We start from the raw sequence: 56,872 nt of genomic DNA on the forward strand, positions 1-56,872 counted from the left end.
TCAGCATCTGGGCCGGCACCGCGGCGCTCGCGCTCGGCGCGGGCCCGCTGGTGGGCGGCCTGCTGGTCGATCGTTTCGGATGGCAAAGCATCTTCCTGATCAACGTGCCGGTCGGCATCGTCGGGATCTGGCTGACGCTGGCGCATGCGCCGGAAACGCCGCGCCACGCGGCGCGGCGGCTGGACCTGGCGGGGCAGGCGCTGGCGATCGTCGCGCTGGCGGCGCTGACCTACGCGGTGATCGCCGCGGGCCGCGCGGGCTGGGGCAGCGCGGAGGTGCTGGGGACCTTCGCGCTCGCGCTGCTGGCCGCGCTCGCGTTCGTGACGGTGGAGCGGCGTCACCCGCAGCCGCTCCTGCCGATGACGCTGTTCCGGATTCCCGTCGTCAACGTCAGCGCCCTGACGGGGCTGTCGCTGAACTTCGGCTATTACGGCCTGATGTTCGCGATGAGCCTGTACTTCCAGAACGTGCGCCACGACACGCCGCTGCAGGCCGGGCTGGCCTTCCTGCCGATGACGGCCCTGGTGGCGGTGGCCAACATCGTGTCCGGCTCGCTGACCGCGCGCTTCGGGTATCGCCTGCCGATGCTCGCCGGCCAGGTGCTCGCCGCGGCCGGTTACCTGGCGCTGATGCTGCTGCATCGCGACAGCGGCACGCTCGCGGTGTCGCTGCCGTTGCTGGCGGTCGGCGTCGGCGTCGCGCTGGCGGTGCCGTCGATCAATACCGCCTTGCTGGCCCACGTCGAGCCGGCCACGATCGGCATCGCCTCGGGCTTGCTGAATACCGCGCGCCAGGTTGGCGGCGTGTTGGGCGTGGGGCTGTTCGGGGCGCTGGCGGGGGCCGCCTCGCGCGACATGGTCGGCGGGCTGCACGCGGCCGTCGCGATGGCCGCCGCGGCGAGCCTGGCGAGCGTCGCGCTCGGCCTGTTCGGGCTGAAGACGACGGCACGGCCGGCGGTCTGCACCGAATCGGCCTGAGGCCGGGGCCGCGCTCGCAGTAAACTGGCGGTTTTCCTCCCTTCGGAATCCTGTCATGCAGATGCTCGTCGACGCCGACGCCTGCCCGGTCGTCGTCAAGGAGATGCTGTTTCGTGCCGCGCAGCGCCTCGAAATCAGCCTCACCCTGGTCGCCAACCAGTTCCTGCGCACGCCGCCCTCGCGCTTCATCAAGGCCCTGCAGGTGCCGGCCGGCTTCGACGTGGCCGACCAGCGCATCGTCGAGCTGGCCGAGGCCGGCGACCTGATCATCACGGCCGACATCCCGCTGGCCGCCGCCGCGCTCGACAAGGGCGCGCAGGTGCTCGACCCGCGCGGCAACTGGTTCAGCCGCGAGAACATCCAGGAGCGCCTGACCATGCGCGACGTGATGGACCAGTTGCGCAGCTCGGGCGTCGAGACGGGCGGGCCGCCGCCCTATTCCGCGCAGGACAGCAAGGCCTTCGCGCGGCAACTGGATCGCTTCCTGGCCAAGCATGGGCCGGCGCCCGGCGCGAAGGGCTGACGGCCAGCGTATCAGGCCTTCATGATTCGTTTCACCGTCCTCGGGTGGACGTCGAACAGGGACGCCACCTCCGCCACCGATTTTTCCTGCAGCAACTCCAGCGCCAGCCGCCGCTGGGCGGAATCGAGCGCGGGCTTCCTGCCCAGCAGGCTGCCGCGCGCACGCGCCGCCGCCATCCCGGCGCGAGTCCGCTCGCTGATCAGGTTCCTCTCGAACTGCGCCAGCGCCGCCATCATGTGAAAGACCAGCAAACCGCTGGACGACTTGGTATTGATCGATTCCGTCAGCGATTCGAACTGGATGCCGCGCTGCTCGAGATCGGCGACCAGATCGATCAGCTTGCCCAGGGATCGGCCAAGACGATCCAGGCGCCAGACCATCAGGCAATCGCCGGGCGCCAGGTTGCCCAGGGCGGTCTCGAGTCCGGGCCGCGAGAATTTGGCGCCGGATATCCCTTGGTCCATGAATATCTCGTGACAGCCGGCCTTCCGGAGCGCATCGACCTGCAACCCCAGATGCTGTTCCTCGGTTGAAACCCGGGCGTATCCGATCAGCATTCCGTGGCTCCCATAACAAGCGTCCGATGCCGGGCTTCCGGAGACGTGGCGCGAGCAGCCTTGATTCCGGTGGAATCCCGGCGAGCAAAGGCCGGGAGATGCTTCGTATTTTCCAAAATATCCTCGTGGAAAGGATGCCAGTGATCGATGCTGAAACGGTGACTCGTCTTATATCGCTCGACGCGATTTGATCGCGACAAAGCTTCAGGCATTGTCAACTGTGTCAAGTTGTGCAAATTCTACTGGACAAAATGGTTCCTTTTTGTCCGCCCGCTTTCACGTCCCGCCCACCTTTGCCCAGCCTGCCCTCGCTCGTCCTTACAGAAGCTTTCCTCCAATTTGGAACAAAGGAACGTTTTTGTCCGCCCGCTTGCGATCGCTCCCGCCCCGCCCCTTCGCCCGTAAAGGCGTCGCGGTGTCAGGTCGAGCCGTTTCTGGCGGGAATGAACACGCTTCATCCCTGCCTCGAATAACGATACGCGAAGTCGAATTGATGCCGGATCAATTTCGATAAAAATTCGCCGAGAAATACACGCATTTCATTTGCTTTATTTCGATAAATTCATCGAAAAATTTACATAAATCGAATCATTTTCTGTTGGATTTTCAATCCTGCTGCGTGATATCGGGTGAGGTGACTACGTGAATAAATCCTATCGGACCATCTGGAACGACGCGCTCGGCGCCTGGGTGGCGGCTTCCGAGCTCGATGCCGCCCGCGGCAAGCCGAGCCGGCCGGGCACGAAAAAACGCGGTGCCCTGGCCGCCCTGGCGCTGGCGAGTGCCGCGGTCCTGGTGCCTTGGTCCGCCCACGCGTCGGTGTTCTATACCGACGGCGGCGTGGTCTGCAATGCGTCGACAGGCGCCCAGACCTTCACCGGGGCCGACGGTACCTCCTTGACCGCCACCCTGACCGACGGCAGCGGCTTCTTCAGCTCGGTGGCCGGCTGCGGCGCGAACGCCAACAACGTCCTCGCCGCCACCTTGTTCGGCGCGGGTACCCGCGTGAGCGGCGACTACGGCACGGCACTGGGCTTCATGAGCCAGGCGGCCGGCCTGGCCACGGCCGTCGGCGTGCAGGCGAACGCGACCGGTTCGACCTCGGTCGCGATCGGCTACAACACGGTGGCCAGCGCGCAGAACGCCGTGGCGGTGGGCGGCGTGGCGAACGGCGGCAAGACGACTGCTTCGGGGCAGTTCGCGACCGCTGTCGGCGCGGCGGCCGCGGCCACCGGGCTCGAGTCCATCGCAGTCGGCACCAACTCGAGCGCCGCGAGCAACCAGGACCAGGCGGTAGGGACGGCCGCCAGCGCCCAGGGCACGGGCACCGGGCTGATCTTCCAGAAAAGCAATCCCTCCAATACCAGCAACTTCGTCGGCCTCGATCCACTGGATCTCGCGGTCGCGCCGGGCGCCGCCACCGCCATGGGTTCCGCGGCACATGCGAAAGGCGCCTCGACATCGGCCTTCGGCGACAACGCCAATGCCCTGGTGGCAGGCGCCACGGCGCTGGGCGGCCTGACCACGGCCTCCGCCACCAATGCCACGGCAGTCGGCATGCGCAGCACCGCCAGCGCCGCGAACGCGGTGGCGATCGGCCAGAACGCGAACGCCTCGGGGGCCAACGCGCTGGTGGCCGGCAATAACGCCGCGGCATCGGGCGCGAGCGCCGTGGCGATGGGCGACGGCGCGAATGCCAATGCGGCCGGCGCGGTCGCGATCGGTCAGAGCGCGGTGGCCACCGGCGGCAAGGCCGTGTCGGTCGGCGTGGGCAATACGGCCAATGGCAACGGGGCAGTCGCGATTGGCGATCCCAATACGGCCACCGGCACCGGCGCGGTGGCGATGGGCGCGAACAACACGGCAACCGGCCAGGGAGCGGTGTCGCTCGGCAATGCCAATGTCGCGACGGGCAACGGTTCGCTGGCCTTGGGCAACACCTCGACCGCGAGTGCCGCGGGTTCGGTCGCGTTCGGCTCCGGCGCGGTGGCGAACAATGCCGGCGACGTGGCGCTGGGCTCGGGCTCGGCGAGCGCGGCGCCCAATCCGACCGCGACCGGCACGGTGGGCGGCGTGACCTACAACTACGCGGGCACCACGCCCACCAGCGTGGTCAGCGTCGGGGTACAGGGCGCCGAGCGCCAAGTCACCAACGTCGCGGCGGGACGTGTCACCGGCACGAGCACCGATGCGATCAACGGCTCGCAGCTGTTCGCCACCAACACCGCCATCAACAGCCTGTCGACCTCGACCTCCACCGGCCTGTCCACCGCGTCCAGTTCGCTCGTCTCGCTGTCCACCTCCACCTCGACGGGGATCGGCTCCCTGTCCACCGGTTTGTCGTCGACCAACAGCAGTGTCGTCTCCCTGTCGAGCGGCTTGTCGAGTGGCCTGTCGACCGCAACCAGTTCGATCGCCTCGCTGTCGACGTCCACCTCCACCGCGGTCAACGCGGCGAAGACGCATTACTACAGCGTCAACGACAACGGCACGCAGCAGGCGAACTTCAACAACGACGGCGCGACCGGCATCAACGCGCTGGCCGCCGGCACCAACGCCACCGCGGCGGGGGCAAGCGCGGTGGCGGTGGGCGATGGCGCGCAAGGCGCCGGCGCGAACGCCGTTGCGATTGGCCAAGGTGCGATCGCGAGCAATGCCGGGGCGGTTGCGCTCGGCGCCGGATCGACAACCGCCGCCTCCAATCCGACGGCCAGCGGCACGGTGGGCGGCACGAGCTACAACTATGCGGGAACGACGCCCGCCAGCGTGGTGAGCGTCGGCGCGCAGGGTACCGAGCGCCAGATCACAAACGTCGCGGCGGGACGTGTCACGGCAGCGAGCACCGACGCCATCAACGGCTCGCAACTGTTCGCCACCAACACCGCGATCGACAGCCTGTCGACTTCGACCGCGACCGGCATCGGCTCCTTGTCGACGGGCTTGTCGAGCACCAACAGCAACGTGACATCACTGTCGACCGGGCTTTCCGGGGCCACGAGTTCGATCGCCTCCCTGTCGAGTTCGACCAGCACGAGCGTGGCATCCCTGTCCACCGGCCTGACGACGACCAACAGCAATGTGGCGTCGCTGTCGACGTCGACCTCCACCGCCGTCAATGCAGCGAAGACGCACTACTACAGCGTCAACGACAACGGCACACAGCAGGCGAACTACAACAACGACGGCGCGACCGGCATCAACGCACTGGCCGCCGGCGTCAACGCGACCGCGGCGGGGGCGAGCGCGGTGGCCGTGGGCAATGGCGCGCAAGGCACCGGCGCGAACGCCGTGGCCATCGGCCAGGGGGCCATCGCGAGCAACGCGGGCGACGTGGCGCTGGGCGCCGGCGCGACCACCGCCGCCCCCAATCCGACGGCCAGCGGCACGGTGGGCGGCACGAGCTACAACTACGCGGGCACGACACCGGCGAGCGTGGTGAGCGTCGGCGCGCCGGGCGCCGAACGCCAGATCACGAACCTGGCGGCGGGGCGCGTCACGGCGGCCAGCACCGATGCCATCAACGGCTCGCAACTGTTCGCCACCAACACGGCCGTGAATACCTTGTCGACGTCGACGTCCACCGGCATCGGCTCCTTGTCGACGGGCCTGTCGACCACCAACAGCAACGTCGCGTCCTTGTCGACCTCGCTTTCGACCTCGGTGAACGGCGCGAAGACGCACTATTTCAGCGTCAACGACAACGGCACGCAGCAAGCGAACTTCAACAACGACGGCGCGAGCGGCATCGACGCGCTGGCCGTCGGCGTCAATGCAACGGCAGCCGGAGCCAGCGCGGTAGCCATGGGCAATGGTGCCAATGCCGGCGCGGCGAACTCGCTCGCGCTCGGTACGAACGCGGTGGCCAGCAACGCCGGCGCCGTCGCGCTGGGCTCGGGCTCGGTGACCGCGGCCCCGCACACGGGTGCCTTCGACCTGAGCGGCGGTACCGCCGCCGCAACGGCGCCGGCCTCGGTCGTGTCGGTCGGCGCCGCGGGCGCGGAGCGGCAGATCCAGAACGTTGCCGCCGGCGTGGTGTCCGCCTCGTCCACGGATGCCGTGAACGGCTCGCAGTTGTTCTCGGTCGCCTCAGCCGGCAACGCAACCGGCTCGACCCTCGCCTCGGCGCTGGGCGGCGGCGCGACCTATACGCCGGGCGCCGGCGTATCGGCACCGAGCTACACCGTGCAGGGCAACACCTACCACAACGTCGGCGATGCGCTCGGCGGCCTCGACACCAGCCTGACCAATGTCGAGAACACCATCGGCGGCGCCGTCAACGGCGGCGGCATCAAGTACTTCCACGCGAATTCGACCCTGGCCGACAGCCTGGCGGCCGGTACCGACAGCGTGGCCATCGGGCCTCAGGCGACCTCGACCGGCACCTCGTCGCTCGCCATCGGCGCAGGCGCCCAGGCGAGCCGCGCGGGCGACGTCGCGCTGGGCGCCGGCTCGACGACCGCCGCGCCGCATACCGGCAGCTTCGACCTGACCGGCGGCACCGCCGCCGCGACGGCGCCGGTTTCAGTCGTGTCGGTCGGCGCAGCCGGGGCGGAGCGGCAGGTCCAGAACGTCGCCGCCGGCGTGGTGTCGGCTTCGTCCACGGATGCCGTGAACGGCTCGCAGTTGTTCTCGGTCGCCTCGGCCGGCAACGCAACCGGCTCGACCCTCGCCTCGGCACTCGGCGGCGGCGCGACCTATACGCCGGGCGCCGGCATCTCGGCACCGAGCTACACCGTGCAGGGCAACACCTACAACAACGTCGGCGCGGCGCTCGGCGGGCTCGACAGCAACCTGACCAATGTCGAGAACACCGTCGGCGGAGTGATCAACGGCGGCGGCATCAAGTACTTCCACGCCAACTCCACGCTCGCCGACAGCCAGGCCACCGGCACCAACAGCATCGCGGTCGGCCCGCTGGCCGTCGCGACGGGCGCCAGCAGCCTCGCCGCCGGCAACGGTGCCCAGTCGCAAGCCGACAACTCGACGAGCCTGGGCGCGCAATCGAGCGTGACGATCGCCAACGGCGTCGCGCTCGGCGCCGGCTCCGTGTCGGATCGCACGGTGGCCTCGTCCTCGGGCTCGATCACCGCCGGCAGCGCGGCGATCCCGTTCAACACCTCCGACCGGACGCTGCTCGGCGCGGTCTCGGTGGGCAACGCGACCACCAATACCTATCGCCAGATCATCAACGTCGCGGACGGCACGCAGGCGCAGGACGCCGTCACGCTGCGCCAGTTGAGCGGCGCGATTCAGTCGGTCGCCGTCACCTCGACGGCCTACTTCCACGCGAACTCGACCGCGCCGGATTCGCTGGCGGTGGGCAACCAGTCGATCGCGGTGGGCCCGACCACGGTGGTCAACGGCGACAACGGCGTGGGGATCGGCAACGGGGCGGTGGTCGACGCGACGGCGCCGGGCGGCGTCGCGATCGGCGAGAAGGCCGAATCGGCCCAGGCGGACGCGCTGGCGCTGGGCAGCGGCGCGACCGCCGGCGGCGCGCAGTCGATCGCGCAGGGCGCGAACGCGCTGGCCACCAGCGCCGCCGCCGTCGCCCTCGGCTCCGGCGCGCAGAGCACCGCGCTCAATGCCGTGGCGCTGGGCGCCGGCGCGCAGTCCACCTTCGCCAACAGCGTGGCCCTGGGCGCGGGATCGGTCACCACGGTGGGCGCGCTCAGCAACTACATCGGCTACGGCCTCGCCTCGCCGCAATCCTCGGTGGGCGAAGTCAACATCGGCAATCGCCAGATCACCGGCCTGGCAGCCGGCGTGGCCGGCACCGACGCCGTCAACGTCAGCCAGTTGCAGGCGGTGAACCAGCAGTTGCTCACCCTGATCAACAACAACGGCGGCTTCCCGTCCACACCGGGATCGACCACGCCGCCTTCGTCGTCGGGTTCGAACTCCTCGGCGGGCGGCAATGGCGCGGTCGCCTCCGGTGCCAGCAGCACCGCCGTGGGCAACGGCTCGACGGCTTCGGCCGCCAACTCGACGGCGATCGGCGCCGGCGCGGTATCGACCGGCACCAACTCGGCGGCGATCGGCTCGGGCAGCACCGACGAAGGGCGCTCGAACGTCGTGTCGGTGGGCGCGCCGGATTCGCCGCGGCAGGTCAGCAACGTGGCGGCAGGCACGGCGCCTACCGACGCGGTCAACGTCCAGCAGTTGAATTCGGCGGTGTCCCAGGCCAACAGCTACACGGACAGCCAGATTCAGGGCCTGCGCCGCGATGCCGACGCCGGCACGGCGGCCGCGATGGCCGTGGCCGGGCTGCCGCAACCGTCGGGACCGGGCAAGAGCATGGTGGCGATCGCGGGCAGCCTCTATCGAGGCCAGTCGGGGCAGGCGATCGGGATCTCGACGATCTCCGAGAACAACCACTGGATCTACAAGGCCGCCGTCACGACCAACACCCGCAGCTTCTACGGCGCCGTGGTGGGCGCGGGGTATCAATGGTGATCGACAGCCGGTGACTCGACCGACATGGCGGGGCCGGCGCACACGGCCCCGCCAACCTCTCACATGAAAAGCGATCCTCATCATGAACATTCGATCGACCGCGGTTTTCCTCCTGGGCCTCGCGGCAGCCATGACCCTGGCCGGCTGCGCGGCGCCGCATCAACCGCCGCGCTTTCCTGACGGCCAATCCGCTTCGCCGGCGGGCGGCACCTTCGTCAATCTCGAGAACCTGCGCAATGTCGGCGCCGGTTTGAACAAGGACCAGGTCGTCGACCTGATCGGGCCACCGCACTTCAATGAATGGTTCGTGGGCAATCGCGTCTGGAACTACCTGTTCGCGTTCCGGCGCGACGGCAAGACCCGCGCCTGCCAGTTCCAGGTGCAGTTCGACGAGCACATGAAGGTCGCCGGCACCTATTGGCGCGAGGCTTCGTGCGCGGATTTCCTGCGGACGTCCCCGGCCGCGACGGTCCAGCCCGACGACCAAGCCGTGACGATCGAGAGCTTCTCGCTCGAAACGGATGCGCTGTTCGCGTTCGGGAAATCGGATCTCGCCTCGCTGCTGCCGGCCGGCAAGGTGGAGCTGGATCGCGTCATCGATCGCATCAGGCAACACGATGCCGTGTCGGAAATCGACGTGGTCGGGCATACCGACCGGATCGGCTCCGCCGCGTACAACCAGCAACTGTCGCGGGATCGCGCGGATACGATTCGCGGCTACATGGCGTCTCGCGGGATCGACGCGGCGCTGATACGCGCGACGGGCGTCGGCCCGGACCAGCCCGTCACCCACTGTCCCGACGGAGAAAGTGCGGCCGTGATCGCCTGCCTGCAACCCGACCGGCGCGTCTCGGTTACGGTGAAAGGCCGGCATTGAAGCATGCTGCCCGCTCGCGCCGCTTCACCTCGGGCGGGTCATTGCCAAGCGGCGGCGCCGATCCGGGCCGTCTTCCGCGGAACGCTCAGGGCTCGACCGCCACCTCGCGGTCGTCGCCCATGCCGTGATAACCGCCCTCGAAGATGATGGTCACGTGGCGCGGATTGTCAGCAGCATAAACGTTGGAATAGATCGACGTCGCCACCGTGCCCGCGCCGCATTCCAGCTTCAATTCCTTGTCGGTCTGCCCGCTTCGGATATTGACGAGGCGCAGGCGCGCCATCGACAGCGGACACGCGCTGGACGATTCGTAGATACCCAGCAGCAGGTGCTTGCCGGTGTGATGCCACATCGGGATCTCGACCGTGCCCGATACGCTGGGTGTCTTGTCGGAATGGGTATCGTCGAGCGTGCCGACCTGCTGCAACGCGATCGGCAGGACGTGCTTGCCGTCGCGCCACTCGCCGGCAGCGCCGTTGTCGTTCGGCGTCAGTGAAATCGGGCAAGGGACGGGATGCGCCGGCGAGGCTGCGGGAACCTTGGGCGAATCGCCGAAGGATGCCGGTGCCACGGCTTCGCATAACAGCATGCTGCCGTCGGCCTGGCGCTTGCCCTGCAAGGGGATGGGGAGGCGATGGGCGTCGTAGTAGTAGCTGCCGTCGACCTGCGATCGGCGAGGCTCGTCGTGGTTCAGTTCGGCGTAGGTCTGCAGCGATAGATGGATCGGCAGGCTGCCGATCGTGCCGGTGTAGTTCCGCACTTCGTACCAGCCGCCGGCATGGGCGGTGGACGCGGCCAGCGAGGCTGCGCAGAGGATGGCGTGGAGGAGATGGCGGAAGGGTTTCATCGGCTATCCGTGATTACGCACGATCGGGCGTCGTGTGGATTGTCGGTGATTTGAGCGGCAGAGTGAAACGATTCTTCATGATCGACCGGCGCCCGTTTCCGAAATAAGAGATGCACCGAGCATGATCGCCGACAGATTCTCTCCGGGGTGATGGAGGTACATTCCGTACCCGAGCACCGAGCAAAGGGAGGATCAATTGGATAGACGAGCGATCATTTGCGCTGGCGACACGACAACGCATGGCGGCTGCGTCCTCGAGGGCGAGCCGTCCGTGACCATCCAGGGAAAACCTGTCGCCGGCGTCGGACACAAGGTAAGTTGTCCGCAATGCCAAGGTGTTTTCCCGATACGTCCTATACAACGCCGATATCCCCACAGAATCCACGGGCGAGATACCGCCGTCGAGGGAATGCGAACCGCATGCGGCGCCGTCCTGATTGCCTCGCAGTCGACCAACACGATCGACGATGACGGCGAGGCTGATGCGTACATCGATGGGCACGACAACATCGTTGCCGCTGCGGCAGCCTTCCCGTCTTCGCCTCCGACGCTGTGCAAGGCATGCATGACGACAGCGGCAAGGAACGCGACGACGATGATCGTTCGGGGCTGATCATGTCACCGAGCATCGAAGCCTATTTCGCCAGACGCCGGCAACACACGGTGCCGGTGCGGCTGTATGCGCTGTTCGACGGCGTGCTCTATCAAGACCGGAACGGCACTGTCCCTGACAGAACGGCGGCGTGCCTCGCCTTGCTCGACGATACGCCCGACGAATCGGTGGCCAATGCCGGCCCCTGGCTGGTCGATTGCGAAGCGACATCCATGTCGGTGAGCACAGCGCTTTCGTCCTTGGCGGCCAGTTCGTTTGGCGTGTCCTGGCTGATCAGCGCGTATCCGATGACGGCATTGGCGGATCATCTTCGGGCGAATCTGGATGTCGAGTTGCCCGATGGTCAGCTTGCGCTGCTTCGTTTCCATGACGCTCGGCTCATGCCATCGATTGCCTCGGTGATGACTCCCGTGCAGCGACTTGCATTCTTCGTGACGGTATTCGACTGGCTCGTTGAATGCGATGGCCATCTGATCGAGATAACACGCAATGCTCACCCTATCTAGCGAGCAATTCGCGGCAATGGCACGTATCGATGCGAAAAATTACATCGAACGCATCCGGCATGCACTCGTCACGGAAAACGCTCCGTTGGCTGCGGATCACACGCGGTCAGACCGGCTATGGCGCGCGTATATCGCGGCGCAGGAAATCGGCATCTCGACGGATGAAAACGTCGCGGCATTCCTTCGCCTCGAGGCGTTTTCACCTGGCTTCTATCAGAAACCGGCGACACGACGCTGGCTAAAGCGGCCGGGCCGCCATCCAGACGAGCGCTTTCATGACTACCTGCGCGTGATCAGGTGGCATATCAATCACCCCGACTACCTCCGAGGAAATCACAATGGCCGGCATGGCAGTACCTCTCATCGAAGGCGCCGCAATGGAATTTGGGCCGCTCTTGATGCGTATTGGCGCGGCGCTGTTGGGCGGAGCAGGAACCGCTAGCCTGTCCGGCGACGCAGCGGACGACGATATCGAGGCAAGGGCATCGGCACATGCTGTCCCGCGCACGGCAGAGCGTTGCGAACGCTGTCCACCCGAGTCCGGCTTGGCTGTCAAACGCTTCCACTCGATGAACGCGGCACCGCGCGAATACCAGGGGCGCATTACCAGGCGGCCTTATAGCGTTGCCGAAGGCTGGAGCGAGGAGTGGGCGTGGCTGAATATCGACTTCGACGGCTTCGTGCCGGGTCAATGCTTGTTGCAGGAAGCGAAGGGCAACTACGATCAGTTTCTCGATGGCTCTATCCCTACGGCCTATAAATTCTTCAAGGGATTCGAATCGATGGAGGCAGCAGCGGAGAAACAGGCCAGCCTTGTTCGTGCCAAGCCGCCAACCCGCCTGATGTGGTATTTCCAGACACCTCTAACACAGAGTCGCATGATGCTCACCTTGCGGCACCTTGGCATACCGTCAATCGTCCACCCTTGAGGCAGCCCATGAACATCATCGCCAGCTTTCGCGATCCGTCACTCCTGGCAGACGACTTCGCGGGCATGCTTGCGCGAATTTCACCTATCGCCGCAAAACTTGCCAGCTACGACTCATCCCTTCGCCCAGAGAACTGGCGCCTGAAAGGAGACACGCTGGAAGAAGCGATGCTCTACCAGGTTTACGACGCCAATGGCGAGGCGACGCCCGCAGCCCTGGCGGTGCTTCGCGAGGCATTTCGCGGCGAGCACGCCTTCACCTATGCCGCCTTATGGGATGGAAACAGGGACGCCAGCAAGGGCGCCTCGATTTCCTGCCACATCGCCGACAAAACCATTCCCGATAGGCTGTCGATCAATATTCGCGGGCCAGCATGGCAAGACTATCGGGCGGTTGCGGATCTCGTCGCGAAAATCGTCGAGGTTTTCGGGCCGCTGCTCGTCGACGTGTCCGATGAGAAATACGTGCTCAAGCAAGTTTTCGACGACAAACCCGGCGTTGGCTGGATGCTCTACTTGCCGCACCGAATCACCACGCAACAGGTCCCCGAAGCAAGGGCGCTCATTCCCATCCCCTCCGCCGGCCGCAAGCAAACCGGCACGATCATCGTCAGCGTCGTGGATGAAGTGTTCTCAGCCGACAATCCCGAGCATGTCGAGATCGCGAACCGCATCGAGATTCGACTCGTCGACCACGACCTGCTGCCGACCTATCTCAGCTTATAAGCGCTCTCACCGCGCCCCGATCGACGACGCAAATCTCACGCAGACACAGCCAACGCGCGAATCTCATCCCCCTCGAGCCGATATCGAACCCACTCGCTTTGCGGTTTGGCGCCAAGCGCCTTGTAGAAAACGATAGCCGGCTCGTTCCAATCCAGCACGCTCCATTCGAAGCGCCCGCAGCCCTTCTCGATCGCAATCCCCGCAAGATGCTGCAGCATCCGCTTGCCGGCGCCATGGCCTCGCGCGTCGGGCGAAATATACAGATCCTCCAGGTACAGCCCCGCTTTCGCCTGCCACGTCGAATACGAGAAGAAATACACGGCGAAGCCGATCGCCTTGCCATCGAGCTCGCAGATCAACGCCTTCGCGGGCGATTGCGGACCGAACAGCGATGTCTCGATACTTTCGACAGTCGCCTCGACCTTGTCTTCCGCCTTTTCATAAATGGCGAGTTCGGTGATGAAGCGCAGGATGAGTGCCGCGTCGTCGACGCCGGCGGTTCGGATATTCAGCGACATGAGATCGGGTTCCAGGCAGGCAATGAAGTCACAAGCCAAGGATGGTAGTCGATACCGCCGCGTCGATTCAATGCGACGACACATAAACCGCGCCCTCGAACGGCTCGGGAATCGCGAAGCTCTCGCGCATCCGCCGCGTTTCGGCCGCCGGCGTGGCACCGAACAGCCGTTTGAATTCGCGGCTGAACTGGGAGGCGCTCGTGTAGCCCACCGCGTGCCCCGCCGCTTCCGCGGTCAGGTCCTGGCGAAGCATCAGCAGGCGAGCCTGGTGCAAACGCGTGGACTTCAGGTACTGCATCGGCGAAACCTGCGTGATCGCCTTGAAGTGGCTGTGAAAACTCGGCGTGCTCATGCCGGCCTCGCCGGCCAGTTGCGCGACGTCCAGCGGCTGCGCATAAGCGGCGTGGATCAGGCGCAGCGAACGCCCGATCCGGCCGAACTGCCCGCGCATCGCCAGCGCCTCGCGCATCGACGCGCCTTGCGCCCCGGTCAGCACCCGGAAATACAGCTCGCGCAACAGGCCCGGCCCCAGCACCGCCGCTTCGAGCGGACGATGCATCGCCTCCAGGAAACGCAGCACGGAAGCCTGCATGGCGTCGTCCATCGGCGTCGACATCATGCTTTGCGGAGCGCGCACCGGCTCGGCCGTGCCTTCGCGATCGATCTGCGCCGCCAGTTCGGCGGCCACCGTGAAATCGAGGTGCAGGTAGAGCGCGAGCAAGGGGCGCTCCGGCGTCGCCTCGGTTTCCATGCTGAACGGCACCGGCACGGACACGGCCAGGTAATGCTGCTCGTCATACAGATACAACTGCTCGCCGAAGTAACCGCGCTTGCGCCCCTGGCAGACGATCACGATGCCCGGGTCGTACAGCACCGGCGTGCGTGACAGCGCCCGGTTCGAACGCAGGATGCGCACGCTCGGCAAGGCGGTGAGGTTGTAGCCCTCGTCGGGAGCCAGGTCCCGCAGCAAGGCAACCATGCGTTTGCGGTCGCGGGCGGAAAGCTCCGTGGGTTCTGCAGGGTTGCGCGTCATGCTCATAGTTTTAGGCAATAAAAATAGCGGAATCCGGCTTATCCGGCGCCGCTTGCCAGACTAGTATGCATGCTCCTATCGACATTCGGGAGTCCCTTCGATGGCATCCAGCAAAATTCTGCTCATCACCGGCGTCAGCAGCGGATTCGGCCGCGCGCTCGCGCGGGAAGCCCTGGCGGCGGGCCACACGGTGGTCGGCACGGTCAGGAGCGACGAGGCCAGGCGCGATTTCGAGTCGCTGTCGCCGGGCGCCGCCGTCGCGCGCGTGCTCGACGTGACCGACTTCGACGCCATCGACGGCGTCGTCGCCGAGATCGAGGCGAAGGTCGGTCCGATCGACGTGCTGGTCAACAACGCCGGCTATGGACACGAAGGCGTGATGGAGGAGTCGCCGCTGTCGGACCTGCGCCGGCAGTTCGACGTGAACGTGTTCGGCGCGGTGGCGATGATGAAGGCGGTGCTGCCGTTCATGCGCGAGCGCCGCCATGGCCACATCGTGAACATCACCTCGATGGGCGGCTATATCACCATGCCGGGCATCACCTACTACTGCGGCAGCAAGTTCGCGCTGGAGGGCATTTCGGAGGCGCTCGGCAAGGAAGTGCACGCCTTGGGCATCGCCGTGACCGCCGTTGCGCCGGGCTCGTTCCGCACCGACTGGGCCGGCCGCTCGATGGCGCGCACGCCGCGCTCGATCGCCGACTACGACGCGATCTTCGATCCGATCCGCCAGGCGCGCGAGGAAAAGAGCGGCAAGCAGCTGGGCGACCCGGTCAAGGCGGCGCGCGCGATGCTGGTGGCGATCGACGCCGAGCAGCCGCCGGCGCATCTGCTGCTGGGCAGCGATGCGCTCGGCTTGGTGCGTAGCAAGTTGTCGGCGATGGAAGAGGAGATCGGTGCCTGGGAAGGCGTGACGGTCTCGACCGATGGTTGAAGACAGACGAAGCGCGCGATCCATCGCGCGCTTCGCCCTCAATCCGGCGCCGGGAGATTGAAGGGCTTGCCCGGCGTATGCACCCAGGCCGCGACGACCTTTGCTCCTGTCGGGCCGGCCGTCGTCACGTGCACGACATCGGCCGGCAGTTGGAAGGTTTCGCCGGCGCGGAATCGCCTGGGCAGCTGCCCATCGACACGCACCGTCACCTCGCCCTCGAGCACGTAGCAGAGCTCCGGTCCGCTCGCCTTGTGACGCGGCTTGCTCGCGTTGGGCGGGAACACGGCCACGCCCATTCCCATCTCGCGATCGGTGTCCGGCACGGGAACGCGTTGCAGCACGACCGTTTCCCGGGCCTCGGGAGGCGCCGCGTCGGCCGCCTGCAACATCACCAGCGCCGCGAGCATCGACACGCCGTGGCGGATGTGCCTCGTCGTTGCGCTTCGCATGATTATTGCCCCGCTCCATCGAGCGCGGCCAGGATCCGGTACGCGGCGGCAACGCGGTCCTCGATCGGATAGCTGCGATTCGCGAGGATCACGATGCCCATCCGCTTGGCGGGCACGAACGCGACATAGCTCGAGAAGCCGTTGGTGGAGCCCGTCTTGTTGATCCAGACATCATCCCGCGGCGCCTCGGGCGGACGGATTTCCGTCACCTTCATGCCCTTGAAGATCATCGCCGGGCCGTTGCCGGTCAGCAGCGTCTTCAGCGCGACCGGATAGGGATACTGCTCCCAGATCAGGTCCTGCGTCATGGGCCCGGCCTGGAAGTAGCCGGTATGCGTCTGCGTCACCGCGCGTTGCAGCGACGCTTCGAGCGGGATCAGCTTCATGTTGCCCTGCATGAAGTGCAGCAGGTCGCCGGCCGTCGACTTGACGCCATAGGCCTCCCGTCCCACCACCTCCATCTTCATGCGGATCGGCTTGCCCGCAGCCGTATAACCTTGCGCGTAATCGGCCTCGCGCGCGGCCGGCACGTCGATGAAGGTGTTCTTCAGCCCCAGGCCCGGAAACAGCCGCCCTTCCATCAGGCTGGTGGAATCCTGCTGCAGGCGGTTCGCGGTCAGGACGCCCAGGGTCCCGATGCTGATGTTCGAGTAGGTGCGAAAGGTGCCCGGTGCATGAGCGGCATGCCAGTGCTTCAGGTAGCTGATCAGCTCGGCTTCGTCGTGGACGTCGTCAGGCACCTGGATGGGCAGGCCGCCGGCCGTATGCGTGCCGAGATCGAGCAGGCGCACCTTGCCGAAATCGCTGCCGCTCAGCGGCGGCAGATAGGTTTCCACCTTGTCGCTGAGCGACAGCTGCTTGTCGACCTCGGCCAGCGATGCCAGCGTGGCCGTGAAGGTCTTGGATACCGAGCCGAGCTCGAACAGCGTCGCGTTCGTGACGGGCCGACCGCTTTCCTTCGACGCCACGCCGTAGTTGAAGACGTGCGCCTTGCCGTCCACCACCACGCCCACCGCCATGCCCGGGATCTGCTTCTCCGTCATAAGCGGACGTATGGTCTCGTCCACTACGGCCTGGACGCGATTGGCGGCCGCGAAGGCCGTGTCGGCGATACCGAGCATCGCGCCCGCGGCGCAGAACAGAACCGCCTGGGTCATGGCGGGCATCATCTTGCTGAACTTCATCGTGTGGCGTCCTTATCGAAAGCTGGGCCTGGAGAGCCGCCACTATCGCGGTTTCGGGGCCAGGCGACAAACGATGATAAATTGTCCATTGCCCTAGAAAAACTTATGACACCCTCATGCGCCCCAATTTGCCCCTGAACGCGCTGCGCGCCTTCGAATCCTCGTCGCGGCACCTGAGCTTCACGCGCGCCGCGCAGGAACTGAACGTCACCCAGGCCGCCGTCAGCCAGCAGGTTCGCGCGCTGGAGGAACGGCTCGGCGTCAGCCTGTTCAAGCGCCTGCCGCGCGGCCTGGCAGTGACCGACGAAGGGCTCGCGCTGCGTCCCGTGCTCAGCGATGCCTTCGACCGCATCGAATCCGTGCTGCGGCAGTTCGAGGGCGGACACTTCCACGAGGTGCTGACGGTAGGCGCCGTGGGCACCTTCGCGGTGGGATGGCTGATGCCTCGGCTGCGGTCCTTCCATGCGCTGCATCCCTTCGTCGAGCTGCGCCTGATGACGAACAACAACCTGGTCGACCTGGCCGCCGAAGGCCTCGATTGCGCGATCCGCTTCGGCGACGGCAACTGGCCCGGCACGCGCGCGCAGAAGCTGTTCGACGCGCCGCTCTCGCTGCTGTGCGCGCCGGACATCGCGCAGCGCCTGCGGGTGCCCGCCGATCTCGTCGGGGAAACGCTGCTGCGCTCCTATCGCGCCGACGACTGGATGAACTGGTTCGCGAAGGCGGGGCTCGCGCCGATGCCGGCGCGAGGTGCCGTGTTCGACTCGTCGCGATTGATGGTCGAGGCGGCAACGCAAGGCGCCGGCGTGGCGCTCGCGCCCGCCTCGATGTTCGCGCGAGACCTCGCCACGGGGCGCCTGGTGCGGCCGTTCGATATCGAAGTGCAAGCGGGCAGCTACTGGCTCATCCGGCAGAAAGGGAAGCCGGCCACGCCCGCCATGCAGTTGTTCAACCAGTGGATCGTGAAGCAGGCCGAGGAGGAAGGCTCGGCCGCATGAGGGCAAGCCGAGATGCTAGCGTCATCGCCCATTGGCCGAAGCCACGATCGCGGCGATCGCCGTATCCAGCGACGTGGTGCCGAATGCGCGCTCGCCGGCATCCGCCTCGACGTCGATGCGTCCCGCGTTGTGCGTATCGAACAGGTCGATGATCAGTTGCGCGTGCTGTTCGCTCGCACCGCCCTGGGCGAGGACCGACGCCCATTGATCCCGAGGCAGCGCCAGCGCCTTGACGGGACGGCCGCTGGCCTTCTCGATCGACTTTGCGACATCGTTCGCGGTGACGCGTGCCGGCCCCTCGATGCTCACGATGCGCGTTGCCGCGGCGCTCGGCCCATCGCTCAGGAGGCGCGCCGAAACCACGCCGACATCGCCCGCCGAGATGGTCGGGAAGCGCTTGTCGACGGGATCGTGGAAACTCGGCAGCGCGCCGCTCGACAAGGCCACCGGCAACACACGCGCCCAATTCTGCATATGCTCCGCCGAGCGCAACAGCGTGAGCCTGGGCGACACATCCCGCAAGGCTGCCTCGAGATGATGGAACAGCTTCGTGATGCCGGTATCGGCGTCGAGCTCGGCGCCGTAATCGGACAAGGCCAGCACGTGCAGATGGCGATGCGCGGCCAGCACGCGAGCGGTGACGTCGATGGTCTTGCGCATCGTGTCGGCTGGGCGCGCATCGTCCCGTGGCAGCGGAACCAGCACCTGAACGGCCTGCGCGCCGTCCAGCGCACGATCGAGTGCTGACTGATCGTGCAGATCGGCGAGCACCACCTCGCAGCCGATGCTCGCCAGCGCGGCGCCTTGCGCCGCATCGCGCACCACGGCCCGCACCGGCAGCGATGCCTGCCGCAATGCCGTCGCCGTGGTTTGTCCGACTTTTCCCGCCGCGCCAAGGATCACGTACATCGTTCGACTCCTGTTTCATTGGGGAGGAACCGAGCGTATCGCGGCATCACGGGCGATTCGCGCAGGAACGGATGATGATCAGCAGGAATGGATGACGGCCGCGCGGCGCGGCGGCAGGCGAGCCGCCGGGGATCGATGCATAATGCGCGAAACCGTGGCTGCCGAGGTGCCAACCGTGAATGCGATCAACCCTGCCGAGAGATTCCAGGCCGGTGCGCGCGAGCGCCTGCTGTCGAGCGACCGGCTCGGTTGGTCTGGCTTCGGCGCCGAGCTGGTCGGCATCGGCGCGGGCGTGCATCGCGTGCCGGCGGCGGCCGAGCATCGCGTCGGTATGCATATCGGCGCGCCGGTGAGCGCGCATTGCCGCTGCGACGGCCGCCGATCCTCGCGCATCCAGAGCCAGGGCGACGTCGACGTGATTCCGGCCGGCCTCGACGGCCAATGGGCCGACGATGCAAGCTGCACGATCCTGCGGATCGCCTTCACCGAGGAATTCGCGCAACGCACGCTGTCGCGGCTCGATCGACGCGGCGCCGTCGCGCGGATTGCGCCGCGTCTTCAGTGGCGCGATCCGCGTTTCCAGCATCTCGCCTGGGCCCTGCGCGCGGAACTCGAAGCGCCGTTTGCGTCCGACGCGCTTTATGCGGAAAGCCTGGGCGTGGCGATGATCATCCGGCTCGCGGATGGAGATGACGACTTAGCTTCGCGATCGACCAAGCCAGCCTTGAACCGAAGCGCTGCGATGCGCGTGGTCGACTATATCGATGCGCATCTCGACCGGAGCCTGACGCTCGCCGAGCTGGCCGAGGTCGCGGGGCTCAGCGTGCCGCATTTCAAACTCTTGTTCCGGCGGACGTTCGGAACGCCCGTGCATCGATTCGTGGTGGAGAAGCGCGTCGAGCGCGCGAAGCGTCTGCTTCTACAAGGCAAGCTTCCGGTCAGCCAGATCGCGCTCGATTGCGGCTTCGCGCATGCGAGCCATATGGCGCACTGGATGAAGCGCATGCTGGGGGTGACGCCCAGGGAGATCCTCAAGGATATCCAGCAAGCGTGAACCGGCAGCGGCACGAGCCGTTTGCGCCGTCATGTTCCTGAATGCTTGAGGCAGTAGACTCACGCGATCCGACCGACACGGTCACACGGAGACTCCATGCAACGCATTCGACATGCCTTGTGCGCACTCGCCCTTGCCCTGCCCTTCTGCGGCGCGGCGCAAGCCGACATCATCGATTCGTGGAAGTCGGTTCCGACGCCCCCGCCGCCGGCGCTGAAGTCGGTTTCCGTCACCGATCCCGCTCACACCGCGCTCCTGCTGCTCGATTTCGATGTCAGCACCTGCAACGAGAAGGAGCGCCCCGATTGCGCCGCCTCGCTGCCGGCCGTCGCCGGCCTGCTGGAGAAAGCGCGCCACGCGAACCTGATGACCGTCTATACGCTGACCAGCACCGGCACGCTCGCCGCGGTACCGCCAGCCATTGCCGCCAAGGGCGACGAGAAGGTCGTGCAATCCGGCGTGGACAAATTCCTCAACACCGATCTCGAGGCCGCCCTGAAAGCGAAGGGGATTCAGACCGTGATCATCGCCGGCACGGTGGCGCACGGCGCCGTGCTGTTTACCGCGAGCGAGGCGGCGCTGCGCGGCTTCAAGGTCGTGGTGGCAGTGGACGGCATGTCGAGCAAGGAATCGTTCGGAGAACTCTCGACGGCCTGGGTCCTGGCCAATGCGCCGGCCAATGTGAGCAAGAACATCACGCTGTCGCGCTCGGGCATGATCGGGTTTCCTCACTAGGCGATCCCGCGATCTCAGCTCATGACAGACGCTCCCGGTAACGCGCTCGATATCGTCCAGGAATTCTGGCGCTTGATGGCGACCAACGACTTTCACACTGTGGCAGCCGTTCTTGCCGAGGATTTCATCCTCGACTGGCCTCAGTCGAAGGAACGAATCCGCGGCGCCCGAAATTTCGCGGAACTCAACCAGGCTTACCCCGCGCAAGGCACCTGGGTGTTCAGGATCAATCGTATCGTCGCGAATGGCGGCGACGCCGTGTCGGACGTATCGGTCACGGATGGCACGGTGAGTGCAAGAGCGATCTCGTTTTTCACGGTGAAAGACGGAAAGATCTCGCACATCGTGGAATTCTGGCCCGAGCCTTATGAAGCCCCGTTCGATCGAACCCGGTTCGTCGAGCAACTTGAATGAACCCTGCGGCGCGGTCGCATCCAGCCCGACTAGCGCCCCCGTTTAACGTCAAACCGGCTGATTGTCGGTAAAGAAATCCACCAGGCTCCAGGGCGCCTCGGCGCCGAGGCAGATCTCGGTGAGCATCGGTTCCGCCTGCTCCGCCTCGGCCGCGCTGCGCGGGAACAACTCCCTTTCATACGCCGCCAGCGCCGCCTCGATATCGTCCGGGCTCGCGGCAATCGCCTGCGCCAGCAGCGCGCCATCGAACATCGCCAGGTTCGCGCCCTCGCCCGAAGGGATCATCAGATGCGCCGCGTCGCCCAGCAGGGTCACACCCGGCACGCGATCCCAGCGATGCGCGCTCGGCAGCGAATACAGCGGCCGTGCCACCGGCGCCGAATCACCTGCCGTGATCAGGGCCGTCAATGCCGGCGCCCAGCCCTCGAATTCACCGGCAACGACAGCCCGCGCCGCCGCCGAATCGGAGAAATCGATCGCATCGATCCACTCGCGAGGTTTGTTCAAGGCCACATAGGCATGCAACACCCCCGCCGGTTCGCGATGCGCGAAGATGCCCCGGCCCGGCGCCAGCGCGAACAGCGCGCCGCCGCCCACGGCTTCCGCGCTCGCCGGATGGCGCGCATCGCTATCGTGCAGGTAGGTTTCGACGAAGCTCGTGCCCGTGTACTCCGGCTTCGCGTCCGACAGCAGCGCACGCACCCTGGACCACGCGCCGTCGGCACCCACCAGCAGGTCACAGCTCGCCTCCGTGCCGTTGACGAAGCGCATCCGATGCCGGCCGCCATCAATCGGCACCACCTCGCTCAGCTTGTGCCCCCATCTCACCGCGCCTTCCGGCAACGACTCCAGCAGGATCCGTCGCAACTCGCCGCGCAGCACTTCCGGGCGCCCGCCCGTGCCGTCATCGGCTCGCTCGTACAGCAGCACGCCATCCTTGTCGAACACGCGCGAGGCCTGCCCGCCGGGATGGATCAGCGCCACAAAGGCCTCATATAGCCCCGCCGCACGGAGCGCGACCTGCCCGTTGTGCTCGTGGATATCGAGCATGCCGCCCTGCTTGCGCGCCTCGGCCGATACATCGGCCTCGTAAACCGTCGCGGCGATGCCGTGGACATGCAGCACCCGCGCCAGCACCAGGCCGCCCAGCCCTGCTCCGATGATTGCAATGGAAGTCGTCATCCTGACCCTCGTTGATTCGCGACAACAGGCTCATCATGAACCGTCGCATGGAACGTCATTCCATGGCAATCTTGGAACAACATTCCATAGAGGTCAAGATCCGGCATGGCCACCCAGTCACGCAGCCCGCAGCGACGCGAATCCTCGTTGTCGCGAGAACAGATCATCGAGGCGTCGATCGAGATCCTCGACAATGCCGGGGAAAGCGGCCTGACCTTCCGCGCGCTGTCGCAGCACCTGGCCACCGGGCCGGGCGCGATCTACTGGCACGTCGACAACAAGCACGACCTGCTGAGCGCCGCCTGCGATGCCATCCTGGCCGGCGCGATGGCGCCGCCCTCGCGCCGCGTCTCGCCGAAAACGGCGATCCGCACACTCGCGCTGAGCCTGTTCGACACGATCGACGCGCATCCCTGGATCGGCTCGGCGCTCAACCGCGTGCCGGGCCAGTTGCCGATGGTTCGCATGCTGGAGCGCATCGGCCAGCAGGTTCGCGCGCTGGAGGTGCCCGAACGCGCGCTGTGGAGCACCGTCCAGGCGCTGCTGAGCTACATCCTCGGCGTGAGCGCGCAGAACGCGGCGAACGCGCGGATCGCGCAGGAGCTGGACGTCGAGCGCGCCAGCTTCCTCGACGAGATCGCCACCGCCTGGTCCGAGCTGGATCCCGACACCTTCCCCTTCACCCGCAGCCTGGCCAAGCAAATGCGCACGCACGACGATCGCGAGGATTTCCTGGCCGGCATCGACCTGATCCTCGCCGGCATCGAGACGAAACGGGCACGCTGAGCCTTTCCCCGAAGCCATGCAAAAAGGCCTGCTCATCGAGCAGGCCTTCGTCCTTGCATGCGCAAGCAGGCATCAGTGCCCGAGCGATTCGATCTTCTCGCCGCCCGGCGCCGCCTGTTGCGGCCGCACGCTCTGCTTGACCAGCAACGCGACGCAGGACACCAGCCCCGCCACCGCGATGGTCGCGAACACGTTCGCGAACGAGACGTGCCGCGCGGCCAGCTCCGCCACCAGGAACGAGCCGGCGATGCCGCCGAAGCGCCCGATCCCGAGCATCCAGGCCACGCCGGTGCCCCGCCCGGCGGTCGGGTAGAAGGCCGCAGCCAGCGCCGGCAACGAGGACTGCGCGGTATTCATCAGCACGCCGGCCAGGAACACGATCAGCACCAGCGCGCCGACATTGCCGGCCGCCTGCCCGATGAAGTAGACGCTCACGGCCGTCAGCGCGTAGCAGACGGCCACCACGCGATTCGCATTGAAGCGGTCCATCAGCACGCCGCTCAGCACGGCGCCCACGCCGCCGAGGGGGAACAGCGCCGAGATCAGCGTGGCCGTCTTCGGCGCGAGCCCGGCATCCTTGAGCAGGATCGGCATCCAGTTGATCGAGGCGTAGAAGATCACCAGGCCCATGAAGTAGGCGATCCACAGCATCACCGAGCCGACGATGTACTGGCGCGACAGCACCACCGCCGCGCCCTTGCCGCCGGTTTGCGGCGCCGTCTCCGTCATCACGAAGGAGCCGGCCTGCATCGCCGTGGCCGAGACGCGCGCCAGCGTCTCGCGAATCCGCTCGAGCGGCTTGCCGGTCGCCACCATGAAGCGCACCGATTCCGGCATCTGCGCCAGCAGCGCGACCACCAGCACCAGCGGCGCGATCCCGCCCAGCATCAGCACGCTGCGCCAGCCGAACTGCGGGATCATCCAGGCCGCCAGGAAACCGCCGAACGCGGCGCCGAGCGGGAAGCCGCAGAACATCAGATTGATCACGGTGGCGCGGCGCTTGTCGGGGCAGAACTCGCCCATCATGGTGACCGCGTTCGGCATCGCCGCGCCCAGGCCGACGCCCGTCACGAAGCGCAGCGTGGTCAGCTCGCCGATGCTCGACGAGAACGCCGAGCCCAGGCAGGCCACACCGAACAGCAGCACCGAGCCGATCAGCAGCGCGCGCCGCCCGAGCCGGTCCGACAAGGGCCCCGAGGCCAGTGCCCCGCAGGCCAGGCCGAACAGCGCCGCGCTCAGCACCGGCGCCAGATCGGGCTTGCTCAGGTGCCACTCCGACAGCAGCGAGGGCGCGATGAAGCCGATCGCCGCGGTATCGAAACCATCCAGCAGCACGATCACGAAGCACATCAGGAAGATGAGCCATTGGAACGCGCCGAACGGCTGTTCGTTGATGAACGTCTGCACGTTCACGACGGGGCTACGACTCATCGCAAGTCTCCTGCGGCGGTGGGCGGACTGCGCCGCCTCGGTCACGTTGATCGGTTCGACATGGCGATAAATTCGCCTGACGAACAATGGTTCCAAAGTTGAACACTGTAGTGTTGCAACGCAAGATCGGTCAACGCGGGGTACTACCAATGCCAATCGTCATCATGCAGAAAGCCCCTTGTCGGCTTCGGCCGGCAAGGGGCTAGCGATGGCTTTGCGAGGGTCGAGGCGCCCGCCGGCGCCGGGCTTTACCGACCCGCGATCGCTCAGTTGTCGATCAACCCCAGCCGGATCAGGCTTTCGGCGCTGGCGACGATCGCGTCCTCCTGCGAGCGCGGCGCCCAGCCCAGCAGGCGGATGGCCTTCTCGCTGGTGACGTTCATGTCCACGCCGAGCAGCGGGAGCAGCCCCTTCATGGCCGGATTGCCGAGCACCACCTCGTCGGGCAGCAGCGCCGTCGGCACCTTGCTGGCGGCCTCGCCCAGCCGTTCGCGCAGCACCCTGGCGACATCCGCCATCCACAGGCTCGCGCCGCCGGTGGCCAGGAAGCGCTCGCCCTTGGCGGCCGGCTCGGTCATCGCCAGCAGGTGCAGGCTGGCGACGTCGCGCGCGTCGACGAAACCCGAGTTGATCCGCAGATAACCCGGCTGCCCGTTCAGCAGGTTCCTGATCAGGTGGATCGAGTGCGAATAGTCCGCGCCCAGCACCGGGCCCACCACGGCCACCGGATTGACGGCCGACAGTTCGAGGCCGCCGCCTTCGCGCGCGATGAAATCCCAGGCGGCGCGTTCGGCCAGCGTCTTCGACTTCTGGTACGGCGCGATATGGCCGTCCACGTCGCTCCAGTCGGTTTCGTCGAAGGGGCGGCGGTGATCGGCACCGTGCCCGGCGCCGATCGCACCGAATGCCGAGGTCAGCACCACGCGGCGCACGCCGTTGTCGCGAGCGGCGCGCAGCACGCGCAGGTTGCCCTCGACGGCGGGACGGATCCAGGCCTGCTCGTCCTCGTTGGCGTATTCGCCCGAGGGCGTCGGCGAGGCGCCGTGCATTACGTAGGCGCAGCCGCTGGCGGCTTCGTCCCAGCCCGCGTCGTCCGCCAGGTCGGCCACCACGAAGGAAAGCCGATCGCCGGCCTCGACGCCGCCCGCCGCGAGCTGCCGGCGCACTTCCGCCTCGCGCGACAGCGAGCGGACCGTGGTGCGCACGCGATAACCCTGTTCCAGCAAGGCCAGCATGCAATGCTGGGCGATGAAGCCGGTCCCGCCGGTGACCAATACCAGATCCTTGCTCGTGTCCGGCTGCGGAATTTCCTGATTCGACGACATGACAGCGCCTTCCCTTGATAACGATGAGCCGCCAGCTTAAGGCGCCGCCTCCGGACGGAGAATGCTTGAAAGTGCGCTTTACTTGCGTGATAGTGCGGACATGACTTCAGATCCCCTCTCCGACATCCTCAAGCTGGCCAAGGCGGAATCGCTCGTCACGGGCGGTTTCTCGGCCGGCGCCCCGTGGGCGATCCGGTTTCCGGCGCCTGCCTCGATCAAGTTCTTCGCCGTGATGCGCGGGCATTGCTGGGCCTGCTTCGAGGGTGAGAGCGAAGCCCTTTACTTCGAATCGGGCGATGTGGGGCTGTTGTCGGCGCGGCGCTCCTTCGTGCTGTCCAGCGATCCGTCGTTGGAGCCGGTCGATGCGATGAGCCTGTTTTCCGGCGCCGGCAAGTCGACGGCGGTGATCGGCGACGGCCGGGATTTCGCGCATATCGGCGGCCATGTGCTGCTCGATCCCGAGGGCGGGCGGCTGCTTACCAGTGTGTTGCCGCCGTGGATCCGTATCCAGGCGGCGGCGCCGCAGGCTGCTGCGTTCAGGCAGTTGCTCGCGCAGCTCGTCGAGGAACGTTCGGATCCGCTGCCGGGTACGCAGCTGGCCTCGGCGCATTTGGCTCAGTTGCTGTTTATTCAGATCCTGCGTGCCCATATGGCGAATGAGGAAGCGCTGCCGGCTAGCTGGTTTCGGGTGATGTGCGATCGGCGGATTGCGCCTGCGCTGACGTTGATGCATGGCGAGCCGGCGCGTAATTGGCGGCTCGATGAATTGGCCGAGGCCTGCGCGATGTCTCGTACCACGTTTGCGCTGCGCTTTCGGACGGCGGCGGGGATGGCGCCGTTGAGTTATCTGGCCGATTGGCGCATTCGTTTGGCGGAGCGGGCGTTGCGGGAAAGTAGCAGCTCGGTGGCGCAGATTGCGGAATCGGTTGGGTATACCTCGGAGAGCGCGTTTAGTAATGCGTTCAAGAAGGCGACGGGGCAGTCGCCTAGGGGGTATCGGGGGGGCGTGTGGGATGCTGGTGCGGCTGATAGGGCGGAAGGGGTGGTTGTTGAGCTCGAAGCGGTAAAAAACGAGTAAGAGGCATGGCAGGCGTGGGGAGTCGGAGTATCAACAAGCGTGTGCACAGATAACCCACGACTTAGGTCCAGTCCCACCGCGGGTGTCCAGGCGAGACCGTCAGAGCGCATGCGAATGGCCTACTGCCGCGCGGAAGTAGCAGCCTAGCGTTGGATGCGATTGACTATAGCCGACGCATTCCGGCGATCAAGTTTTGGTCATCGACGTCCACCCCTCACTCAGAACCAGCCATTTGCGTTCACAGTCCTTTCGCGGCTCTTTCCAGCACGTTGGGCACGAATCCCCTCTTCGTCGCCTTGCCTTCGCCCGATCTTTCCGTCTTCAGCCGCTTCAAAAGCACTGCGGCTGGTTCATCGCTCGGGTCCTGTGGAACGAGTTCGCCACGGAAGGCTTTGGCGAGCAATGCTGGCGTAAGCCGTGAAAGTGCGGCACTGGCCGTGGCATGTCGAACGATCAATGAGTCTGCTAAAGCAAACAGCACATCTACGCGACGTACAATTTCCCGCTGCTCATCTAAAGAAGGCAGATGAATTTCCACGGCCTTGACATCACTTTGGTTGATACTGGCTTGGTTAACGGCGTGCTTCGCGTGGCTAATCAAGTTCGATCGCCCGCGGGGGCTACAAAGAGCGATCCGAAGATATTTCGGCAACAGATCCGCCACAGTTCGAATACGCATCATGTTGCTCTCGAACACACACGGTTCATCTAAGCCTTCAATCAACGCACATTTTCCGAGATGCTCAATGCTATTCACACGATTGATAACAATATCGCCATTCCGCAAGCCGTATTGCTCCATTTCTGATTCGACAACTCCCAACCTTTTTAGATTATCAAACGACGTGACATAGCCATCACTGAAACTATCAATCCGCAAAATACGCGTACCGTCACCATAACTCGATGCCGGTTTGTAAAGCCCATTTTTCGGGCCATCTGCAATCAGTTCGCCAAGCGCGTGTCGTCGCCATAGTGACTCGGCTCGACTGCTGCGCCAATCGCCCGTTAAAGCGCCTGACGTAGCGGCTTCGAGCACGGCCTGTCGAAAACGCCCAAGGATTCCAGGCACCCGGTCGAGCCGTTCACGACACGCATCCACGCGTGCGAGCACTGCATCGAGCTTGTCAGCGATGCGCTTTTGCTCAAGCATTGGAGCCAAAATGAACGGCGCCTTCTTGCCCGCATCAGTACCCAGTCTCGGCATGTTGACACCGTGACTAACCTGATTCACGTAGGCCATAAATGCCGGATGCCGCATCCAGTGAAACAGATATCGCCCGTGCACAGCCGCGTTGCTTTGCAAAGGTACGATTTCAGTAGTACAGACCCCATCTGAATCAGCCCAAAGGACCTTATTCAAATATGGCCGGAGCTTCCCGTACAGTACATCTCCTGTCTTGAATACATTCTTTGTACTCTTCGATTTTCGATCAGAGAACGTGAGGCGCTGTATGAGCCGCGAACGATCCTTTTCGATATCCTCCAGCTCGAGAACCCACGTTTCGGGAGTGATTACCGCAGGTTCGACCTTCGTCGTCTTCCCGTAATCGATTACTTCGCCAAGTTCAATTGATGACCACGACTCAGGCATTTCGATTGATTGGTTCGTGGTCACGATTCGAGATCCTCCCCAAGCTGTGCGAGGATAGCCTTCAGTTCATCAACGGCGGCCTTCAACTCGTCAATCGCCTCATGAGCAAGCACAACGGGATCTGGCAGATCGGACGCATCGCTCGCGTTTTCATCTTTAAGCCATGAGATATCCAAGCGATCAGCACGGTCCTTTATCCATTTTCGACTGAAAGCGCGAAAACGACCATTCTCACCTTCGTCGACGCGCTTGCTACTTCCATCTATTGCATTGCCGTACGCAGCTTCAAATTCCGCGAAATATTCGCGCGTTAGCGGAGTTCGCTTGCCGAAACTTGGGGCATTCGCCCGAAGGTCATAAACCCAGACCTTCTTCGTGATATCAGTCGCGGACTGGCTCACCTTATTGAAGAAGAGCACGTTGGTCTTCACACCTTGCGCATAGAATATGCCGGTAGGCAAACGCAGAATCGTGTGCAGGTTGCACTTGTTCATTAGGTCGCGCCGAACATCAGCACCGACGCCAGCTTCAAATAGCACGTTGTCCGGCACAATCACAGCCGCGCGTCCGCCATCCTTGAGATGCCGCACGATGTGCTGCAAGAATGCGAGCTGCTTGTTGCTCGTCTCATACGTAAGATCCTCGCGGGTTGCGCCACCCCCACCTTTCGCTGTACCGAATGGCGGATTGCTGAGAATAATGTCGGACTTGGGCAGGGCGGTCCCTGCACTGCCGAGCGTATTCCCGATGTGGACGACTCCCTCATCGTCACCCTCCATGCCGTGCAGCATGCAGTTCATCAACGCGAGCCGCCGCGTGCTCGACACTAGCTCCATGCCTACAAACGCCCTATTGCGCTGGAATGTGCGCTGCTTCTCGTTTAGGTCGTAGAGGTCGTCCGTCTGCGCTTTGATGTACGCGTCCGCTGCGATGAGAAAGCCCGCTGTGCCTGCTGCCGGGTCTTGGATCGTTTCGCCCGCCTGAGGCTTGATGATGTGGACGATGCTGTCAATCAGCGGACGCGGCGTGAAATATTGGCCTGCACCCGACTTCGTCTCGTTTGCGTTCTTCTGCAGCAAGCCTTCGTACAGGTCACCGAGCCCGTCGCGCTTTGCCGAGAACCAATCGATAGCATCAAGGCTCTTGACGAGCTGTTCGAGGTGTCGAGCCTCCTTCAGGCTCGTCTGCGCGTCGGCGTAGATGGCGGCGATCAGCTTGTCGGTACTTTGGCTGAGGGACAGCAGCATCGCGCGATAGTGATTCAGGAGGTTCAACCCGCTCCTGCCGGTCAAGTCAGCCCAGCGCGCCCCTTCGGACAGCTTGTGCTTGGTAAGCAGGCCATTCTGCGTGTTCTCATGTTCCATCTTGATGAACAGTAGCAGGACCAGCTCGGTTACGTAGTTCGTGTAAGTGATGCCATCGTCACGAAGCACATCACACAGGTTCCAGAGCTTCTGGACGATATCGTTGTTACTCATGGGAGCAAGTTCTTGAGAGGATCGCGGGGGTCAATGACGCAGGGGCGAAGTGATCCCCAACATGAGAATTATGCCACTTGCGGCCAGAGCGCCCCGGCAAGGCCTTGCAGCACATCATCGAGTTTTTCGCCCAAGGTCTTGTTCAGCAGCTTGGCGCCGCCATCGTTGGCAAACGTGGTGTTAACGAACTGTTCATCGATAACCACCTCATGCACGAGTTGCTTCGCCAGTCGTTCAAGCCATCTGCGTTGTACATGAGTCCAGTTAGTCATCTTGTAAATACCTTCCATCGCATGCGCAACGCGCTGATCAAAAGGAAGGAGAGCCTCGCCGATTGCTGCCTGCCGGATGTAGCCAACGATGCTGGCAGCTATCTCCTGGTTAGTCTGGTTACGCCACGCGGTTCTGATCTTCGCTTCCGTGTATCCATGTTCGTCGAGCAGGAGACGAACCGCGCGCAAATCGGCGCGTGTTAGGTCCTTCGGCCGATTCACAACCACCGACAGAGCAGCCGACTCATTCATCTGCTTGCGGATGAAGTTGGTGAAACTGTCGAGGTAGTCTTCTGGTCTACCAAACTCGCCATAGCTTTGCTCACGCAGTACCAATTCATCTGTATGCTCCGAGATGATCGGCATATGCTCCGTCCCAGCAAGTTGCCTCACCTCGGCGAGCTGGTCCAATAGCTGCTTGTGCTGGCACATGAATTCGGCCGCGCCAGTCGGCCCAAGCTCGCGGAGGTATTCGTGTAGCTTGTTCGCAGGCACACCCCACGTCTGTTCAAGCTCGGCGAGCCGCTCTTGCAGCGCTGGCCTCTTTTCCGCCTGATGCGCGGCCTTCCGGAGCACGCGCATTAGGCTTTGGTTTAGCGCATCAAGCACTTCGTGAGCATGCGTCCTTTGGGGGGTACTACCCGGCGCATCGAAACTCGCGGGGTCAGTGAGCTCATCAATGAGTTGTTCAATGGTGACGCTCGGGTCCTTCACGAGCGGCTTCATGGTCGTCACGTCCTCAAGCGCCGCATAAATGTCGACGGGATCGTAGATCTTGAAGACGGTTTTTCCAATTTCATCGCATCGGCGCGTGGCGCGCCCGATCATCTGCTCGTAGAGGATCCGGGACCGCACCCGGCGCAGGAAGACAAGATGGCAAATTGGTGGCACATCGATACCAGTAGTAAGCAGGTCCACCGTGATAGCAATGCTGGGGAATCTCTCGTTCTTGTACAGGCGGATTAGCTGGCTCACCTTATCGGATTGACCGGTGATCTTTTTCACCGCTGTTTCGTTATAGTCGTCTCCGTATTGCTCCTTAAACGCCTCGTCGAGCAGACGCTTGACCATATCTGCGTGCAAATCGGTTGCGCAGAAGATTAGAGCCTTTTCTTCGCCGAAGGGGTCGAATTCCTTCGCCAACTCGGCGCAGATGACTTTGTTGAACTGCTCGCTAATGACGCGGCGGTTAAACGATTCCACATTGAAGTTGAGTTCGTCATCCAGCTCGGAGAATTCCAGCTCGCCGGTTGCCATATTGATGGCCGTGATCTTCTCGCCTTTCTCGAACTTAATACCGTTCTTAGACAGCAACGTCTCATACCTAATTGGCGGTTCATGGTCAATCAGCCAATCGTCTGCGACAGCGTCCCGGTAAGAGTACGTATAGACCGGTTTTCCAAATATCTCCGTCGTGTGCTTCGCCGGTGTTGCTGTGAGCCCGATCTTTACAGCGTCGAAGTAGTCCAGAACCCGTCGATAGCTCGACATGTATTGTGCCTGGTCGCGCACTACCATTTCGCCCTCGGTCATCTCCTGGTCCAGCGTATAGCCGCGATGCGCTTCATCGACAATAATGCAATCGAACTCATCGATGCCCGGAGGGACATCAGATTGCAGGATGCGCCGAACCATCGCCTGAACCGTCGCAACTTGGACGCGTGTTTCAGCCTCAGCGGACATATCCCCCAGCTCGGCAACGTTGTAGATCTTCGATAGCGGCTGATTCTGCTCAAGCAATGCCTCGTCGAATGCGTCGGTCGCTTGCTGGCCGAGCGCAGTGCGGTCCACGAGAAAGAGGATTCGTCGAAAGCGCTCAGTTTTCAGCAGCCGATACATGAGACCGATAATCGTTCGGGTCTTGCCAGTGCCGGTGGCCATTGCAACGAGAATCGCCCGTTGTCCCTGCGACAGGGCCGTTTCGACTCCCTGGATTGCCTTGATTTGGTAATCGCGTAGTCTCAGATAGTCGAAGCCCTCCTGTGCGAGTTTGGCTTCGGCCTCGTCCTTGCTTCGCTCCAATCGATCGATCAGACCGTCCGGCTGATGAAAACCAACGAGTGCGTCGGCCAGATTCGACGGCACACGAAGGTCGCGGAACCATGTGCCACTATGTTCGCGCAATTGTTCAATATACGGGCGACCGTTGCAGGAGTAAGCGAATGGGACCTGGAAAAATCCACCTTGCCCGTCGGGCCATGGTCCGTGTTGTCCGGCCGCCTTCCAGGCGGGCGAATGATCAGGTGCAAGTTGGAAGCCGCGCGAATATCGCTCTGCCTGTCCAATCTTCCCCGCGACGTTTTTGTTGATGCTCTTCGCCTCAACCACCGCGATCGGCCTCATCCCGACGAAGAGTATGTAGTCGGCAGACTGCTTGCCCAGCGTGGGCCATTCGGCAATGGCCTTGTTCTTTCCTGCCTCAGGTCGCGCGCCCTTGGCATAAGTCAATTGTTGTGTGTCCGCGCCCCATCCCGCGTCGACTAGCTGTTGGTCGATAAGGATACGCGTCAGCTCTTCATTCAGCACGAGATTCTTCGTTGCCTTTTTCGTGCTCGCCTGTGCCTCCTTGGCTTGTTGCGCGCCAAGTTGCGCCTGGAACTGCTTTACCTTTGCATCGAACTCTTCCTGGGCATTCTTGAGGGCCGCCTCTTGCTCGTGCGCTAGCTCCTTGTATGTCTTCGCCTCAGCGTCCATCTGCAACGCGAGCGTCTCGTACTCCTGTTTCTCCTGCGCGACGAGGTCGGCGAGCTGCTGGTTGTCTTCGAGCGTTTGTGAGGCGGCTTTCAGTTGCGCCTTGAGCTGATCGATCTCGTTTTGGAGATCGCGTAGGTGTGAGCTGGGGTCCGCTGGCGGAATAAACGGGCCGGGTTTGAATGCAGTGCCTTGCTTTCCAAATGATTCATGGAACCAGATGGCGAGCGAGCGCGCGACCTTGAGACCATCCATGGCCTCCTTGTGCTGAGTCTTGAATTCGTGTGTGGCCTTGTTTCCTTCCACGCGCAGCGTGTGGAAGAGTCCCCGGATGGTCCGGTCGAGCCCAGCCTCACGCTCCAACCGATAGAGCAGGTCGGCTTGACTCATCTGCTCGAACTCCACGCCCAATCGTGAGGCGAGGTCCTGAGCCATTGCCTCACCGAATTGCCGAAGCTTGATCAGTGTCGTATTGGGGTCGGCGGCAAATGCATTTTCCGCTGCCGCGCCTAGTTGCGCGAGGAGTGGCGAGTGCTCGGCGAGGAAGCTGAAGTTCCCGGAATGGCTCACGATTGTTGGTCTGGTTGTTTTTTGTGTCAAGAGAATACGCCAAACGACCGAGCATGAAAATGCCCCCACCCTCTTCTTGCTTCATTACAAAAAGGCCTCGACACTTGCAGGGAGCCTGTGCGATATCGCCGACTCAAGCGAGTGCGTGGCGCGATCTGCCTCGACACCGCTACATCGCGGCCAGACCAGCGCTAGAGCAAGCGCCGCACAGCCGTGGGCACACAGGGGGTAAATCAACCTTCGGGCTGAAAAAACGAAAAGGGGTTAGTTACACAGGCCGCTAACCCCCTTGAATTCGTTGGTCTGAGCGATGGGATTGGAACCTACGACCTCTGCCCCCAAATCACACGCCGTATGCCTCGATGAGCGGTTGATCGCACAATCACGGTCGTTCGACGACGGTGCGTAAATGACCGCTCATGGCCAGAAGCCGACGGATACTGTGGACAGCCCCCATTCCTCCCCTTCCACCAACGACCAATCAAAAGCCCCTCGCCACCCGATTCCCACCAACACCACCCCACTAAATCGTTACAATCGCGACCTCCCCCCCATCGACAGCATCGAATTCGAAACATGCTGACTTCCTATTTCTGGAGCGGCGACGCCATCCGCAGTCGACGCGTCAGTGACATCGTTCTATCAGGCACGGTCGACGTGCCTGTTCCCTCCGCACGCGTACTCGCGGATTGGGAAAGGGAAACATCGTCGCGGCTCGTACTGGAACCTGGGGATGTCGAGGCAATGCCTTTGGCGCGAACGCAGGCGCGCTGGCCGGACTACAAGCGCTGCGTGCAGGCAATGTCCGACTGGACGTGCGTACTGGGGCTGCCCACCGTGCTTGCTTCCAGCGACGTGGCCCTCATGGCGTGTCGTGGCGCGAGGTACCACCATGACGGTGCGCAATATGGCGGTGCGGCCTTCTGCAATCTCTTCCTGAGCGAGGACCGGGGGCTGGACTTGCATTTTCCCTCTACGGGCCACCGTATTCCCCTGACCCGGGGAACAGCCGTGATATTCGATACCGGCCAGCCTCATGGCGTCATCCAGCGCCACAGTAGCGGCTTTAACGCGGTCGATTTCGCGCCGGACCAGGATTGCACCCAGATATTCCTGACTTGGGAGCTTCCCATCGAAGACGCCCAGGTAGGGCAAGCGCTCGAGGTCGTCTTCGACGTTGCCCCAGCGACCGCGCTGCACCTGGATGAGGAGCAAGTCTGGTCGAACGGCGCACCCGCCGCTGTATGCCCGGAATCTGGTCGCTGGCACCGGGCCGACTGATTGTCCGGGTCACATCCTGGCGTTACCGTGGCACGCCGGACAGGCGTCTGTTCAGCACGATAGCCGGCTAATCGGCTGGCCGCATGCCTTGCACAAACCCTGCCCCTGCATTGACAGGCGATTTTCGGCAATCTAGTTTACTGGAAAACACATCCAGCAAACTGGAACCGCCCCGATGACCATCCACGACCGAATCGCCGAACGCCTGCGCGCCCTGCGCGATGCCCGCGGCTGGTCGCTCGAAACACTGGCCGAGCACAGCGGCGTGAGCCGCTCGAACATTTCCCTGATCGAACGCGGCCAGAGCAGCCCGACCGCCGTCGTGCTCGACAAGCTCGCCACCGCGCTGGCCGTGCCCCTCTCCTCGCTATTCGGCGAAAGCGACGAGAGCGAGGCCCCTTCACCAATCGCCCGCGCCGCCGATCAACCGCTATGGACCGACCCCGCCTCGGGCTACCAACGCCGCCAACTCTCGCCGGCGCTGCGCTCGCCGATCCAGCTCGTCGAAGTTCACTTCCCACCCGGCGCGCGCGTCCACTTCGACACCAGCGCGCGCGACGCCGACATCCACCAGCAGATCTGGCTGCTCGAAGGCGTGATGGAGATCACCGCCGGCACCATCGCCTGGCGGCTCGAGGCCGGCGACTGCGTGGCGATGCGCCTCGACAGCCCGATGCAATTCCACAACCCCACGCGCCGGGCCGCCCGCTACCTGGTGGCACTGAGCACGCGCTGATCCGAGCCATCATGACCTCGCAAACCACGCCCGCCCAAGCCCCCCGCATCCGCCGCCTAGACGCCGACGAGGCCCGCGCGAAGATCCCCGAACTCGCCGAGGTATTGATCGATTGCGTCGAGGGCGGCGCCTCGGTCAGCTTCATGCTGCCGATCGCGCGCGACACCGCGCTGCGCTTCTGGCAAGACGTGGCCGACGAGGTCGCGCTCGCGCGGCGCGTGCTGCTGGTGGCCGAGGATGCAGCCGGCATCGCGATCGGCACCGTGCAGATGATCACCGCGCAACCGGAAAACCAGCCGCATCGCGCCGATATCGCGAAGATGCTGGTGCACCGGCGCGCGCGCCGGCAAGGCGTGGGCGAGGCCTTGATGAAGGCCGTCGAGGCGATCGCGTCAGAGGAAGGAAAGACCGTGCTGGTACTCGATACCGTCACGGGAGGCGCCGCGGAGCGGCTCTATCGCCGCGCGGGCTGGCAGCGCGTGGGCGACGTGCCCGGCTTCGCGCTGATGCCGGATGGCGCCTTGTGCGGCACCACCTTCTACTACCGGCACGTCGCCGCGAGCTAAGCGCGCCTTGGGCTGAACGACCCAGCGCTCACAGCGTGGCCTCGCCCACCTGCACGCGGCCGCGCAGCCGCTTGCGCAGCCAGAAGGTCCAGACCATCAAGCCGCCGAAGGTCACATAGCTGAGGATCGGCGTAACCACCAAGGTGCGCTCGATCGGCCAGTTCCAGGCGCACCAGCTACGCACGCTGCACTCGATCACCAGCCCGAGCCCCCACATCAGCGTGATGAGACGCAGGGCCGAACGCACCGAGGCGCTGTCCTCCCACAAGCGCTCGAAGCGCTCCACGCCGCCCTCGCCTTCGCGCGCCACGGTGGCGCGCGTCAGGTAGTAGGTGATCGGCCGCTTGAACACCAGCGACACCAGGAACACCACGCCGATCGTGCCCGACACGAAGGACTCGCGCACCAGCAGCAGGCGCGGGCTGCCGCCGCCGGCCATCAAGGCGATCGACAGCGCGATGCCGAGCAGCGCGATGGCGGAGAGCGCATCCACGCGCCGCGTCCTGGCGAATTCGACGATGCCCCACAGCAGCGGCGGCACGGCCGAGGCATACAGCGCGCCCGATTCTCCCCAGCTCGGCAGGGCGAGCCGGTACACCACCCACGGCAGCACGAAATTGACGGCCAGCTCGGCGACGAAGGCAACGCGGATCTTCACGGGAGGGGAACCTCGCGGATAAAACAGGGCGGGGTCAGTATAAAGGCGAACGGCCACCGAGGTGGCCGTCGCATCGCCGGTGCCGCGCAAGGGCGGCGAGGCGGATATCGCGCGCGGCGCCTACAGCGCGACCGGCGCGTTGCCGCGACGCGGCACGGCAACCAGCCCGCTGCGTTCGACCAGCGCGCCGAACAGCAGGCCGATGGTGGTCCACAGAATCGCCTGCATGCCGATCGCGGCGACGCGGAACTTCCACAGCACCACGGCCGGGAACGCTGCCGGCACCTCGTTGATGGTGGGCAGCGCGAACTGCACGGCGGCGATGATCGCGATATAGAGCAGCCCCGCCACGATCGAGGCGTTCCACTGCCCCATGCGCGCGGCCAGCGCGCGCCGGAAGTTCAGCGAGAACACGCCGACCGCGATCGAGATCGCGATCATCAGGAAGAACAGCCCGGTGCGATAACCAATAGTGTCCGGATCGCCCACCGAGGGCGGGTTCGCCGGGTACTTGAGGTTCGGCACGACCACCAGCGAGACGAAAGCGGCCGCCGCGAGGCAGGCCGACAGCGTGCGCGGCTGGCGGCTGCCGATGCGGCCGTGCACGAAGGCGAAGGTCAGCGCGAACAGGCCGCCGAGCGCGGCGCCATAGACGATCACGCCGGTGCCGAGGCCGAGCCCGGCCTGGGTCGGCCGGCTGACGAGCTCGGGCTCGGGCGCCTCGCCCTTGGCCGCATCGATCTTCTCCTCGAAGGCGATGGCTCGATCGACCTGCGGCTCGCCGGCGAAACGGGCGAAGCCGAACACGAGGATCCCCGCGGCGATGCCGGCCAGCATCCCGCGTACCAACAGTTTTCCGACCATGGAGCCCCCGTCAGTGGCAGGGGAAGCCGAGCAGGTGGCGCGCGTCGTGCACGAACTCATGCACGTACATGCCCGGCACGATCGAGGTCGCGCCTTCCTCGGCGCCGACGAAGTACAGCGCCAGCAGCATCAGCAGGCCGCCGAACACGATCCACGGCATCAGCTCGCGGACCGGAATGGGCGCCGGCATGGCAACCGGCTTGAGGGTGGCTTCGGACATATTCGACTCTCCAGGGGATGACGCGCCCCGCTCGACAATGACTGTCAACGGAATGAAAGGATGCTCCATGTGCAGGTCTGGCTTCCGGGAAGGCCGGCTCCCCGGTTACAGTGGCGCGACCGCGCCGGCTTCGCACCGGCTTCCGCACATCGCAACGGCTGGATTCTACGCAAGATGGGCGGCGAACGGAAATCGCGCGCCGCCATGCCGGAGCGCCTCGCCGAACACAATGAAACGATGACGCTCACCGTCCGACTGATCTCTCACGCCGCGAATGCCGAACTGCGCGCCGGCAGCTTCCCCGACGACGCGCCGCTCGACGCACGCGGCCTGGCCGAAGCGGCACGCGCCGCCGCGCATTGGCGCTGGCCGCGCGAAGCCCGCGCGCTCAGTTCGCCGGCGCTGCGCGCGCGGCAGACCGCCGAGGCGCTCGGCCTGGATGCCGAGCCCGAACCCGCCCTCGCCGACCTCGATGCGGGCCGCTGGCGCGGCAGAAAATTGATGGCGATAGCGAACGACGCGCCGGAACAGCTTGAAGCCTGGATCACCCAGCCGGCCGCCGCGCCGCCCGGCGGCGAATCGCATCTCGAGGTGCTGCGCCGCGTCAGCGCCTGGCTCGATGCGCTGCCGGCGAGCGGCAGTTTCGTCGCCGTCACCCACGCGGCCGTGCTGCGCGCCGCGCTCGCGCATGCGCTCGGCATCTCGCCCGAAGCGATGCTGCGTATCGATATCGCGCCGCTCAGCGGGATCGAATTGAAGCGCTCGCCGCGCGGCTGGATCGTGCGTCTCGACGACAAGCTGCCTTCGATCGCAGCGCAACACGATTGACGCCGCGCGCGTCGCTACCAGAACACAATGCGCGTCAGCGCCATGGTCAACGCAAGGGCAGCTTCACCGAGGATTTCAGCTCGCGCATCGACACGGTGCTGAGCATTTCCTTCACGCCGGGCAGCGTGCGCAGGCGGTCGAGCACGAATTCGGAATAGGTATCGAAATCCTCGGCGAGGATCTGCAGCAGGTAGTCGTGCGCGCCGGTGGTGTTGTGGCAGGCGATCACCTCGGGCATCGCCATCACGCCGGCCTCGAAGGCGCGGCAGACTTTCTGCGTGTGGTTGTCGAGCGAGATATTGACGAAGGCCACCACGCCGAAGCCGAGCATGCGGCGGTCCAGCATGGCCTGGTAGCCGCGGATCATGCCGCTCGATTCCAGGCGCTTCAGGCGCTTCCAGCAAGGCGAGGGCGACAGCGAAACCTGCTCCGCGATTTCGGCATTACTGAGTCGCCCGTTCTCCTGAACAATCTGAAGTATTTTCATGTCGGTCGCATCAATCTCGACGCTGCGACTGCCTTTATTCATCGATTGGCCTTTCGGGAAAGATCGTTCCAAATTATAGGATTTGCGGGAACGAAAAGGAACGAATATTCTGGCCGGGCAACTCTACACTGAGCGCAACTCCGCCGTCGCCCGACGCGGTTTGCGCGGTGACGCACGCGTTCGGGCGACGGCGTTCTCTCATTCAAAAGACGAGGGCTCACACCATGACGTATTCGAACTATCACAAGAAGGATCTCAACGGACGCCCCCTGCATCCCGAGACCCAGATGATGTCGTATGGCTACGATCCCTTCCTCTCCGAGGGTGCCGTCAAGCCGCCGGTGTTCCTGACCTCCACCTTCGCCTTCAAGTCCGCCGAGGACGGCGCCGAATTCTTCGACATCGTCTCGGGCCGCAAGCCGCTGCCCGAAGGCGAGGCGGCCGGCCTCGTCTACAGCCGCTTCAACCACCCGAACCTCGAGATCGTCGAGGATCGCCTGGCCCTGCTCGACGGCTCGGAAGCCGCGGCCGTCACCTCCAGCGGCATGTCGGCGATCTCCACCGTGTTCCTCGCCTTCCTGCGCCCGGGCGACCAGATCGTGCAATCGGTGCCGCTCTATGGCGGCACGGAAACGCTGATCTCGAAGATCTTCCCCGAATGGGGCATCGGCACCGAGGCGATCGAGAACGGCCTGTCCCCGCAGTCGATCCGCGACGCGCTCGAGACCGCCGCGAAGAAGGGCCCGGTGCGCCTGGTCTACATCGAGACGCCAGCCAACCCGACCAACTCGATCATCGACCTCGACGGCATGGTGGCCGAGATCGACGCCTTCGAGCAGCGTCACGGCTATCGCCCGATCTCGGTCTGCGACAACACCCTGCTCGGCCCGATCTTCCAGAAGCCGGCCGCGCATCGCGTCGATCTCTCGGTCTACTCGCTGACCAAGTACGTGGGCGGCCACAGCGACCTGGTGGCCGGCGGCGTGACGGGCAGCAAGGCGATGATCACCAAGGTGCGCTCGATTCGCGGCGCGTTCGGCTCGCAGCTCGATCCGCATTCCTCGTGGATGCTGCTGCGCTCGATGGAAACCGTGGTGCTGCGCATGACCCAGGCCACCCAGACGGCCAGCCGCGTGGCGCGCTGGCTGGTGGACAATCCGCACCAGAAGGTCGAGGTGTTCCACCCGGAAACCATCCTCGACGACGCCTACCAGGCGGTCTACAAGCGCCATTGCACGGGCGCCGGCTCGACCTTCGCCTTCGTGCTGAACGGCGGCCGCGCGCAGGCCTTCCGCTTCATCAACGCGCTGCGCCTGTTCAAGTCGGCGGTCAGCCTGGGCGGCTCGGAATCGCTGGTCTGCCATCCCGCCTCGACCACCCATTCGGGCGTGTCGGCCGCGGCACGCGAGAAGGCCGGCGTCAGCGAAGGCCTGATCCGCATCTCGATCGGCCTCGAACACGGCGACGACCTGATCGCCGATCTCGAGAACGCCTTCATCGCCTGCGCGAAGGCCTGAGCGCATGAAGTCGTTTCACGCGGCGCGATAGCAGCGCCGCGCGAAACGAAAACGGCGCGACACGCTCACCGTGCCGCGCCGTAACGCGAACCGCATCGGGCGGGGCGAGCCGGAACCGGCCGCCCCGCCCTTTTCATTGCGCCATGCTCATTGCGCGGTCGCCGCGCGCGGGGTCCAGCCGGCCTGGTGGGCCGTGCCGTTGTCGGCGCTGCCTTCCTCGAGCGAGACGTTGCGCGTCTCGCGGCCGTTCACGAACCAGAGCAGCGCGGCCAGCGGGCCGGGCAGCGCCAGCAGCAGCAGCCCGATCAGCGCGGCCGAGGGCGTGCCGGTCGCCGCGTAGACGTTGGTCAGCATCAGCGGCGCCACCATCGCGCCGACCCGGCCCACCGCCACCGAGACACCGAGGCCGGTGGCGCGGATTCGCGTCGGCAGCACTTCCGAGGACACCACGTAGCCCGAGATGTAGGCCCAGGTCACGCCGAACTGGATCAGGCAGTAGCCGGCCACCATGCCCGGCAGCGTGTGCATCATGTAGATCAGCACGATCGCCGCCACCGTGAAGCTGTAGCTGACCAGCAGCGAGGTGCGCCGCCCCCAGGCCTCCACCAGCACCGAGGCGGTCAGCCCGCCGACCAGCGCGGCCGCGTTGCCGTAGACGTAGTAGAGCGGCATGTCGCCGGCCGGCACCTTCATGTACGGCAGGATCACCAGCGCCATCAGCGAGAGCACGCCATACACCACGGCGGCCTGCGAGAAGTTCAGCGCGCTGGCCAGGCCGCAGCGCAGCCGGTAGGCGCCGAACAGTTCGCGCACGTTGCGCCAGAAGGCCGGCTGCGAGGGCGTGAACAGCGCTGGCTCGTAGCGCTTGCGAGCCAGTTCGCGATTGGCCTCGCTCACGCCCGGGCGCTCGGCGCTGCCGGCGATCGCGGCGACGATCGCCTCGGCCTCGGCGATGCGGCCTTGCTGCAGCAGCCAGCGCGGCGATTCGGGAATCACGCGGCGGATCCAGAAGAACAGCAGCGCCATGGTGGTGCCGAGCCCGAAGCCCACGCGCCAGGCCACGTCGGCCGGCAGGTTGTTCAGCACGAAGTAGGAGATCGCGGCCGACAGCAGCGCGCCCACCGGGAAGCCCGACAGGATCAGCGAATCGGTCTTGCCGCGATGGCGGCGCGGGATGAACTCGCCCATCGTCGCGGTCACCGCCGAGTACTCGCCGCCCACCGCCAGCGCCGTCATGGCGCGGAAGAACAGGAAGGACTCGTAGTTCCAGGAGAAGATCGTCAGCACGCTGAAGCAGGCGTACCAGAGCAGGGTGGCGAGGAACAGGCGCTTGCGGCCGAAGCGGTCGGCCAGGTAGCCGAACGCGATCGCGCCCACCAGCATGCCGAACACCCAGATCGTCACGGCCAGCGAGCCTTGCGCCGAGCTCAGGTGCCACTGGCTCTTCAGCACGCCGAACACGCTGCCGATGATGTTGGTCTCGAACGAGTCGAGCGCCCAGCCGACGCCGAGCGCGGCGACCAGCAGCGTGTGGAACCAGGTCCACGGCATATTGTCCAGACGCGACAGCGCATCGGTCCGCACGGGTTGAGACGAGGTCATGAAGTTCTCCTGACGATCACGGCGAGGGCACGCTCAGTGCCACGTCCGGGAAATCGAATTGGGGAAAGCGCGCGGGCGCGCCGATGAAATTGCGGCCGCGCGCGCCCTCGAAGGCGCTTGCGACGATGTCCTGCCATTCGTCCTGCTCGATGCCGTAGGCGGCGGGTTCGCAGCGCACGCCGAGCGATTCCAGGAACTGCTCCAGCACGCGCGGGGCGGCCTCGAGGCTGCCGAACACCTCGGCCAGCGCGCGATCGCAATCGGCATCGGCGCCGATCGCCGAGCGCATCACCGCCGGCAGGCAGAACGAGCAGGCCATGCCGTGCGCCACGCCGTGATGCAGCGTGATCGCATACGAGATGTTGTGGGCCAGCGCGGTGCGCGTATTGGAGAAGGCCAGGCCCGCGCGCAGCGCGCCGAGCGCCATCGCCGAGCGCGCTTCGAGGTCGCCGGGCGCGGCCATCACGCGCGGCAGCGCCTGCAGGATCTCGCGCGCGGCATCCACGGCCAGGCCGCGCGTGACCGGGTTCGCGTTGCGGTTCCAGATGCTCTCCAGCGCGTGCGACAACGCATCGAGCCCGCTGGCCAGCGTCGGCGCGGGCGGCAGCCCGACCACCAGGCGCGGATCGACCAGCACCGTCTCGGGATAGAGATCGTCGCGCGCCAGCGAGAGCTTGCGGTCATGCTCGGGGTCCCACACGGTCGCCCAGGAGGTCACTTCGCTGCCGGTGCCCGAGGTGGTCGGAATCGCGACGATCGGCAGGGCCTGCGCGGCGTGGCGCGTCCTGCCATCGGCGATCCAGGCCAGCACCGGCTCCAGCCGGCCGTGCTCGGCCGCCAGCACCTTGGCGGTATCCATCACCGAGCCGCCGCCGAGCGCCACCAGCACCTCGGGCATGGCCGGCAGCGCGGCCAGCGCCGCACAGGCCTCGCGCAGCATCGTCACCGAGGGGTTGGCCTCGACCGAATCGATGCGCAGCAGCGCCGGGCCGGCGATCGCCTCAATGCGCGCGCAGGGCGCGAGGAAGGCCGTGTCGGGATAGGTGACGATCGCGTAGGAGCGGCCCGCCAGCACCTCGCCGATGGCGTCCAGCGCATCGATGCCGAAGCGCACGCGCACCGGGTTGTGGAATTGCCAGTCGCTCACGCCGTTTCTCCGGCAGCCAGGCGTTCGCCGATCGAGTCGATCACGGCCGGCAGGTCGGCGATGCTGTCGATCACGTAGTGCGCGCCGGTGCGGGCGATGCGCTCGCGCGCCGGCGCCACGCGCGCTTCGCGCGCGGCCGCGTCGAGCGCCTGCCACTCGGCCAGCGAGAGGCCCACCTCGTTGCCGCTGGCGACGATGCCCACCGTCCACATGCCGGCGGCCAGGCCCGATTCGAGGCCGGTGGGGCTGTCGTCGACCACCACGCAACTGCGCACGTCGGGCGCGCCGAGCGCCAGCGCATTGGCCAGGCACATGTCGGGATAGGGACGGCCGCGCGCCACGTCGCTGACCGTGCAGCAGTGATCGGGCCGATAGCCATGGCGCTCGGCCAGCGGCTGCAGGTGCTGCATGACCTCGCGCGGATAACCGGTGGTACTGCCGATGCGGATGCCGCGCGCGCGCAGCGTGGCGATAGTGTCGAGCGCGCCGGGGATCAGGTCGCTGTAGCGCTCGACGTTGCGTTCGTCGGCGATCAGGAAGTGCGCGTAGAGCGCGTCGATATCGGCATCGGTCGAGGCGGCGCCGCGCGCGGCGCGCCAGCGCGCCTGCACCTCGACGTCTTCCAGGATCAGTTCGATGTGCTCGCGCTTGGCGGCGCCCATCGGCGCGCGCGCCTCGGCTTCGCTGATCGGCACGCCGGCCGCTTCGAACACCTCACGAAATGCATGGACGGGCGCGAGGCAGCCGAAATCGAGCACCGTGCCGGCCCAGTCGAAGATCGCGGTGGTAACGGGGCCGCGGTAGGCGCGCTGGGCGCGGTGGGCGACATCGAGGGGGGCGGCATCGAGGGGGGCGGATCGCTGCAGCATGGCTGGGCTCCGGGAAAAGTGGATCACGGACGCCAGCATAGTTTTGCAACATGACCGGTCTATGATCGAACTACCCGGTCAAATCGAATCGATCCATCGAAAAAATCGTTGAATCATCGTTCGACCCTTGAACACCCAGGCGGGACGGGGCTTGCGGGCCGATCGATCAATCTTCACAGGAAAAGCCGCTTTTTAAGGGCCGATTCGACAGGATCGATCGGCCCGCGCCCGCCCCTTGCCGGCTCATCTCATGCGCAACCGATGACCCTGACCCAGATTCGTGCCTTCCTCGCCGTGGTCCAGCACGGCGGCTTCACGGCGGCGGCCCGCGCGCTCGCCACCAGCCAGACCACCATCACCTCGCAAGTCCAGGCGCTCGAACAGGAACATGGCGTGCAGTTGTTCCATCGCCGCGGACGGCGTGTCGAGCTGTCGACGGTCGGCCTCGACTTCCTGCCGCTCGCGCGCCAGATCAACGGCCTGGAGAACGACGCGCGCTCGCTGCTGCATGACAGCGGCGAGCTCACGCGCGGCGTGTTGCGGATCGGCGCGGTCAGCCCGTTCCACGTTACCGAGATCATCGAGGCCTTCCATACCGCGCATCCGCGCATGCAACTGGCCGTCACGCTCGGCAACTCGGAAAGCGTGCTCAACGACCTGGACGACTATGCCTGCGACGTCGGCGTGATCGCGCGCTCGTTCAGCGACGAGCGCTACGAGATGGCGCCTTATGCGAGCTACCCGGTGATCGCCTTCGTCGGCGCGGCGCATCCGTTCGCGGCACGCGAATCGATCACGCTGGCCGAACTGGCCACCGTGCCCTTGCTGATGCGCGAAGCCGGCTCGACCACGCGGCGCGCGCTGGAGGACGCGCTCGGCGCGATCGGCGCCACGCCGCGCATCGCCATGGAGATCGGCAGCCGCGAGGCGTTGCGCGAGGCCGTCGCGCGCGGGCTCGGCGTAGGCACGGTCTCGCTGTCCGAATACGTGCCCGACGAGGCCCGGCTGCGGCCGGTGAGAATCGAGGGTGACCCGGTCAGCACGCATATCCATGTGTGCTGCCTGCGCGAGCGGCGCGAGAGCCGGTTGGTGGCGGCCTTCTTCGAGGCGATGAAACAATGCCGGCCCGGCTCCGGCGGCAAGCTGCCGATCGCGGCACATGCCGAATGAATCGCAACGGAAAACAGTTAAATCAATTACATAAAAAACAGAATTCAATCGATAAAATGTTTAGATAAACATAATAAAAATTCGGAATACTCCGAGTAGTTCACCGCTTGTCTCTCTGGCACGCTGTCGATAGATGTCCTCGCCCCTGGTTGACATCCGCGATCGATAAATCAGGCCGGAAAAATTCGATAAACAGCCAATCCGTGCGGCAATTCTTTCCTGAAGGGAATCCGCACGGCTGGGGGAGCCTTTGCTCCGGCCAAACCCATGCGGCATCCTCGTCATGCGAACCAATACTACGGATTCCTACCATTCATCCGCACTCGCGCGCCTGACGACATGCAATAAGAATCCGGGCCATGCGCCCTCGACAAGCAGTTGATACAGAGACGGAGCAGACGATGAAACTACGAAACATGCTTGGCATCGGCGTCGCGGTGGTATTGGCCGGCTGCGGCGGCGACAACGGCGACGCGGGCGGGATCGGCGTGGCGCGTTCAGGCGCGGGGGCCGCCGACACCAACAGCAGCAACAGCACGCAGACAAGCGGCAGCAACACGCCGGCCGACACGGTGGACACCGCCCAGTTGCTGCGCAGCGTCGATCCCATCATCGGCACGGCCAATCTCGACATCAAGGCGAACTGGAGCAGCGGCATTCGCGGGCACGGCCACACCTATCCCGGCGCGACCGTGCCGTTCGGCATGGTCCAGCTCGGCCCCGACACGACGGGCGGCCCGAGCGCCCTGCCCTGGGACTGGGACCGCACCTCGGGCTACCAATACGACGATCCCAACATCACCGGCTTCACGCATACGCACCTGTCGGGCGCCGGCATCGGCTCGGGCGGCGAGGTGCGCTTCCTGCCGACGCTCGCGCCGGTCGACGCGGCCACGCTGGCCAGCATCAAGGGCAGCTCGGTCACCTACAACGCGCGCTTCAGCCACGCCGACGAAAGCGCCAGCCCCGGCTACTACCGCGTGCGCATGGCGCCCGAAGGCACCGGCAAGACGCCCTGGAACGTGAAGGGCGCGGCCATCCTCGCCGAGCTGACGGCTACCGCCCATGCCGGCGTGCATCGCTACAGCTACTTCCCGAGCGCATCGACGCAGAAACGCGCCATGATCGTCAGCATCGCCAGCCCGATCGGCGGGACGCTCGCGAGCGGCAAGATCCAGGTGATCGACGAGCGCACCATCGCCGGCTGGCAGATCACCAACAACTGGGCCAACAACAAGCCGACCTATTTCATCGCGCGCTTTTCGCAGCCCTTCGACAAGCAGGTGAATTTCAGCGCCGACGGCAACACCGCCTACCTGAGCTTCGGCGCGGCCAATGCGGGCGACGCGCCGCTGACCGTGAACGTCGGCATCTCACCGTCGAGCGTGGCCGACGCCACCGCCAACCTCGCCGCCGAAGTGGGCGCCAAGCCCTTCGACGAGGTGAAGGCCGGCGCCGAACAGACCTGGGCCGCCGCGCTCGGCCGAATCCGCATCAAGGGCGGCACCGACGACCAGCGCACCATGTTCTACACCTCGCTCTATCACGCGATGCTCGGGCCGACGCTGTACAACAATGCCGACGGCAGCTATGTCGGCATGGATTCGAGCAACAACGGCAGCAGCTCGCCGCCCACCACCAGCAAGCATGCGGCACCGGGCTTCGATTACTCCTCCTCGTTCTCGCTGTGGGATACGTTCCGCGCGCAATCGCCGTTGATGACCCTGGTGCAGCCGGAGCGCGTCGACGGCTGGGTCAAGTCGCTGCTCACGCAGTTCAAGCAGAACGGCAAGGGCGAGTTGCCGGTCTGGCCGCTCGCGCAGACCGAAACCTTCACGATGGCCGGCCACCCGGCGATTCCGCTGATCGCCGATGCCTACCTGAAGCACCTCACCAGCGCGAGCACCGACGACATCTGGACCGCGCTCACCACCACCCAGGGCGCCAGCGCCCATGGCTTCGACCAGTACCGCAGCAAGGGCTACGTCTACTCGGGCGACAACGCCTCGGTCTCCACCACCCAGGACTATGCCTTCGACGACTGGGCCACGGCCCGCGTCGGCCAGGCCGCCGGCAAGGGCGATTCGGCCTGGCAGCCCTACCTGGCGCGCAGCGGCAACTATCGCAACGTCTACAACCCGACGAAGTACAACGGCTGGATCTTCGCGGTGCCCAAGAGCGGCTCGGGCAACTGGTCGAGCAACTTCGACCCGGCCGCGGCCGAGAAGACCGATTACTCGGAAGCGAACTCGTGGATCGACACCTGGAACGTCTTCCACGATTTCCCCGGGCTGATCTCGGTGCTCGGCGGCAAGACCAGCTTCAGCGCGCAGCTCGACCAGGCCTTCAATCCGAAGAACCCGCTCGGCTACCTCAACGGCCAGGGCTTTCCGGACCTGACCGGCCGCATCGGCCAGTACGTCGCCGGCAACGAGCCGGCCAACCAGATGCCCTATCTCTACGACGTGGCCGGCACGCCGTCGAAGACGCAGGATCTCGTGCGCACGGTGATGGACGAGCTGTACTCGCTCACGCTCACCGCGCGCGATCGCGGCGAACTGAGCAGCAGCAGCCTGAAGACCGCGCAGGACGATCCGCGCCGCGTGCGCGCCTCGGGCATCCCCGGCAACGACGACTTCGGCCAGCTCTCGGCCTGGTACGTGCTGTCGGCGATGGGAATCTATTCGCTCAACCCGGTGGGCGGCGTCTATTACTTCGGCACGCCGCTGTTCGAGGAAGCCAGCATCGACATCCCGAGCGCGAGCGGCGGCGCGAACGGCAGCGCGCTGAGCTTCCAGGGATCGCGCAAGTTCAGCATCACGGCGCACACGGCGAACGGCGCGCCGCCCTCCTCGACCAATCGCTACGTGCAGTCGGTCACGCTGAACGGCACGCCGCTGCATCGGCCCTACATCACGCATGAGGAGATGGCGGCCGGCGGCAAGCTCGACTTCGTGATGGGCTCGACGCCGAACGATGCCTGGATCGCGCAATGGGATGGCCGCGATCCCAACACGGCATTCGCGCCGCCGCCGGCCTCGCGACACTGAGTCGGTGAAACGCACAGGCGGGCCCGGGACAACCGGGCCCGCCTGTTTTTTATCGCCTCAGCACTTGCCGAACGTGGCCACGGCCGGCGCGACGTCGAGCGCCGCGTCGTTGAAGACCACCGGCACGCCGCCCAGGCTCAGCCTCGACCTGGCACGGTCGAGCTTCCAGCCGTCGACACGCAGCGCCGCCGACGATATCGGCTTTCCCTTCGCATGCGGGACGTCGATCACGACGCGCCGCCTCGCGCCCGGCAGCAGGTTCAGGTAGTTGTCGCTGTAGAAGGCCGGCAGGATGCGCTCGCCGCTGGCACGGTCGAACAGTTGCAGATGCGTCATCAGCGCGATGCTGCCGCCGATGTTCGCCACCTCGACCGTGATGCGCGTGCTCGTTTCGTCCGGCTCGTCGGACGAGGCCTGGATCGAGACGGCAGCCGGCGTGATCGTGTCGAGCGTCACGTAACTGCTGTCCGCGCCGCTCTTCTCGTACCAGTAGAGATTCTCGGCAAGCGTCGTGCCGCCGGCATCGCGCAGGATCAGCGCGACCAGGCACACGGACGAGGCAGCGCCCGCGATCAGGGTACGCAGGTTCGCCACCACCTGATACGAAGTCGGCGCCACGCCCGCGATGCTCGGCGTGGCGACGCCGACCAGCGAGCTGTCGAGGTTGTAGACGCGCGCCTCGAGGCTGCCGCCCACCGGCTTCGCCGTGTGGTTGGCGATCGTCAGGTCGAAGCTATTCGCGTCGAGGATCGCGTTCACGCGGCGGCAGCCGTGCTGGACCGCGAAGAAGGACGAATGCTGCTCGAGATCGTGGCTGTACATCTGCCAGACGAAGCTGGGCTGGGCCGGATTCGTCATCCACATGATCACGCCGGTGGCGGGCGAGGTGATCGCGCCCGCCGCCGGGCCGATCATCACGGCCGCATTCGCCTCGTAGATCGAGCGAATGCATTCGTAGTTCATCATCTGCGCCTTGCGCACGAAGTCGGCGAGATTGCGGATCTCGCCGTAGCGGAATGCGGTCGCCGCGATATAGCCCGCGCCGCCCTGCTTGTAGCCGACCTGCGGGTAGGTGGCGCCGTTGCCGTTCATGTCGCGATCGGCCCAGTAATCGTCGGGGCATTCCCACGACGAAGGCGGCAGCATCGACTTCACGAACTCGAGCGTCGGGATCGAATGCGAGCCCACCTCGTTGTGGAAGGCCGTGGCGGTCCTGCCGTAGCTGCGCGTGAAGGCCGATTTGGGCGTGGTCCAGTTGTAGGGCCCGCCCGAGGAATAGCCGTTGACAGCGCCCGCGCCGGTATCGCCCGCCGAGCTCGTCAGGCACAGCCGCTTCGGGTCGAGCTCCTTCACCAGCGCATCGAGCCCGCTGACCAGCGCGGCGGGCGGCGAACCCTCGTTGCCGCCGCACCAGAGCAGGATCGACGGATGGTTGCGGAAATGCACGATCACGTCGCGGATATTGTCGAGATCGCGCGCCACGTTGGCCGGCCCCGCGCCGTTCGCCTCGGTCGAATAGAAGAAGTCCTGCCAGACGAGGATGCCGTAGGCGTCGCAGGCATCGAAGAAATCGCGGCTCGTGCTCTGCCCGTTCCAGTTACGGATCAGGTTCAGGTTGGCGTCGCGATGCAGGCGCACCTGGTTGAACAGACGCTCGCGCGGGATCCGCTTGAGCGCCTCGTCGAGGCCCCAGTTGCCGCCCATCACCAGGATCGGCAGCTTGTTGACGCTGATGCTCAACTGCTTGCCCTGGCCGATGTCGCGCGAGTAGTCGATGCGGCGCAGGCCGATGTTCACGCTGCGCGTGTCCGATACCTGGCCCAGCAGCTCGATCGACACCGAGACCGCGTACAGGTTCGGCTCGCCATAACCGTTCGGCCACCAGAGCTTCGGGTTCGACAAGACCAGCTCGGGAACCTCGGCGGGCGTGAGCGTGATCGTGCTCGGCTGGTCCGCGGCGGGGATCGAGATGGCGCGGCGGAACGCGATGTGTTCGCCGATGCGCCCCGTCACCGTGGCCGCGACCGTGGCGCCCGAGCGATTGTCGAGCGAGAGGTCGAGTTGCAGTTGCGCGCTGCCCAGGTCGTCGGAGAGCGTGCTGTCCACGCGCAGGTCCGCGATGCGGATCGCGCCGGTGCTGAACCAGGACACCGGCTGCCAGATCCCGAGGTTGCGATCGGGAATCGTCGGCAGCCAGTCCCAGCCGGCCGAGCAGAAGAAGCTCGGGCCGTTCTTCAGCGTGATGCCGGTCGGCCCGCCGTTGCGGCCGCCGCGCGTCACGCCGCTGCCATAGCTCGGCTTGAGCGGACCTTCCGAGAAGTCGAGCTTGATCGCGCGCACCGCCAGCCATGCCTCGCCGCCGGCCGGCGCGACCAGGCGCGTGACGTCGAAATAGCCGTGCTTGAAAGCACCCGCCAGCGTGCCGACCTGGCTGCCGTTGAGCCAGATCTCGGCGCGGTAGTTGACGCCATCCAGGAGCAACCACAAGTGCTGCCCCGCGCGCAGCGGCGGTGTCGCGAAGCGCGTGCGATACCAGTAATCGGTGTCCTTCAGCGTGTCGGGAATCGTGTCGGTCACGATCCGGCCGTGGAACGGATCGGGATACTTGCCGTTGGCGAGCATGCTGTCGAGCGCGGTGCCGGGCACCGTTGCCACGGACATGCCGGCCGGCCCTTGCGGGCTCGAGAGCTGCGCGCCGCCGAGCGCGGGCTGCTCGGACGCGGCGACGAAGGTCCATTGACCGCTGATTTCGCGCGAGGCGGCGAGATTGTCGAGCGGCGTGGCGGGTGGTGTGCCGGGCGGCGTGTCGGGGACGCCGCGATGATCGTCGGCGACGGGAGCGACGGGGTCGGTGCCGTCACCATTGCAGCCGGGCAGGCAGGCGCTCGCCACCAGGGCCGAGCTGTAACCGAGGAATTTTCGACGCGGTGCCGATGGCATGTCGTTCTCCAGTCTGGGGTTGGAACTCACGAATTGCTGGCGCAAGACGGCCCGCTTCCCTCGCTGAATCGCGATTGACGAGTTGTTTAGGTGTTTTGATGAAACAGCATGGTAAACGCGGCCAGGATCAGTATTGTTTTGCGAAGCAGTCGCGCACACCTGCGTTAACCCTTGGCGCATGCAGTTTAGTTTTCGGGGCTTCGCTGTTTTGTGTCGAATCGGCGGGATTGGATTGAATTCGATTCTCGGAAATTGGCAATCGATCGAGGATTCTTGGCTTCGCCTTTGTATTCGCATGTATCCGCGAAGGCTCCCGATACTTGCAGATACAAAAGTGCCCTCTCGCGACACAAACGCCATACGTTCCGGTACTCCAATGACGATGCCTGATCGGTAGTTGCCGCGGCTTCCGCCAAGGTGGCCCTGGCTGAGTTTCGGTCAATTGGTTGTATCTACAACACCGTGGGACGCATCCCTCAAAGGTCCTTGCCTCATGAACACTCGACGCAGTCAGTCTTCCCCCCGCCTGCAAGCGGCACATGCCTCCACCGCACAGACGGATTCCAGCGGCGGCGATGCCGTCCGGCTCTCCCGGCGCGGCCTGCTCGTGGCGGGTGTCGCCGCCGCCTTGACGCCGAGCGCGTCGGTCCTGGCCCAGTCGATGCCGTCCGCCGGCATGCCTGTCAGCAGCGCGCCCGCCGGACGTAACGGCATCAAGGCGCTGGTGTTCGACGTCTATGGCACCTGCACCGACTATTGGAGCAGCATCGTCGAGGAGGGCCGCGCGCTGAGCAAGGCGCGAGGGCTGGAAATCGACTGGCCCGCCATCGCCACCGAATGGTCGGGACTGATGCTGGCCGGATTCAAGGCGATTTTCGATGGCCAGCGCCCGTGGCAAAACCTGGCGGCATTACGGCTCGACGCGCTGGAAAGCACGCTTCGACGGCATGGCCTGGACAGCGCGTTGCAGGCGGATCTCGAGAACCTGAACGACATCTGGCAGCGATTGCGCACCTGGCCGGATGTCATTCCCGGTTTGCGGCGCCTGCATCAGCCCTATCTGCTCGCCACCCTGTCGAACGCGGACATGGCCGACATGGCGGTGCTGGCGCGCGTGCGCGATTTCCGCTGGGATCTGGTCATGACGGCCGAACTGGCCAGGGCCGTCAAGCCGGCGCCCAAGGTGTACCAGATGGCGCCGACCTATCTCGGCCTGAAACCCGAGGAAATCATGATGGTGGCCTGCCACAAACCCGATCTCCTCGGCGCGCGCGGGCAAGGTTTGCGCACCGCCTTCATCCGCCGGCCGCTGGAGGCGGGCCCCGGCGGCAAGGTCGATACGCAGCCCGACCCTCGCTTCGACCTGGTGGCCGACAGCTTCACCGAATTGGCGGACTTGCTCGGGGCCTAGCTGCTTGAATGGTGCGCGCGGCAGGGACGGCGAGCGGTTGGCCGAGCCCTGGGCCGGAACAACAAGGCGGAGGCGTTCAGCGAGAAAAACACGGCCATGCTCGCCCCCGCCCCGCATCACACCATTCCCGCCAGCTCGCGCAGCGTCGGCAGCAGCTCGCTCGGATCCGGCCGCCGCGTGTAGTCGGGGCTCACCTCCGCATAGGCGATCCGGCCGTCCCGCGCGATCACGTAGCGCGCCGGCATCGGCAGCGTCCAGCTCGGCTCGCCGTTGATGACGGGCAGGTCCACGCCGAAGCCGCGGTAGGCCTCGATCAACTCGTCCTGCATGCGGAAACGGATGCCGAACGCATCCGCCGTCTTGCCGCTCTCGTCGGCGAGGATCGGGTAGCTGAGCTTGTTCTCGCGCTGCGATTTAAGGCTGTTCGGCGCGGTCTGCATCGAGATCGATACGAGATTCGCACCCAGTGCGCGAATTTCGGCCGCCGCCGCCTCGATCGCCTGCAAGTCGATGTTGCAGTAAGGGCACCAGACGCCGCGGTAGAACGTGACCACCAGCGGCCCGCGTTCGAGCAGCGAGGCCGACGAGACCGGCTCGCCCTCGGCGCTCGCGAGCGTGAAGACGGGCGCCACGTCGCCGACCTTCAGCGAGCGCCCGGCCTGCCCCGACGCGATCAGTTCCTCGGTGGTTCGATGGAACAGCTCGACGACCTGGGCCGGCGCGACCTTGGTCTCGAAGTGCGATTTGAATGCATCCAGCTTGTCCTGCAGTTTCATGACTGACTCCCGGTTGGTGCGCCGTGGATGGCGCGTGAAGTCATGGTGATTCATTCACTGGACAACCGGTAGAATGGCCAATCGACTTTCAGTTATTCGCCAAACAAATGAATGACAAGCTATCAGTGCTGCGGCTCTTCACCCGCGTCGCGCGCATGGGGAGCTTCACGAAGGCCGGCCGCGATCTCGGCATCAGCCAGCCTTCGGTGTCGCGGCAGATCTCGGAACTCGAGGCGGAAGTGGGCGCCGCACTGTTCGTCAGGAGCACGCGCGCGGTGAAGCTGACCGATACCGGCGCGGATTACCTGTCCCGTGTCGATGCAATCCTGGAAGCGCTCGACGAGGCGGACCGGGTCGCGCGCGGCACGAGCGAATTGCGGGGCCACCTGCGCATCGCGCTGTCCACCAGCTTCGGGGTGAGGGAAGTCATTCCGCGGCTCGATCGCTTCATGGCCGACCATCCTGCGCTGCGGATCGACCTGCGCATGGCCGACGATCGGCAGGACCTGATCGTCGAAGGCGTCGACCTGGCATTTCGCTTCGGAACCCTGAGCGATTCGAACGCGACCTCGCGCCTGATCGGCCGTTCGCCACGCATGCTGGTGGCGGCACCGGCCTATCTCGCGCGAGCGGGAACGCCACGCGATCCGGCGGAACTCGAGCGGCATGCCTTCGTGCTCGGCCCGTCGAGCGCGGAATCTCTGGGCGCGACCTTCCGCAAGGATGGGCAGGCCATGACGTTTCGCGCCGACGGGCGCCTCTCGACCAGCGTCAACGAAGCCGCCACCGCCGCGGCCGTGGCCGGCCTCGGCCTGCTGACGATCGGCTCGTGGGGTTGCCGCGCCGAACTCGCCGACGGGCGGCTGGTGCCGCTGCTCACCGACTGGCAGCTCGATCCCGTCGAGGTTCACGCGGTCTTTCCGGCGGGGCGGGCGGCGCGGCCCGCCGCGCGGCTGCTGGTCGATTACCTCGTCGCCGAGCTCGCGCCGATTTCGACCGCGCCGCGCCGCGCGGGTTGAGGCGCGGGCCGGCGGGAACCGGCCGCGGCGCGATCATCGCCACCCGGCCGCGCCCCCTCAGGCCAGCCCGCGCCGCCGCAGGAACAGCTTGCGCCCCAGATCGAAGGCCACCAGGTTCCCGGCCACCACCAGCACCAGCCCGATCACCGCCAGCGTCGACCAGCGATAGCCCTCGAACAGCGTCGACGCGCTCAGCGCCACGAACGGGAACAGCACCGTGCAGTAAGCCGCGCGCTCCGGCCCGATCCGGCCGACCAGCATCAGGTAGGAGGTGAAGCCGATCACCGAGCCGGGCAGCGCCAGGTAGGCCAGCGCGCCGAGATAGCGCGGCGTCATCTCGGGCACGAAGGACAGCCCCGCCACGGCCGAGCCGAGCGTGAGCACCGCGGCACCGATCAGCATCGCCCAGCTGTTGGTGGTGAGCGGGTGCAGCCCCATCGCCTGCATCCGGCTCGACAGCAGGCTGCCGGTGGAGAAGCACATGGTGCCCGCGAAGGCGATCACCAGGCCGCGCCAGGTGGCCGCGTCGCCGAGATGCCCCGCCATCTGCTGGTAGAACAGGCAGCCGATGCCGACCAAGCCCAGCAGCGCGCCGGCGATCGCGGTGGGCTGCAGCGGCCGGCCCAGGAAGATCCGGCCGTTGATCGCGTTCAGCAGCGGCGCGATCGAGAACACCACGGCCACCAGCCCGCTCGGCACCACGCGCTCGGCGTAGTAGAAGCACAGAAAGTTCAGACAAAAGAGCGCCACGCCCTGCGCGACCAGGAAGCGCCAGGCCTCGCGCGGCGGCCGGATCGGCCGGCGCAGCACGCGCAGCAGCAGGAACAGCACGGCCGCGGCGATCCAGAAGCGCAAGGCGATCGAGATGGGCGGCGGCACGCTGTCGAGCTGCCATTTGATGGCGATCCAGGTGGTGCCCCAGATCAGCACGGTGACGGCATAAAGCAGAAGATTCATGAGACGCGGCGGCAGGAAAAAGGTGAGGAAGCGGGAATCGGTCGATCCCCGGCAGCTACTGTGCCGCCGCCCATGCCCGGCCACTTGTCCGGAATTGCGGTCTTTCTGTGACGGCCCGGCGCGGCCGCGCGCGCGCCCCTATACTGCGCACATGAGTTCCGTCCGCCCATCCGCCCCGATCCTCGTCGAACCGCCCGCGTCCGCCTCCGAGCTGGCCGGCGCGGCGGAGCTGCCGTTCGGCCTGCAGTCGGTCTGCCGCACGCTGGCCGAGGCGGATGCCCGGCTCGAACGCTTCGCCTGGCTGGGCGACCACCTCGCGATCGCCGAATGGACGCGCGAGACCGAGATCGCCGAAACCGTCTACGAGCAGCCCGGCCATCACACGCTGTCGTGCTACCTGGCGGGCGGCTATCGCACCGAGCGGCAGCGGGTGCCCGGCTACGGCGCGCCGAGCCGGCTCTGCGCGCTGCCCGGCGACCACGAATCGCGCTGGTGGGTGCGCGGCCAGATGCATTTCATGCACCTGTACTTCCTGCCCGAGCACTTCGCGCGCCGCGCCGTGCGCGAGCTGGACCGCGAGCCGCGCGAGCTGGAACTGGCCGATCGCACCTACTTCGAGGATCCGCGCATCGTCGAGCTGTGCCACTCGCTGCTGCTGGAAAGCTGGGACGACGTCGACGGCCGCCTGCGCGCCAACGAAACCGCCCACGAGGTGCTGAGCCGGCTGCTGCGCGAGCAGAGCGTGGTGCGCAGCGGCGTGCCGCGTACCGGCGGGCTGTCGCCGACGGTGCGCCGGCGCGTGCGCGATTATGTGGACGCGAGCCTCGGGCAGTCGATCACGCTCGGCGAGCTGGCCGATCTCGCCGCGCTGTCGGAATACCATTTCGCGCGCATGTTCCGGGTCTCGTTCGGCGCGCCGCCGCATGCCTGGATCGCCGAGCAGCGGCTGGCCCGCGCCCGCGAACTGCTGCGCGGCACCGCGCTGCCGCTCGCGCAGGTCGCCGAGCAGTGCGGCTACGCGAATGCCGCGCATTTCAGCCATCGCTTCCGCGACGCGCACGGCGTGGCGCCCACCGTGTTCCGCAAGGCCCTGCTGGGCGGCGCCTGAGCCCCTGCACGGCTGGGCCGG

At 65.5% G+C, this 56,872-nt stretch carries 49 protein-coding genes and 1 riboswitch; of the genes, 26 read left to right on the top strand and 23 right to left on the bottom strand.

The features are described 5' to 3' along the window. Both F3J10_RS07630 and F3J10_RS07635 read left to right on the top strand, forming a co-directional pair. Positions 1–977 (top strand): MFS transporter (locus F3J10_RS07630; protein WP_167241803.1); only part of this gene is annotated, 977 nt, incomplete at its 5' end. A gap of 55 nt (positions 978–1,032) precedes the next feature. Further along, the gene (locus tag F3J10_RS07635; protein WP_046575117.1) at positions 1,033–1,500 is read left to right on the top strand and encodes a YaiI/YqxD family protein; all 468 of its coding nucleotides are present in this window, start codon (positions 1,033–1,035) and stop codon (positions 1,498–1,500) included. A gap of 11 nt (positions 1,501–1,511) precedes the next feature. On the opposite strand, the gene F3J10_RS07640 is transcribed toward F3J10_RS07635, so the two are convergent. Further along, positions 1,512–2,057: a recombinase family protein gene (locus tag F3J10_RS07640; RefSeq protein WP_060000217.1), complete on the bottom strand. Its 546-nt coding sequence runs from the start codon at positions 2,055–2,057 to the stop codon at positions 1,512–1,514. Positions 2,058–2,699: 642 nt separating this feature from the next. Here F3J10_RS07640 and F3J10_RS07645 point away from each other — a divergent pair. After that, on the top strand, positions 2,700–8,513 hold the full coding sequence (locus F3J10_RS07645; RefSeq protein ID WP_167241804.1) for a YadA-like family protein: 5,814 nt from the start codon (positions 2,700–2,702) through the stop codon (positions 8,511–8,513). A gap of 82 nt (positions 8,514–8,595) precedes the next feature. Further along, positions 8,596–9,390: an OmpA family protein gene (locus F3J10_RS07650; RefSeq protein ID WP_167241805.1), complete on the top strand. Its 795-nt coding sequence runs from the start codon at positions 8,596–8,598 to the stop codon at positions 9,388–9,390. Positions 9,391–9,475: 85 nt separating this feature from the next. On the opposite strand, the gene F3J10_RS07655 is transcribed toward F3J10_RS07650, so the two are convergent. Next, positions 9,476–10,237, bottom strand: coding sequence for a hypothetical protein (locus F3J10_RS07655; RefSeq protein WP_167241806.1), 762 nt, complete (start codon positions 10,235–10,237; stop codon positions 9,476–9,478). 196 nt (positions 10,238–10,433) lie between these two features. Here F3J10_RS07655 and F3J10_RS07660 point away from each other — a divergent pair, with 196 nt between their 5' ends. From F3J10_RS07660 to F3J10_RS07675, 5 genes are read left to right on the top strand one after another with little or no spacing between them, the layout of a single operon-like run. Continuing rightward, positions 10,434–10,850: a PAAR domain-containing protein gene (locus tag F3J10_RS07660; RefSeq protein WP_167241807.1), complete on the top strand. Its 417-nt coding sequence runs from the start codon at positions 10,434–10,436 to the stop codon at positions 10,848–10,850. Next, complete coding sequence (locus F3J10_RS07665; protein WP_205200200.1) at positions 10,799–11,356, top strand: DUF4123 domain-containing protein; 558 nt, start codon at positions 10,799–10,801, stop codon at positions 11,354–11,356. Before F3J10_RS07660 ends, F3J10_RS07665 begins: the two co-directional genes overlap by 52 nt. After that, positions 11,340–11,798, top strand: a complete 459-nt coding sequence (locus F3J10_RS36215) for a hypothetical protein (protein WP_240155456.1) — start codon at positions 11,340–11,342, stop codon at positions 11,796–11,798. The genes F3J10_RS07665 and F3J10_RS36215 overlap by 17 nt, the downstream gene beginning before the upstream one ends. After that, positions 11,695–12,285 carry a restriction endonuclease fold toxin 5 domain-containing protein gene (locus tag F3J10_RS07670; RefSeq protein ID WP_240155458.1) on the top strand — a complete coding sequence of 197 codons (591 nt, stop codon included), beginning with the start codon at positions 11,695–11,697 and terminating at the stop codon, positions 12,283–12,285. The genes F3J10_RS36215 and F3J10_RS07670 overlap by 104 nt, the downstream gene beginning before the upstream one ends. A gap of 8 nt (positions 12,286–12,293) precedes the next feature. Next, a complete protein-coding gene (locus F3J10_RS07675) occupies positions 12,294–13,010 on the top strand; it encodes an immunity 52 family protein (RefSeq protein ID WP_167241808.1) in 717 nt (238 codons plus the stop codon). A gap of 35 nt (positions 13,011–13,045) precedes the next feature. Here F3J10_RS07675 and F3J10_RS07680 read toward each other — a convergent pair whose 3' ends face one another. Continuing rightward, positions 13,046–13,528 carry a GNAT family N-acetyltransferase gene (locus F3J10_RS07680; RefSeq protein WP_025097389.1) on the bottom strand — a complete coding sequence of 161 codons (483 nt, stop codon included), beginning with the start codon at positions 13,526–13,528 and terminating at the stop codon, positions 13,046–13,048. A 67-nt stretch (positions 13,529–13,595) separates the two neighbouring features. Next, a complete protein-coding gene (locus F3J10_RS07685) occupies positions 13,596–14,567 on the bottom strand; it encodes an AraC family transcriptional regulator (RefSeq protein WP_166912514.1) in 972 nt (323 codons plus the stop codon). 94 nt (positions 14,568–14,661) lie between these two features. Here F3J10_RS07685 and F3J10_RS07690 point away from each other — a divergent pair, with 94 nt between their 5' ends. Further along, positions 14,662–15,495, top strand: coding sequence for an oxidoreductase (locus F3J10_RS07690; protein ID WP_103693321.1), 834 nt, complete (start codon positions 14,662–14,664; stop codon positions 15,493–15,495). Positions 15,496–15,533: 38 nt separating this feature from the next. Here the strand turns inward: F3J10_RS07690 and F3J10_RS07695 are convergent, their stop codons facing one another. Next, entirely contained in the window at positions 15,534–15,902 is a 369-nt protein-coding gene (locus F3J10_RS07695; protein WP_240155463.1) for a cupin domain-containing protein, read from the bottom strand. A 44-nt stretch (positions 15,903–15,946) separates the two neighbouring features. Continuing rightward, positions 15,947–17,065 carry a class C beta-lactamase gene (gene ampC / locus F3J10_RS07700; protein WP_345791194.1) on the bottom strand — a complete coding sequence of 373 codons (1,119 nt, stop codon included), beginning with the start codon at positions 17,063–17,065 and terminating at the stop codon, positions 15,947–15,949. A gap of 179 nt (positions 17,066–17,244) precedes the next feature. On the opposite strand from ampC, the gene F3J10_RS07705 reads away from it, so the two are divergent. After that, the gene (locus F3J10_RS07705; protein WP_096751930.1) at positions 17,245–18,126 is read left to right on the top strand and encodes a LysR family transcriptional regulator; all 882 of its coding nucleotides are present in this window, start codon (positions 17,245–17,247) and stop codon (positions 18,124–18,126) included. A 21-nt stretch (positions 18,127–18,147) separates the two neighbouring features. Here F3J10_RS07705 and F3J10_RS07710 read toward each other — a convergent pair whose 3' ends face one another. Further along, the gene (locus F3J10_RS07710; RefSeq protein ID WP_167241811.1) at positions 18,148–19,035 is read right to left on the bottom strand and encodes an NmrA family NAD(P)-binding protein; all 888 of its coding nucleotides are present in this window, start codon (positions 19,033–19,035) and stop codon (positions 18,148–18,150) included. Between the two features lie 175 nt (positions 19,036–19,210). Between F3J10_RS07710 and F3J10_RS07715 the strand changes: the two genes are divergently transcribed. From F3J10_RS07715 to F3J10_RS07725, 3 genes are all read left to right on the top strand, one after another. Then, positions 19,211–20,089 carry an AraC family transcriptional regulator gene (locus tag F3J10_RS07715; protein ID WP_167241833.1) on the top strand — a complete coding sequence of 293 codons (879 nt, stop codon included), beginning with the start codon at positions 19,211–19,213 and terminating at the stop codon, positions 20,087–20,089. Between the two features lie 96 nt (positions 20,090–20,185). Further along, positions 20,186–20,824 (top strand): isochorismatase family protein, encoded by a 639-nt coding sequence (locus F3J10_RS07720; RefSeq protein WP_167241812.1) that lies wholly within the window; start codon positions 20,186–20,188, stop codon positions 20,822–20,824. Positions 20,825–20,845: 21 nt separating this feature from the next. Beyond that, positions 20,846–21,238, top strand: a complete 393-nt coding sequence (locus F3J10_RS07725) for a nuclear transport factor 2 family protein (RefSeq protein ID WP_167232772.1) — start codon at positions 20,846–20,848, stop codon at positions 21,236–21,238. Positions 21,239–21,286: 48 nt separating this feature from the next. Here the strand turns inward: F3J10_RS07725 and F3J10_RS07730 are convergent, their stop codons facing one another. Further along, positions 21,287–22,420 carry an NAD(P)/FAD-dependent oxidoreductase gene (locus F3J10_RS07730; protein ID WP_167241813.1) on the bottom strand — a complete coding sequence of 378 codons (1,134 nt, stop codon included), beginning with the start codon at positions 22,418–22,420 and terminating at the stop codon, positions 21,287–21,289. Between the two features lie 105 nt (positions 22,421–22,525). Between F3J10_RS07730 and F3J10_RS07735 the strand changes: the two genes are divergently transcribed. After that, a complete protein-coding gene (locus F3J10_RS07735; RefSeq protein ID WP_167241814.1) occupies positions 22,526–23,206 on the top strand; it encodes a TetR family transcriptional regulator in 681 nt (226 codons plus the stop codon). Between the two features lie 72 nt (positions 23,207–23,278). Here F3J10_RS07735 and F3J10_RS07740 read toward each other — a convergent pair whose 3' ends face one another. Together F3J10_RS07740 and F3J10_RS07745 are read right to left on the bottom strand one after the other, a co-directional pair. Continuing rightward, positions 23,279–24,637 carry an MFS transporter gene (locus tag F3J10_RS07740; protein ID WP_036032420.1) on the bottom strand — a complete coding sequence of 453 codons (1,359 nt, stop codon included), beginning with the start codon at positions 24,635–24,637 and terminating at the stop codon, positions 23,279–23,281. Positions 24,638–24,903: 266 nt separating this feature from the next. Then, complete coding sequence (locus F3J10_RS07745; protein ID WP_167241815.1) at positions 24,904–25,962, bottom strand: aldehyde reductase; 1,059 nt, start codon at positions 25,960–25,962, stop codon at positions 24,904–24,906. Positions 25,963–26,023: 61 nt separating this feature from the next. Between F3J10_RS07745 and F3J10_RS07750 the strand changes: the two genes are divergently transcribed. Further along, positions 26,024–27,040, top strand: coding sequence for an AraC family transcriptional regulator (locus F3J10_RS07750; protein ID WP_205200202.1), 1,017 nt, complete (start codon positions 26,024–26,026; stop codon positions 27,038–27,040). A gap of 238 nt (positions 27,041–27,278) precedes the next feature. Here the strand turns inward: F3J10_RS07750 and F3J10_RS36615 are convergent, their stop codons facing one another. From F3J10_RS36615 to hsdR, 3 genes are all read right to left on the bottom strand, one after another. Next, positions 27,279–28,658, bottom strand: a complete 1,380-nt coding sequence (locus F3J10_RS36615) for a restriction endonuclease subunit S (protein WP_167241817.1) — start codon at positions 28,656–28,658, stop codon at positions 27,279–27,281. Next, positions 28,655–30,112 (bottom strand): N-6 DNA methylase, encoded by a 1,458-nt coding sequence (locus tag F3J10_RS07760; protein WP_167241818.1) that lies wholly within the window; start codon positions 30,110–30,112, stop codon positions 28,655–28,657. The genes F3J10_RS36615 and F3J10_RS07760 overlap by 4 nt, the downstream gene beginning before the upstream one ends. Before the next feature lie 68 nt (positions 30,113–30,180). Continuing rightward, positions 30,181–33,645 carry a type I restriction-modification system endonuclease gene (gene hsdR, locus F3J10_RS07765; RefSeq protein ID WP_167241819.1) on the bottom strand — a complete coding sequence of 1,155 codons (3,465 nt, stop codon included), beginning with the start codon at positions 33,643–33,645 and terminating at the stop codon, positions 30,181–30,183. A 576-nt stretch (positions 33,646–34,221) separates the two neighbouring features. On the opposite strand from hsdR, the gene F3J10_RS07770 reads away from it, so the two are divergent. The 3 genes from F3J10_RS07770 to F3J10_RS07780 all read left to right on the top strand — a co-directional run bounded on the left by F3J10_RS07770 (position 34,222) and on the right by F3J10_RS07780 (position 36,228). Then, positions 34,222–34,926: a hypothetical protein gene (locus F3J10_RS07770; RefSeq protein ID WP_167241820.1), complete on the top strand. Its 705-nt coding sequence runs from the start codon at positions 34,222–34,224 to the stop codon at positions 34,924–34,926. Between the two features lie 175 nt (positions 34,927–35,101). Then, positions 35,102–35,662: a helix-turn-helix transcriptional regulator gene (locus F3J10_RS07775; RefSeq protein WP_167241821.1), complete on the top strand. Its 561-nt coding sequence runs from the start codon at positions 35,102–35,104 to the stop codon at positions 35,660–35,662. A gap of 11 nt (positions 35,663–35,673) precedes the next feature. Continuing rightward, positions 35,674–36,228 carry a GNAT family N-acetyltransferase gene (locus tag F3J10_RS07780; protein ID WP_166912539.1) on the top strand — a complete coding sequence of 185 codons (555 nt, stop codon included), beginning with the start codon at positions 35,674–35,676 and terminating at the stop codon, positions 36,226–36,228. 28 nt (positions 36,229–36,256) lie between these two features. On the opposite strand, the gene F3J10_RS07785 is transcribed toward F3J10_RS07780, so the two are convergent. From F3J10_RS07785 to F3J10_RS07795, 3 genes are all read right to left on the bottom strand, one after another. After that, a complete protein-coding gene (locus F3J10_RS07785; RefSeq protein WP_036032848.1) occupies positions 36,257–36,886 on the bottom strand; it encodes a VC0807 family protein in 630 nt (209 codons plus the stop codon). 120 nt (positions 36,887–37,006) lie between these two features. Continuing rightward, the gene (locus F3J10_RS07790; RefSeq protein WP_167241822.1) at positions 37,007–37,750 is read right to left on the bottom strand and encodes a CbtA family protein; all 744 of its coding nucleotides are present in this window, start codon (positions 37,748–37,750) and stop codon (positions 37,007–37,009) included. A 10-nt stretch (positions 37,751–37,760) separates the two neighbouring features. Beyond that, positions 37,761–37,970 (bottom strand): CbtB domain-containing protein, encoded by a 210-nt coding sequence (locus F3J10_RS07795; RefSeq protein WP_025097409.1) that lies wholly within the window; start codon positions 37,968–37,970, stop codon positions 37,761–37,763. Between the two features lie 75 nt (positions 37,971–38,045). Further along, a riboswitch (cobalamin riboswitch) is annotated at positions 38,046–38,114 on the bottom strand. Positions 38,115–38,207: 93 nt separating this feature from the next. Between F3J10_RS07795 and F3J10_RS07800 the strand changes: the two genes are divergently transcribed. Then, positions 38,208–38,798 carry a histidine phosphatase family protein gene (locus F3J10_RS07800; protein ID WP_025097410.1) on the top strand — a complete coding sequence of 197 codons (591 nt, stop codon included), beginning with the start codon at positions 38,208–38,210 and terminating at the stop codon, positions 38,796–38,798. Between the two features lie 46 nt (positions 38,799–38,844). Here F3J10_RS07800 and F3J10_RS07805 read toward each other — a convergent pair whose 3' ends face one another. Further along, a complete protein-coding gene (locus F3J10_RS07805; RefSeq protein WP_013691463.1) occupies positions 38,845–39,327 on the bottom strand; it encodes an Lrp/AsnC family transcriptional regulator in 483 nt (160 codons plus the stop codon). A gap of 182 nt (positions 39,328–39,509) precedes the next feature. On the opposite strand from F3J10_RS07805, the gene F3J10_RS07810 reads away from it, so the two are divergent. After that, positions 39,510–40,802 (top strand): cystathionine gamma-synthase family protein, encoded by a 1,293-nt coding sequence (locus tag F3J10_RS07810; RefSeq protein WP_013691464.1) that lies wholly within the window; start codon positions 39,510–39,512, stop codon positions 40,800–40,802. Between the two features lie 147 nt (positions 40,803–40,949). Here the strand turns inward: F3J10_RS07810 and F3J10_RS07815 are convergent, their stop codons facing one another. Genes F3J10_RS07815 through phnX form a run of 3 tightly spaced genes read right to left on the bottom strand, consistent with a single transcriptional unit; the run spans position 40,950 to position 44,420 of the window. After that, on the bottom strand, positions 40,950–42,404 hold the full coding sequence (locus F3J10_RS07815) for an MFS transporter (RefSeq protein ID WP_025097411.1): 1,455 nt from the start codon (positions 42,402–42,404) through the stop codon (positions 40,950–40,952). A gap of 16 nt (positions 42,405–42,420) precedes the next feature. Further along, positions 42,421–43,551: an iron-containing alcohol dehydrogenase PsrA gene (psrA, locus tag F3J10_RS07820; RefSeq protein ID WP_166912547.1), complete on the bottom strand. Its 1,131-nt coding sequence runs from the start codon at positions 43,549–43,551 to the stop codon at positions 42,421–42,423. After that, positions 43,548–44,420, bottom strand: a complete 873-nt coding sequence (gene phnX / locus F3J10_RS07825; protein ID WP_167241823.1) for a phosphonoacetaldehyde hydrolase — start codon at positions 44,418–44,420, stop codon at positions 43,548–43,550. The genes psrA and phnX overlap by 4 nt, the downstream gene beginning before the upstream one ends. Positions 44,421–44,681: 261 nt before the next feature. On the opposite strand from phnX, the gene F3J10_RS07830 reads away from it, so the two are divergent. Beyond that, positions 44,682–45,590: a LysR substrate-binding domain-containing protein gene (locus F3J10_RS07830; protein ID WP_036032857.1), complete on the top strand. Its 909-nt coding sequence runs from the start codon at positions 44,682–44,684 to the stop codon at positions 45,588–45,590. Positions 45,591–45,991: 401 nt separating this feature from the next. Then, positions 45,992–48,640 carry a GH92 family glycosyl hydrolase gene (locus F3J10_RS07835; RefSeq protein ID WP_167241824.1) on the top strand — a complete coding sequence of 883 codons (2,649 nt, stop codon included), beginning with the start codon at positions 45,992–45,994 and terminating at the stop codon, positions 48,638–48,640. A 57-nt stretch (positions 48,641–48,697) separates the two neighbouring features. Here F3J10_RS07835 and F3J10_RS07840 read toward each other — a convergent pair whose 3' ends face one another. Next, entirely contained in the window at positions 48,698–51,580 is a 2,883-nt protein-coding gene (locus F3J10_RS07840; RefSeq protein WP_167241825.1) for a glycoside hydrolase family 2 TIM barrel-domain containing protein, read from the bottom strand. Between the two features lie 493 nt (positions 51,581–52,073). On the opposite strand from F3J10_RS07840, the gene F3J10_RS07845 reads away from it, so the two are divergent. Beyond that, complete coding sequence (locus F3J10_RS07845; protein ID WP_240155468.1) at positions 52,074–52,991, top strand: haloacid dehalogenase type II; 918 nt, start codon at positions 52,074–52,076, stop codon at positions 52,989–52,991. 116 nt (positions 52,992–53,107) lie between these two features. Here F3J10_RS07845 and F3J10_RS07850 read toward each other — a convergent pair whose 3' ends face one another. Beyond that, positions 53,108–53,767, bottom strand: coding sequence for a peroxiredoxin-like family protein (locus F3J10_RS07850; RefSeq protein ID WP_167241826.1), 660 nt, complete (start codon positions 53,765–53,767; stop codon positions 53,108–53,110). A gap of 107 nt (positions 53,768–53,874) precedes the next feature. Between F3J10_RS07850 and F3J10_RS07855 the strand changes: the two genes are divergently transcribed. Further along, positions 53,875–54,786: a LysR family transcriptional regulator gene (locus F3J10_RS07855; RefSeq protein WP_167241827.1), complete on the top strand. Its 912-nt coding sequence runs from the start codon at positions 53,875–53,877 to the stop codon at positions 54,784–54,786. Positions 54,787–54,843: 57 nt separating this feature from the next. Here F3J10_RS07855 and F3J10_RS07860 read toward each other — a convergent pair whose 3' ends face one another. After that, on the bottom strand, positions 54,844–55,743 hold the full coding sequence (locus tag F3J10_RS07860) for an EamA family transporter (protein ID WP_046575017.1): 900 nt from the start codon (positions 55,741–55,743) through the stop codon (positions 54,844–54,846). A gap of 151 nt (positions 55,744–55,894) precedes the next feature. Here F3J10_RS07860 and F3J10_RS07865 point away from each other — a divergent pair, with 151 nt between their 5' ends. Next, positions 55,895–56,851, top strand: coding sequence for an AraC family transcriptional regulator (locus F3J10_RS07865; protein WP_167231104.1), 957 nt, complete (start codon positions 55,895–55,897; stop codon positions 56,849–56,851). Positions 56,852–56,872 lie beyond the last annotated feature (21 nt).

Origin of the sequence: Burkholderia sp. Cy-637 (assembly GCF_011753175.1) — a bacterium.
In the GTDB taxonomy this organism is placed as follows: Bacteria; Pseudomonadota; Gammaproteobacteria; order Burkholderiales; family Burkholderiaceae; genus Burkholderia; species Burkholderia gladioli.

What these genes read in the sequence shown, in the direction of transcription:
- F3J10_RS07635 (WP_046575117.1), top strand. Translation starts at nt 1,033, where the DNA reads ATGCAGATGCTCGTCGACGCCGACGCCTGCCCGGTCGTCGTCAAGGAG.
- F3J10_RS07640 (WP_060000217.1), bottom strand. Translation starts at nt 2,057, where the DNA reads ATGCTGATCGGATACGCCCGGGTTTCAACCGAGGAACAGCATCTGGGG.
- F3J10_RS07650 (WP_167241805.1), top strand. Translation starts at nt 8,596, where the DNA reads ATGAACATTCGATCGACCGCGGTTTTCCTCCTGGGCCTCGCGGCAGCC.
- F3J10_RS07655 (WP_167241806.1), bottom strand. Translation starts at nt 10,237, where the DNA reads ATGAAACCCTTCCGCCATCTCCTCCACGCCATCCTCTGCGCAGCCTCG.
- F3J10_RS07665 (WP_205200200.1), top strand. Translation starts at nt 10,799, where the DNA reads ATGCATGACGACAGCGGCAAGGAACGCGACGACGATGATCGTTCGGGG.
- F3J10_RS36215 (WP_240155456.1), top strand. Translation starts at nt 11,340, where the DNA reads ATGCTCACCCTATCTAGCGAGCAATTCGCGGCAATGGCACGTATCGAT.
- F3J10_RS07670 (WP_240155458.1), top strand. Translation starts at nt 11,695, where the DNA reads ATGGCCGGCATGGCAGTACCTCTCATCGAAGGCGCCGCAATGGAATTT.
- F3J10_RS07675 (WP_167241808.1), top strand. Translation starts at nt 12,294, where the DNA reads ATGAACATCATCGCCAGCTTTCGCGATCCGTCACTCCTGGCAGACGAC.
- F3J10_RS07680 (WP_025097389.1), bottom strand. Translation starts at nt 13,528, where the DNA reads ATGTCGCTGAATATCCGAACCGCCGGCGTCGACGACGCGGCACTCATC.
- F3J10_RS07685 (WP_166912514.1), bottom strand. Translation starts at nt 14,567, where the DNA reads ATGAGCATGACGCGCAACCCTGCAGAACCCACGGAGCTTTCCGCCCGC.
- F3J10_RS07690 (WP_103693321.1), top strand. Translation starts at nt 14,662, where the DNA reads ATGGCATCCAGCAAAATTCTGCTCATCACCGGCGTCAGCAGCGGATTC.
- F3J10_RS07695 (WP_240155463.1), bottom strand. Translation starts at nt 15,902, where the DNA reads ATGCTCGCGGCGCTGGTGATGTTGCAGGCGGCCGACGCGGCGCCTCCC.
- ampC (WP_345791194.1), bottom strand. Translation starts at nt 17,065, where the DNA reads ATGCTCGGTATCGCCGACACGGCCTTCGCGGCCGCCAATCGCGTCCAG.
- F3J10_RS07705 (WP_096751930.1), top strand. Translation starts at nt 17,245, where the DNA reads ATGCGCCCCAATTTGCCCCTGAACGCGCTGCGCGCCTTCGAATCCTCG.
- F3J10_RS07710 (WP_167241811.1), bottom strand. Translation starts at nt 19,035, where the DNA reads ATGTACGTGATCCTTGGCGCGGCGGGAAAAGTCGGACAAACCACGGCG.
- F3J10_RS07720 (WP_167241812.1), top strand. Translation starts at nt 20,186, where the DNA reads ATGCAACGCATTCGACATGCCTTGTGCGCACTCGCCCTTGCCCTGCCC.
- F3J10_RS07725 (WP_167232772.1), top strand. Translation starts at nt 20,846, where the DNA reads ATGACAGACGCTCCCGGTAACGCGCTCGATATCGTCCAGGAATTCTGG.
- F3J10_RS07730 (WP_167241813.1), bottom strand. Translation starts at nt 22,420, where the DNA reads ATGACGACTTCCATTGCAATCATCGGAGCAGGGCTGGGCGGCCTGGTG.
- F3J10_RS07735 (WP_167241814.1), top strand. Translation starts at nt 22,526, where the DNA reads ATGGCCACCCAGTCACGCAGCCCGCAGCGACGCGAATCCTCGTTGTCG.
- F3J10_RS07740 (WP_036032420.1), bottom strand. Translation starts at nt 24,637, where the DNA reads ATGAGTCGTAGCCCCGTCGTGAACGTGCAGACGTTCATCAACGAACAG.
- F3J10_RS07745 (WP_167241815.1), bottom strand. Translation starts at nt 25,962, where the DNA reads ATGTCGTCGAATCAGGAAATTCCGCAGCCGGACACGAGCAAGGATCTG.
- F3J10_RS07750 (WP_205200202.1), top strand. Translation starts at nt 26,024, where the DNA reads ATGCTTGAAAGTGCGCTTTACTTGCGTGATAGTGCGGACATGACTTCA.
- F3J10_RS07760 (WP_167241818.1), bottom strand. Translation starts at nt 30,112, where the DNA reads ATGAGTAACAACGATATCGTCCAGAAGCTCTGGAACCTGTGTGATGTG.
- F3J10_RS07770 (WP_167241820.1), top strand. Translation starts at nt 34,222, where the DNA reads ATGCTGACTTCCTATTTCTGGAGCGGCGACGCCATCCGCAGTCGACGC.
- F3J10_RS07775 (WP_167241821.1), top strand. Translation starts at nt 35,102, where the DNA reads ATGACCATCCACGACCGAATCGCCGAACGCCTGCGCGCCCTGCGCGAT.
- F3J10_RS07780 (WP_166912539.1), top strand. Translation starts at nt 35,674, where the DNA reads ATGACCTCGCAAACCACGCCCGCCCAAGCCCCCCGCATCCGCCGCCTA.
- F3J10_RS07790 (WP_167241822.1), bottom strand. Translation starts at nt 37,750, where the DNA reads ATGGTCGGAAAACTGTTGGTACGCGGGATGCTGGCCGGCATCGCCGCG.
- F3J10_RS07795 (WP_025097409.1), bottom strand. Translation starts at nt 37,970, where the DNA reads ATGTCCGAAGCCACCCTCAAGCCGGTTGCCATGCCGGCGCCCATTCCG.
- F3J10_RS07800 (WP_025097410.1), top strand. Translation starts at nt 38,208, where the DNA reads ATGACGCTCACCGTCCGACTGATCTCTCACGCCGCGAATGCCGAACTG.
- F3J10_RS07805 (WP_013691463.1), bottom strand. Translation starts at nt 39,327, where the DNA reads ATGAATAAAGGCAGTCGCAGCGTCGAGATTGATGCGACCGACATGAAA.
- F3J10_RS07810 (WP_013691464.1), top strand. Translation starts at nt 39,510, where the DNA reads ATGACGTATTCGAACTATCACAAGAAGGATCTCAACGGACGCCCCCTG.
- F3J10_RS07815 (WP_025097411.1), bottom strand. Translation starts at nt 42,404, where the DNA reads ATGACCTCGTCTCAACCCGTGCGGACCGATGCGCTGTCGCGTCTGGAC.
- phnX (WP_167241823.1), bottom strand. Translation starts at nt 44,420, where the DNA reads ATGCTGCAGCGATCCGCCCCCCTCGATGCCGCCCCCCTCGATGTCGCC.
- F3J10_RS07830 (WP_036032857.1), top strand. Translation starts at nt 44,682, where the DNA reads ATGACCCTGACCCAGATTCGTGCCTTCCTCGCCGTGGTCCAGCACGGC.
- F3J10_RS07835 (WP_167241824.1), top strand. Translation starts at nt 45,992, where the DNA reads ATGAAACTACGAAACATGCTTGGCATCGGCGTCGCGGTGGTATTGGCC.
- F3J10_RS07840 (WP_167241825.1), bottom strand. Translation starts at nt 51,580, where the DNA reads ATGCCATCGGCACCGCGTCGAAAATTCCTCGGTTACAGCTCGGCCCTG.
- F3J10_RS07845 (WP_240155468.1), top strand. Translation starts at nt 52,074, where the DNA reads ATGAACACTCGACGCAGTCAGTCTTCCCCCCGCCTGCAAGCGGCACAT.
- F3J10_RS07850 (WP_167241826.1), bottom strand. Translation starts at nt 53,767, where the DNA reads ATGAAACTGCAGGACAAGCTGGATGCATTCAAATCGCACTTCGAGACC.
- F3J10_RS07855 (WP_167241827.1), top strand. Translation starts at nt 53,875, where the DNA reads ATGAATGACAAGCTATCAGTGCTGCGGCTCTTCACCCGCGTCGCGCGC.
- F3J10_RS07860 (WP_046575017.1), bottom strand. Translation starts at nt 55,743, where the DNA reads ATGAATCTTCTGCTTTATGCCGTCACCGTGCTGATCTGGGGCACCACC.
- F3J10_RS07865 (WP_167231104.1), top strand. Translation starts at nt 55,895, where the DNA reads ATGAGTTCCGTCCGCCCATCCGCCCCGATCCTCGTCGAACCGCCCGCG.